Annotated in this window: 54 protein-coding genes and 4 riboswitches (2 of these 58 only partly in view); of the genes, 19 read left to right on the forward strand and 35 right to left on the reverse strand. The window is 72.5% G+C overall.

Annotated features, from left to right (window positions below):
• The 8 genes from ACYVKZ_RS05230 to ACYVKZ_RS05265 form a co-directional block, all read right to left on the reverse strand.
• Window positions 1–1298, reverse strand: partial view of a molybdopterin-binding protein gene (locus ACYVKZ_RS05230; RefSeq protein ID WP_460991012.1) — the 5' portion only. It extends 73 nt beyond the left edge of the window; only the first 1298 of its 1371 coding nucleotides appear in the window; it begins with the start codon at window positions 1296–1298; its stop codon lies beyond the left edge, outside the window.
• Window positions 1295–1585, reverse strand: a complete 291-nt coding sequence (locus ACYVKZ_RS05235) for a DUF6457 domain-containing protein (protein ID WP_460991013.1) — start codon at window positions 1583–1585, stop codon at window positions 1295–1297. The genes ACYVKZ_RS05230 and ACYVKZ_RS05235 overlap by 4 nt, the downstream gene beginning before the upstream one ends.
• Entirely contained in the window at window positions 1578–2261 is a 684-nt protein-coding gene (mobA, locus tag ACYVKZ_RS05240; protein WP_460991014.1) for a molybdenum cofactor guanylyltransferase, read from the reverse strand. The genes ACYVKZ_RS05235 and mobA overlap by 8 nt, the downstream gene beginning before the upstream one ends.
• Window positions 2262–2296: 35 nt before the next feature.
• On the reverse strand, window positions 2297–2797 hold the full coding sequence (locus tag ACYVKZ_RS05245; protein WP_460991015.1) for an HNH endonuclease: 501 nt from the start codon (window positions 2795–2797) through the stop codon (window positions 2297–2299).
• Window positions 2798–3098: 301 nt separating this feature from the next.
• Entirely contained in the window at window positions 3099–3881 is a 783-nt protein-coding gene (locus ACYVKZ_RS05250) for an NlpC/P60 family protein (RefSeq protein WP_460991016.1), read from the reverse strand.
• Window positions 3882–3992: 111 nt separating this feature from the next.
• Window positions 3993–4724 carry a C40 family peptidase gene (locus ACYVKZ_RS05255; RefSeq protein WP_460991017.1) on the reverse strand — a complete coding sequence of 244 codons (732 nt, stop codon included), beginning with the start codon at window positions 4722–4724 and terminating at the stop codon, window positions 3993–3995.
• A gap of 19 nt (window positions 4725–4743) precedes the next feature.
• Window positions 4744–4910, reverse strand: a riboswitch (cyclic di-AMP (ydaO/yuaA leader).
• A gap of 208 nt (window positions 4911–5118) precedes the next feature.
• Window positions 5119–5910, reverse strand: a complete 792-nt coding sequence (locus ACYVKZ_RS05260; RefSeq protein ID WP_460991018.1) for a M23 family metallopeptidase — start codon at window positions 5908–5910, stop codon at window positions 5119–5121.
• A 3-nt stretch (window positions 5911–5913) separates the two neighbouring features.
• Window positions 5914–6107, reverse strand: a riboswitch (cyclic di-AMP (ydaO/yuaA leader).
• 325 nt (window positions 6108–6432) lie between these two features.
• Window positions 6433–7128: a metal-dependent transcriptional regulator gene (locus tag ACYVKZ_RS05265; RefSeq protein ID WP_460991019.1), complete on the reverse strand. Its 696-nt coding sequence runs from the start codon at window positions 7126–7128 to the stop codon at window positions 6433–6435.
• A gap of 206 nt (window positions 7129–7334) precedes the next feature.
• On the opposite strand from ACYVKZ_RS05265, the gene serC reads away from it, so the two are divergent.
• Window positions 7335–8468, forward strand: a complete 1134-nt coding sequence (serC, locus tag ACYVKZ_RS05270) for a phosphoserine transaminase (RefSeq protein WP_460991020.1) — start codon at window positions 7335–7337, stop codon at window positions 8466–8468.
• 135 nt (window positions 8469–8603) lie between these two features.
• Here the strand turns inward: serC and ACYVKZ_RS05275 are convergent, their stop codons facing one another.
• Both ACYVKZ_RS05275 and ACYVKZ_RS05280 read right to left on the reverse strand, forming a co-directional pair.
• Window positions 8604–9185: a DUF3027 domain-containing protein gene (locus ACYVKZ_RS05275; protein WP_460991021.1), complete on the reverse strand. Its 582-nt coding sequence runs from the start codon at window positions 9183–9185 to the stop codon at window positions 8604–8606.
• 2 nt (window positions 9186–9187) lie between these two features.
• The gene (locus ACYVKZ_RS05280) at window positions 9188–9562 is read right to left on the reverse strand and encodes a cold-shock protein (protein ID WP_460991091.1); all 375 of its coding nucleotides are present in this window, start codon (window positions 9560–9562) and stop codon (window positions 9188–9190) included.
• Between the two features lie 198 nt (window positions 9563–9760).
• On the opposite strand from ACYVKZ_RS05280, the gene ACYVKZ_RS05285 reads away from it, so the two are divergent.
• From ACYVKZ_RS05285 to ACYVKZ_RS05315, 7 genes are all read left to right on the forward strand, one after another.
• Window positions 9761–10042, forward strand: coding sequence for a hypothetical protein (locus tag ACYVKZ_RS05285; RefSeq protein WP_460991022.1), 282 nt, complete (start codon window positions 9761–9763; stop codon window positions 10040–10042).
• Between the two features lies 1 nt (window position 10043).
• A complete protein-coding gene (locus ACYVKZ_RS05290) occupies window positions 10044–12440 on the forward strand; it encodes a helicase-associated domain-containing protein (protein WP_460991023.1) in 2397 nt (798 codons plus the stop codon).
• 52 nt (window positions 12441–12492) lie between these two features.
• Entirely contained in the window at window positions 12493–14226 is a 1734-nt protein-coding gene (locus ACYVKZ_RS05295; RefSeq protein ID WP_460991024.1) for a DNA repair helicase XPB, read from the forward strand.
• A gap of 151 nt (window positions 14227–14377) precedes the next feature.
• Window positions 14378–15082, forward strand: a complete 705-nt coding sequence (locus ACYVKZ_RS05300) for a response regulator transcription factor (RefSeq protein ID WP_066496202.1) — start codon at window positions 14378–14380, stop codon at window positions 15080–15082.
• Window positions 15083–15085: 3 nt separating this feature from the next.
• A complete protein-coding gene (locus ACYVKZ_RS05305; RefSeq protein ID WP_460991025.1) occupies window positions 15086–16663 on the forward strand; it encodes a sensor histidine kinase in 1578 nt (525 codons plus the stop codon).
• Window positions 16664–16861: 198 nt separating this feature from the next.
• On the forward strand, window positions 16862–17152 hold the full coding sequence (locus tag ACYVKZ_RS05310; protein WP_460991026.1) for a WXG100 family type VII secretion target: 291 nt from the start codon (window positions 16862–16864) through the stop codon (window positions 17150–17152).
• A 95-nt stretch (window positions 17153–17247) separates the two neighbouring features.
• Entirely contained in the window at window positions 17248–18291 is a 1044-nt protein-coding gene (locus tag ACYVKZ_RS05315; protein ID WP_460991027.1) for an RNase H family protein, read from the forward strand.
• Window positions 18292–18447: 156 nt separating this feature from the next.
• Here ACYVKZ_RS05315 and groL read toward each other — a convergent pair whose 3' ends face one another.
• From groL to ACYVKZ_RS05335, 4 genes are all read right to left on the reverse strand, one after another.
• Entirely contained in the window at window positions 18448–20076 is a 1629-nt protein-coding gene (gene groL, locus ACYVKZ_RS05320) for a chaperonin GroEL (protein WP_460991028.1), read from the reverse strand.
• Between the two features lie 235 nt (window positions 20077–20311).
• Complete coding sequence (locus tag ACYVKZ_RS05325; RefSeq protein WP_460991029.1) at window positions 20312–21556, reverse strand: ABC transporter substrate-binding protein; 1245 nt, start codon at window positions 21554–21556, stop codon at window positions 20312–20314.
• 2 nt (window positions 21557–21558) lie between these two features.
• Window positions 21559–22203 carry a LytR C-terminal domain-containing protein gene (locus ACYVKZ_RS05330; protein WP_460991030.1) on the reverse strand — a complete coding sequence of 215 codons (645 nt, stop codon included), beginning with the start codon at window positions 22201–22203 and terminating at the stop codon, window positions 21559–21561.
• A gap of 49 nt (window positions 22204–22252) precedes the next feature.
• Window positions 22253–22627, reverse strand: coding sequence for a DUF3263 domain-containing protein (locus ACYVKZ_RS05335; RefSeq protein WP_460991031.1), 375 nt, complete (start codon window positions 22625–22627; stop codon window positions 22253–22255).
• A gap of 192 nt (window positions 22628–22819) precedes the next feature.
• Here ACYVKZ_RS05335 and ACYVKZ_RS05340 point away from each other — a divergent pair, with 192 nt between their 5' ends.
• Both ACYVKZ_RS05340 and ACYVKZ_RS05345 read left to right on the forward strand, forming a co-directional pair.
• Complete coding sequence (locus tag ACYVKZ_RS05340; RefSeq protein WP_460991092.1) at window positions 22820–23491, forward strand: uracil-DNA glycosylase; 672 nt, start codon at window positions 22820–22822, stop codon at window positions 23489–23491.
• Window positions 23492–23542: 51 nt separating this feature from the next.
• Window positions 23543–24424: a siderophore-interacting protein gene (locus tag ACYVKZ_RS05345; protein ID WP_460991032.1), complete on the forward strand. Its 882-nt coding sequence runs from the start codon at window positions 23543–23545 to the stop codon at window positions 24422–24424.
• A 20-nt stretch (window positions 24425–24444) separates the two neighbouring features.
• Here ACYVKZ_RS05345 and ACYVKZ_RS05350 read toward each other — a convergent pair whose 3' ends face one another.
• Entirely contained in the window at window positions 24445–26235 is a 1791-nt protein-coding gene (locus tag ACYVKZ_RS05350) for a threonine/serine exporter family protein (protein ID WP_460991033.1), read from the reverse strand.
• Between the two features lie 13 nt (window positions 26236–26248).
• Window positions 26249–27364, reverse strand: a complete 1116-nt coding sequence (locus tag ACYVKZ_RS05355) for a lipid II:glycine glycyltransferase FemX (RefSeq protein WP_460991034.1) — start codon at window positions 27362–27364, stop codon at window positions 26249–26251.
• A 140-nt stretch (window positions 27365–27504) separates the two neighbouring features.
• On the opposite strand from ACYVKZ_RS05355, the gene ACYVKZ_RS05360 reads away from it, so the two are divergent.
• Window positions 27505–28065, forward strand: a complete 561-nt coding sequence (locus ACYVKZ_RS05360) for a type 1 glutamine amidotransferase domain-containing protein (protein WP_460991035.1) — start codon at window positions 27505–27507, stop codon at window positions 28063–28065.
• Window positions 28066–28136: 71 nt separating this feature from the next.
• On the opposite strand, the gene ACYVKZ_RS05365 is transcribed toward ACYVKZ_RS05360, so the two are convergent.
• The 11 genes from ACYVKZ_RS05365 to ACYVKZ_RS05415 all read right to left on the reverse strand — a co-directional run bounded on the left by ACYVKZ_RS05365 (window position 28137) and on the right by ACYVKZ_RS05415 (window position 41665).
• Entirely contained in the window at window positions 28137–29549 is a 1413-nt protein-coding gene (locus ACYVKZ_RS05365; RefSeq protein WP_460991036.1) for an L-serine ammonia-lyase, read from the reverse strand.
• Between the two features lie 69 nt (window positions 29550–29618).
• A complete protein-coding gene (glyA, locus tag ACYVKZ_RS05370; protein ID WP_460991037.1) occupies window positions 29619–30941 on the reverse strand; it encodes a serine hydroxymethyltransferase in 1323 nt (440 codons plus the stop codon).
• The gene (gcvH, locus tag ACYVKZ_RS05375) at window positions 30938–31318 is read right to left on the reverse strand and encodes a glycine cleavage system protein GcvH (RefSeq protein ID WP_307007826.1); all 381 of its coding nucleotides are present in this window, start codon (window positions 31316–31318) and stop codon (window positions 30938–30940) included. Before gcvH ends, glyA begins: the two co-directional genes overlap by 4 nt.
• A gap of 58 nt (window positions 31319–31376) precedes the next feature.
• Complete coding sequence (gene gcvT, locus ACYVKZ_RS05380; RefSeq protein ID WP_460991038.1) at window positions 31377–32558, reverse strand: glycine cleavage system aminomethyltransferase GcvT; 1182 nt, start codon at window positions 32556–32558, stop codon at window positions 31377–31379.
• A 91-nt stretch (window positions 32559–32649) separates the two neighbouring features.
• Window positions 32650–35541, reverse strand: a complete 2892-nt coding sequence (gene gcvP, locus ACYVKZ_RS05385) for an aminomethyl-transferring glycine dehydrogenase (protein WP_460991039.1) — start codon at window positions 35539–35541, stop codon at window positions 32650–32652.
• Between the two features lie 41 nt (window positions 35542–35582).
• Window positions 35583–35680, reverse strand: a riboswitch (glycine riboswitch).
• Window position 35681: 1 nt separating this feature from the next.
• Window positions 35682–35780, reverse strand: a riboswitch (glycine riboswitch).
• A 259-nt stretch (window positions 35781–36039) separates the two neighbouring features.
• Entirely contained in the window at window positions 36040–36228 is a 189-nt protein-coding gene (locus ACYVKZ_RS05390) for a hypothetical protein (RefSeq protein ID WP_460991040.1), read from the reverse strand.
• Window positions 36229–36373: 145 nt separating this feature from the next.
• Window positions 36374–37210, reverse strand: coding sequence for a hypothetical protein (locus ACYVKZ_RS05395; RefSeq protein WP_460991041.1), 837 nt, complete (start codon window positions 37208–37210; stop codon window positions 36374–36376).
• The gene (locus tag ACYVKZ_RS05400; RefSeq protein ID WP_460991042.1) at window positions 37197–37808 is read right to left on the reverse strand and encodes a GNAT family N-acetyltransferase; all 612 of its coding nucleotides are present in this window, start codon (window positions 37806–37808) and stop codon (window positions 37197–37199) included. Before ACYVKZ_RS05400 ends, ACYVKZ_RS05395 begins: the two co-directional genes overlap by 14 nt.
• A gap of 62 nt (window positions 37809–37870) precedes the next feature.
• Window positions 37871–40432: a Tex family protein gene (locus ACYVKZ_RS05405; protein ID WP_460991043.1), complete on the reverse strand. Its 2562-nt coding sequence runs from the start codon at window positions 40430–40432 to the stop codon at window positions 37871–37873.
• Between the two features lie 59 nt (window positions 40433–40491).
• Window positions 40492–41355: a metal-dependent hydrolase gene (locus ACYVKZ_RS05410; RefSeq protein ID WP_460991044.1), complete on the reverse strand. Its 864-nt coding sequence runs from the start codon at window positions 41353–41355 to the stop codon at window positions 40492–40494.
• Between the two features lie 58 nt (window positions 41356–41413).
• The gene (locus ACYVKZ_RS05415; protein WP_460991045.1) at window positions 41414–41665 is read right to left on the reverse strand and encodes a hypothetical protein; all 252 of its coding nucleotides are present in this window, start codon (window positions 41663–41665) and stop codon (window positions 41414–41416) included.
• 83 nt (window positions 41666–41748) lie between these two features.
• Here ACYVKZ_RS05415 and ACYVKZ_RS05420 point away from each other — a divergent pair, with 83 nt between their 5' ends.
• Window positions 41749–42375 carry an L-threonylcarbamoyladenylate synthase gene (locus ACYVKZ_RS05420; RefSeq protein ID WP_460991046.1) on the forward strand — a complete coding sequence of 209 codons (627 nt, stop codon included), beginning with the start codon at window positions 41749–41751 and terminating at the stop codon, window positions 42373–42375.
• Here the strand turns inward: ACYVKZ_RS05420 and ACYVKZ_RS05425 are convergent.
• A complete protein-coding gene (locus ACYVKZ_RS05425; protein ID WP_460991047.1) occupies window positions 42372–42836 on the reverse strand; it encodes a GatB/YqeY domain-containing protein in 465 nt (154 codons plus the stop codon). The genes ACYVKZ_RS05420 and ACYVKZ_RS05425 overlap by 4 nt on opposite strands.
• Before the next feature lie 104 nt (window positions 42837–42940).
• On the opposite strand from ACYVKZ_RS05425, the gene ACYVKZ_RS05430 reads away from it, so the two are divergent.
• Together ACYVKZ_RS05430 and ACYVKZ_RS05435 are read left to right on the forward strand one after the other, a co-directional pair.
• Complete coding sequence (locus ACYVKZ_RS05430; RefSeq protein ID WP_460991048.1) at window positions 42941–43396, forward strand: hypothetical protein; 456 nt, start codon at window positions 42941–42943, stop codon at window positions 43394–43396.
• Window positions 43397–43436: 40 nt separating this feature from the next.
• Complete coding sequence (locus ACYVKZ_RS05435; protein WP_460991049.1) at window positions 43437–45638, forward strand: transglycosylase domain-containing protein; 2202 nt, start codon at window positions 43437–43439, stop codon at window positions 45636–45638.
• Between the two features lie 66 nt (window positions 45639–45704).
• Here the strand turns inward: ACYVKZ_RS05435 and ACYVKZ_RS05440 are convergent, their stop codons facing one another.
• Both ACYVKZ_RS05440 and ACYVKZ_RS05445 read right to left on the reverse strand, forming a co-directional pair.
• Window positions 45705–46460: a dienelactone hydrolase family protein gene (locus ACYVKZ_RS05440; protein ID WP_460991050.1), complete on the reverse strand. Its 756-nt coding sequence runs from the start codon at window positions 46458–46460 to the stop codon at window positions 45705–45707.
• 34 nt (window positions 46461–46494) lie between these two features.
• Window positions 46495–48192 (reverse strand): DHA2 family efflux MFS transporter permease subunit, encoded by a 1698-nt coding sequence (locus tag ACYVKZ_RS05445; RefSeq protein WP_460991051.1) that lies wholly within the window; start codon window positions 48190–48192, stop codon window positions 46495–46497.
• 122 nt (window positions 48193–48314) lie between these two features.
• Here ACYVKZ_RS05445 and ACYVKZ_RS05450 point away from each other — a divergent pair, with 122 nt between their 5' ends.
• Window positions 48315–49064, forward strand: a complete 750-nt coding sequence (locus ACYVKZ_RS05450; RefSeq protein ID WP_460991052.1) for an MBL fold metallo-hydrolase — start codon at window positions 48315–48317, stop codon at window positions 49062–49064.
• Window positions 49065–49106: 42 nt separating this feature from the next.
• Here the strand turns inward: ACYVKZ_RS05450 and ACYVKZ_RS05455 are convergent, their stop codons facing one another.
• Window positions 49107–49325: a hypothetical protein gene (locus ACYVKZ_RS05455; protein WP_307007854.1), complete on the reverse strand. Its 219-nt coding sequence runs from the start codon at window positions 49323–49325 to the stop codon at window positions 49107–49109.
• 280 nt (window positions 49326–49605) lie between these two features.
• Between ACYVKZ_RS05455 and ACYVKZ_RS05460 the strand changes: the two genes are divergently transcribed.
• Entirely contained in the window at window positions 49606–49926 is a 321-nt protein-coding gene (locus ACYVKZ_RS05460) for a hypothetical protein (RefSeq protein ID WP_460991053.1), read from the forward strand.
• 26 nt (window positions 49927–49952) lie between these two features.
• Here the strand turns inward: ACYVKZ_RS05460 and ACYVKZ_RS05465 are convergent, their stop codons facing one another.
• The 3 genes from ACYVKZ_RS05465 to ACYVKZ_RS05475 all read right to left on the reverse strand — a co-directional run bounded on the left by ACYVKZ_RS05465 (window position 49953) and on the right by ACYVKZ_RS05475 (window position 51753).
• Window positions 49953–50372 (reverse strand): ATP-binding protein, encoded by a 420-nt coding sequence (locus ACYVKZ_RS05465; RefSeq protein WP_460991054.1) that lies wholly within the window; start codon window positions 50370–50372, stop codon window positions 49953–49955.
• An 88-nt stretch (window positions 50373–50460) separates the two neighbouring features.
• The gene (locus ACYVKZ_RS05470; protein WP_460991055.1) at window positions 50461–50742 is read right to left on the reverse strand and encodes a helicase associated domain-containing protein; all 282 of its coding nucleotides are present in this window, start codon (window positions 50740–50742) and stop codon (window positions 50461–50463) included.
• 363 nt (window positions 50743–51105) lie between these two features.
• Window positions 51106–51753 carry an NADPH-dependent F420 reductase gene (locus ACYVKZ_RS05475; RefSeq protein WP_460991056.1) on the reverse strand — a complete coding sequence of 216 codons (648 nt, stop codon included), beginning with the start codon at window positions 51751–51753 and terminating at the stop codon, window positions 51106–51108.
• A 179-nt stretch (window positions 51754–51932) separates the two neighbouring features.
• On the opposite strand from ACYVKZ_RS05475, the gene ACYVKZ_RS05480 reads away from it, so the two are divergent.
• The 3 genes from ACYVKZ_RS05480 to ACYVKZ_RS05490 all read left to right on the forward strand — a co-directional run bounded on the left by ACYVKZ_RS05480 (window position 51933) and on the right by ACYVKZ_RS05490 (window position 53606).
• Window positions 51933–52742, forward strand: coding sequence for a formate/nitrite transporter family protein (locus ACYVKZ_RS05480; RefSeq protein WP_460991057.1), 810 nt, complete (start codon window positions 51933–51935; stop codon window positions 52740–52742).
• A gap of 116 nt (window positions 52743–52858) precedes the next feature.
• On the forward strand, window positions 52859–53161 hold the full coding sequence (locus ACYVKZ_RS05485; protein ID WP_460991058.1) for a DUF4193 family protein: 303 nt from the start codon (window positions 52859–52861) through the stop codon (window positions 53159–53161).
• 100 nt (window positions 53162–53261) lie between these two features.
• Window positions 53262–53606: a hypothetical protein gene (locus ACYVKZ_RS05490; RefSeq protein ID WP_307007864.1), complete on the forward strand. Its 345-nt coding sequence runs from the start codon at window positions 53262–53264 to the stop codon at window positions 53604–53606.
• Window positions 53607–53687: 81 nt separating this feature from the next.
• On the opposite strand, the gene ACYVKZ_RS05495 is transcribed toward ACYVKZ_RS05490, so the two are convergent.
• Window positions 53688–55264, reverse strand: partial view of an LGFP repeat-containing protein gene (locus ACYVKZ_RS05495; RefSeq protein WP_460991059.1) — the 3' portion only. Its footprint extends 982 nt past the window's final position; 1577 of the gene's 2559 nt are visible here — the last part of the coding sequence; its start codon lies off the right edge, out of view; it ends in the stop codon at window positions 53688–53690.

The raw sequence follows: 55264 nt of genomic DNA on the forward strand, positions 1-55264 counted from the left end.
GCGGACGGTGCGGACGACGGCGTGGGGGCGCCGAGCGGGCGTCCCCACGGGAGCGGCAGGCACGGCACGGGGGCGGCGAGCTCGAGACCGTGGGGCGGGACCACCATGAACCCGTCGGCGCGGGCGAGACCGCGCAGCATGCCGGATCCAACCCCAGAGGCGGGCGACGCCATGCCGTACATGCGGCGGAAGGGGATCACCCGCGTGCGCCTGAGCTCCGGCTCGAAGGCCTCGCCCGAGGGGAGGTCCGTGGGCTCCACCGGTTCCCGGCCCGACAGTGCGGCGAGCAGCGGCTCCCCCACGGTCGCGAGCCCCACCACAGCGGCCAGAGGGTTCCCGGGCAGCCCGAGGAAGAAGCGCCCGTCGGGCAGCTCCGCAAGCACGGTGGGGTGTCCGGGGCGCATCGCGATCCCGTCGACCAGGAGGCGGCCGCCCATCGCCGCGACGATGTCCCGGAAGTGGTCGGACCCGCCCTTTCCGGTTCCCCCCGTCGTGACCACGACGTCCGCCGCGCTCGGCTCCGCGCCCGCCGTGCCGCCGTCGGACGCGTCCGGCCCGCGGCCGGGACGGTCGGCGAGGGCTGCCGCCCACTCGGCGGCGTCGTCGCCGATCTTCTCGTGGGCGATGAGGATGCCGCCGTAGGCCTCGATGAGCGGCGGGAGGAGGTAGCTGAAGACGTCGCGGACGAGGCCAGGGCCGGGCAGCCCGCTCTCGACGACCTCGCCGCCGGTCCGCACGAGCTTCACCAGGGGCCGGCCCGTGACCCGGAGAGCGTCGTGGCCGGCCAGCGCCGCGAGCGCCAGCTGGGCCGGGCCGAGCGCTGCCCCGTCCTTCAGGAGGGTCTCCCCCTCGCGGGCCTCCTCGCCCGCCGGGCGCAGGTCCGCGCCGCCCCCCGGGGCGCCGGGCGGCGCGGCGGCGGAGAGCCGCAGGTGGGGCAGGCCGTCCTCGTCAGGGGCCACTTCACCGTACTCGCGTCGGAGGACGGCGCGGGCCCCCGGAGGGAGCGCCCCGCCGGTGACGATGGGAACGGCCTGGTGGGCGGTGAGCGGTTCGCCGGGCTCCGCCATGATCCAGGGCCCGGTGCCGCACACGGCCCAGCCATCCATCGCAGAAGAGGTGTAGTGCGGCATGTCGCGCAGCGCTGCGAGCCGTCCGGCGAGGGTGCGGCCACGGGCCTGGGCCAGGGGCACCTCCGCAGGAGGGAGCGGGCTGGCCGCCGAGGAGGCGACGGCCCGGGCCTCGGACCAGGTGAGGTGCAGTGCGTGCTGGGTGCCGGCCGCGTCCGGGCCGGGGGTCATCCCTCGGTCCCGGCCGACCTGCGCGACTTCACGGCCTCGAGGGCCTCGGCCACCGCGCTCTGCATGGCTTCACGGGGTTCCGCCCGCCCGCTCCCCGCGGCGAGGCCCGCGGCGTAGGCGGCGAGGAAGGTGGTGAGGGGGGCCGCCGGGCGCACCACCGAGTGGGCCGCGACGCCGGCGAGGCCGAGGACCGCGTCGATGTCGACGTCCAGGTCCCCGAGCCCGAGCTCCTGGGCGAGCTCCGCGCACCACGCGCGCAGCAGTGCGTCCTTCTCTGGATCACTCATGGGCTTCCTCCTGCCGTGGCGCTCGGCCCGGCACGTCCGGGCCCTCGATGCCCCAGCGCCGCGCGGCGTCCCAGGTGTCGACGTCGGCCGAGGAACCCGGCGGCAGCCGCAGGGGCAGCAGGGCCAGCCTAGCAACGAGGTGCTTCATCGGACGGTTGGCGAGGGCGCCGTCGCGGGCCAGCGCGTCGAGGACGGAGGCCAGGGGCGCCCGGCGGAACAGGGAGAGCAGCGGCTGGGCGCGGCCGCCGTCGTCCTCACCGAGGATCCCGTCGCAGTCCGGGTCCGCGGCCGCGGCCCCGAGCAGGGCCGCGACGGCGGCATCGGCGCGCGGCAGGTCGGCCGCCATCACCGCGACCCAGCCCGGTGCCTCCCCGGGCCCGCCGGGCAGCGCGGCGAGGCCCGCGGCGAGGGCCGCAACAGGACCTGCGTACAGCGGTTCCTCGCGCGTGAACACCACGGCCGCCGGCCCCTCGGGACTGTGAGGGCCCGTGGGCGCGGGGGGTCCGCCCGGCTGTCCGGGCCTAGGGCCCACGACGGCGACCGAGCGCGCCCCGGCGACGGCGCCGAGAGCGCGCTCGAGAAGGGTGACGCCGCGGTAGGCCAGCTGAGGTTTGGGGTATCCGCCGAGGCGTGAGGCGCGACCGCCCGCGAGGACGACCGCGTCGTAGCCGGGCACGGGCCGGGCTGACTCCCGGGCGGGGTGCTGGGGCGTCAGGCTGCCGACTCCGGGGCAAGGAAGGGGCCCCATTGCGCGACCGGCTTCTCCAGTTCCTTGATCTGCCAGACGACGCCGACGGGCTCGGACGGCGTGAAGCGCAGCTTCCAGCCCATCTCCGCGGGCGTGTGGTCGCCCTTGACGTTGTTGCACCGCAGGCAGCACGCCACGAGGTTCTCCCAGGATTCGGCGCCTCCGCGGGAGCGCGGGAGCACGTGGTCCACCGTGTGGGCCGCGTTGCCGCAGTAGGCGCACGCATGGGCGTCCCGCCGGAGCACACCGCGTCTGCTGACCGCGGTCACATGGGTGCGCCGTGGCCTGATGTACCGATGGAGCAGGATCACCGACGGGCGCCCGAGCACATCGCGCGGTCCGACGACTGGCTCGCCGTCTTCCGCCACGACGCTCGCCTTTCCGGCGAGCACCAGCACGAGCGCACGGCGGAAGGTGACCACCGCGAGCGGTTCGTATCCAGCATTGAGAACGAGTGTGCGCATGCGCATTCCTCACGGCCGTACCCGGTCAGGGGCACAGGGCCGGCTGCCCTGTGCATAGCCGGGCTGACTCTCCAAGAGTACTGAACTGCCGCTCCATTCAACGAACGCGGGGCCCGTCGGCACCGACGTGCCCGCAAAGCTTCACCCGCCGGACACCTCCGGGAGCGACCTCCTCCGGGGTGAGGCCGGGCCCCTGAGGGCCCCTGGATCCGCGAGGGGCCTGCGCCCCCAGAGACACCACGACGGCGCCCCCTCCCGTGCAGGAGGGGGCGCCGTCGAGGGAGTTCCGGGATCGGCTGGCTCAGCCGCCGACGCGGATGAAGACCGGGCCGGAGCCGACGTTGACGCTGAACAGCGCGGTGGTGCCGCCGTTCCAGCCGCCGTGCACGGCCATGCCGTTGCCGACGTAGACCGCGATGTGGGCCATGCCCATGCCGCCGTCGGCGTAGTAGGCGAGGTCACCCGGCTGCGCCTCCGCGGCGCTCACCGTGCGGCCGAGCGACAGGTAGCCAGCCGGCCAGCCGTGGTAGTGGATGCCCACGGCAGCCAGCGAGTTGGTGGCGAGCATGGTGCAGTCCTGCGCCACACCGAGCTGTGCGTACGCGGCGGCGGCGATCGCGGCGCCCATGCCCGAGGAGGCGGCGGGCTTGGCGGCGGGGGCGTCCACGGCGGTGGAGGCTGCGGCCTGGACCTTCGCGGGGGCGGCGGCGACCTGGGTCTCGGTGCTCGCCTGCGCCACCGGCGCAGCGGGGGCGGCGGCCGGAGCCGGAGCCTGGACGACCGGGGCGGCGACAGACTCGACGGCCGGGCGCTCGAAGCTCACGTTGGCGTTGGCCTCGGCGGAGATGGGGGCCTGGACGGCGTTGGCGACGTCGAGCGCGGCCGGGGCGGAGGCCTCGCGCTGCGAGGGGGCCTCTGCGGCGTTGGCCGCGACGCCGCCGGTCAGCACGAGACCGCCGGCCGCGGCGATGACTGCGGCCTGGCGGCCGACGCCGCCTGCGTTCTCGGTGACGGCCTTCGCGATGACGGCCAGCGAGGAGGTGTTGTCCGCGCGGTGGCGGGCAATGCCTGCACGAGTGGTCATATCAGGGGGTTCTCTCTCTGTTTTCGTGTCCTTCAGGGCAGCAGGGGGTCAGCCCAGAAGGCGGGGCGCCATGGTCACGGTCCATCGCGCCGCCCAGAATGCGGATTGGTCTCAGTTGAGGGTGTAGAAGACGGACGAGCCGGTAGCGTTCACCGCATGGAGCAGCGTGCCCTGTGAAGGGTTGAGAGCGCTGATCATCATCCCGTTGCCCACGTAGATGCCCACGTGAGCGCCGCCGTTCTGGACCACCAGGTCACCGGGGGCGGGCGTCGCCGTCTGGTGCATGATGGACCAGGCCTGGACGCGGGGGATGCTGATGCCAGCCTGAGCGTAGACCCACTGAGTGAAGCCCGAGCAGTCCCAGCCGGCCGGGGTGGTGCCGCCCCACACGTAGGGGTGGCCGATGCCGGTGTAGGCGATGCCTGCCAGAGTCGAGCCGAGAGCGCTGGCCGCGGCCGCGAGGCGCGGCGCAGACGACTGGACGCTGAGGCTGCCTTCGGAGGCCGGGGAGGCGGCGGGCGCAGTGGACTGCGCCGCCTGCTCGACTGCCGTCTCGACGGTCGGCGCCGCCACCGAGTGGACGGCGGGGCGCTCGAAGGAGACCTGGGCTTCATTGGACGCGACGACGCTCGGCGCGGAGGCGCTGGCCACGTCGGAGAGTGCGGAGGCCTCGCGGGAGGTCTCTGCTGCCTGAGCGGGGAGCCCGGCGCTGATGATCAGCCCCGAAGCCGCCGCAATGACGGCCGCTTGGCGGCCGATGGTGCCGGCGTTGCCGGAAACCGCGTGCGCAACAGCCTCAAGCGGGCTCGTGCGAACCGGTAGGGCGCGATGGCGCGCAGTCAACGTGCGAGTCGACACAGTTGTAGCCTCTCCCAATGCCTACGAGGTGAGCTGTCGGGTTCGGATGGAAAGTATCCGGCCTCCTGGCGGAGCCAGGCTGCTTAACCCCAAGGCCTTCCAGACAGCAGAAGGCCGAAAGTGGTTCCCCCGCCTCTGCCAGACGGAATGTGCGAACGGCTCCGGGAAGTGGCAGAGCTCGGCGTTCTTCCCGGATGTTCCAACTTGGTAGGAGCTGGAACAGGAACGACCTTACCCGAGGCCGCTCGAAATGTCACATTCGGATCACAGCCAGAAAACAGGTCATCACGAAACGGACACAGCGCGTCTCTGGAGGGGCTTCCCGACTCCTCGCGGCGCCGGGCAGAGGGCGGGGACGCGCACGCGCCGTCGTTGGTTCTCAGAGCCAGCCGTTGGGGTCGACGACCTCGCCGCTGACCATGACCTCGAAGTGGAGGTGGCACCCGGTCGAGGCGCCTGTGGTGCCGCTGAGCGCGATGGCCGCCCCTCGGTCCACCTTCTGCCCCACGGAGACCGAGAACGAGGAGAGGTGGTTGTAGGTCGTTTCGAGGCCGTTGCCGTGGTCGATGACCACGCGGTTTCCGCCGCCGTAGGGATGCCAGCCGGCGAAGGTCACGGTCCCGCCGGCCGCTGCCCTGACGGCAGTGCCGCACTGGGCAGCGAAGTCCTGGCCGCGGTGGAACTCTCCCGCGGAGCCCGTCACGGGGCTCACGCGGTAGCCGAACGGCGAGGTGCGCTCCATCGCTGCGAGCGGGGCGCCGAGCGCGTGCTGTGCCTGCGCCGGCGTGAGGCGGCCGGCGGACTGGGCGCCGAGCAGCTGCTTGAGGTGGCCGTCCGGGTCCGCGGCGCTGCCTACTGCGGCGCGGGCAAAGGGGACTACGGCATCCGCGGCGGCGGTGACCTGCGGCTGCTCGGAGCCCGTGTCCGTAGCGGCGGCGCCCTGCGTGGCCGTCGGCACGGTCACGGTCAGGACGAGGCCCGTGGCAGCGAGCGCCACGCCGGCCTTCTGGCCGACCCCGGCGACGGCGGCGATCTCGGCCAGCTGTCGCATCGGGCCGCGGCGCTCGGCGGCCCGGCGCCCGCGGCGGACCGCATCGGAGCCTGCGGCGGCGGCCCTGGGGCGCGGCGGAGTCTCCGCGCGCCGCCTGCCGCGCACGGCTGACTGAGTCAAGCGATTCCCTCTCTGTCCTCGCCTGCGGAGTTAGCTGTCGGGTTCGGGTCAGAGAGTCCAGACTCGGCCCAGCCGCACGGGGACCACGCGCGGCCAGGCCGGGGCGGGGCACCGAGCGTGCTGCGGCTTCACCCCAAGGCGGCCCGCGGCCGCCATCGGTGGGTCCCCCGCCTCTGCCATAAGGGTGCTGTGATTCCTTCCCGCTGGCAGAGCTCGGCGCACGGGCGGAACGGCGACGATGTCCCGTCGCCGCCTCCAGCATAGGCCCATGACGGCGCACTGTAATATTCCCGTGATCTTTAGTGAGACATCGCTCACACGCTACGCCCCGGTAGCAATTAGTCCAGCGGGTAGAGTTTTTGTCCCTTTGTGTGAAGACGTGTGCGATCACGGTGGCGACAGGCCGTCCGCCGGCCGCTGGACCCGCGCGGCCACCGGCTACGGCGGCCCGGCAGGACGGCCACAGGACGGGGAAAAGGGACGGCCGGCAGACGGGGACAGAGACGGGAGAGGAGCGGCGCCTCAGCCGATGGAGACGAAGACGTGCGCGGCGACCTCGGCGGGCAGCTCGAGGGCGCCGTCGACGCTCGCGACGCGCACGGAGATGTAGTCGCCGACCCGCTCGAGCGTCACCTTCGCCCCCGGGCGGATGCCGCCCTCCTCGAGCTGGGCGAGGAGCTCGGGATCGACCTGAATCGGCTCGGCCAGGCGGCACACGACGACGAGCGCGCCCGCCGTATAGGCGCCCATCGCCTCCACGAGGGTGACGACGCCGTCGCCGAAGCCCGCGGACGACTCCCCGCCGAGGGCCTCCAGGCCGGGGATCGGATTGCCGTAGGGCGACTCGCTCGGGCGCCCCAGCAGCTCGAAGAGGCGCCGCTCGACGCGCTCGCTCATGACGTGCTCCCACCGGCAGGCCTCGTCGTGGACATAGGGCCAGTCGAGGCCGATCACGTCCGCGAGGAGCCGCTCGGCGAGGCGGTGCTTCCGCATGACCTCGACGGCGCGCTTGTGGCCCTGCTCGGTGAACTGGAGGTGCCGGTCCCCCGAGACCACGACCAGGCCGTCGCGCTCCATGCGCGCCACGGTCTGCGACACCGTGGGGCCCGAGTGGCGGAGCCGCTCGGCGATGCGCGCACGCAGGGGGGTGATCCCCTCCTCCTCGAGCTCGAGGATGGTTCGCAGGTACATCTCGGTGGTATCGATGAGGTCGGACATGCGCGGGGCGGGCTCCTGGCGGCGGGACGGGCGGTGCGCTTCACCGCCCCACAGCGAGTCTAGCTTATTTTGATCTGCTCAGATTAGCCGCCCGACGGGGCGCCGGCTCGGATTCGCACGGCCGCTCGCGGGTGCGGCACACTTGATCCGGGGCGGGAGGGCCCGAGCCCGCGCCCCTACACCGGATCCACATAGGAGGCGCCCCCGTGAGCGATACCAGCCAGCTTCAGATCCCCGCCGAGTTCCTGCCGGCGGACGGCCGCTTCGGGGCAGGCCCGTCCAAGGTCCGCAAGGAGCAGGTCGACGCGATCGCCGCGGCGGGCTCGACGCTGCTGGGCACCTCCCACCGCCAGGCACCGGTCAAGAACCTCGTGGGCAACGTGCGCGAGGGCCTCAAGGAGTTCTTCGCCGCACCCGAGGGCTACGAGGTCGTCCTCGGAGTCGGCGGCTCGACTGCGTTCTGGGACGTCGCCTCCTTCGGGCTGGTGCGCTCCAAGGCGCAGCACCTCTCCTTCGGCGAGTTCGGGTCCAAGTTCGCCAAGGCCACCGACAAGGCGCCGTTCCTCGAGGCCTCCTCGATCATCACCTCCGAGCCCGGCACGCGGCCTGCCCCGCGTGCCGAGGCCGGGGTGGACGTGTACGCGTGGCCCCAGAACGAGACCTCGACCGGCGTCGCGGCCCCCGTGCAGCGGGTCGAGGGCGCCGACCCGGGCTCGCTCGTGGTCATCGACGCGACGAGCGCCGCCGGCGGCCTCGCCGTCGACGTCTCCCAGAGCGATGTGTACTACTTCGCCCCGCAGAAGAACTTCGCGTCCGACGGCGGACTGTGGCTCGCGCTGTTCTCCCCCGCCGCGCTCGAGCGCGCCGAGGAGATCAAGGCCTCGGGCCGCTGGATTCCGGACTTCCTGGACCTCAAGACGGCGATCGACAACTCGAAGCTCAACCAGACGTACAACACGCCCAGCCTCACCACGCTCGTGGGCCTGAACGCGCAGATCGAGTGGCTCAACGCCCAGGGCGGCCTCGAGTGGGCCGCCGCCCGGACCGCGGACTCGGCCGGCCGGGTCTACGGCTGGGCCGAGGCCTCGGACTTCGCGACGCCGTTCGTCGCGGACCCCGCCGACCGGTCCAACGTCATCGCGACCATCGACTTCGACGAGTCCGTCGACGCCGCCCAGGTCGCCAAGATCCTGCGCGCCAACGGCATCGTGGACACCGAGCCCTACCGCAAGCTGGGCCGCAACCAGCTGCGCATCGCGACCTTCGTCGCGATCGAGCCGGAGGATGTCTCGACGCTGACCCGCGCGATCGACTACGTCGTCGCCCAGCTCAGGGGCTGAAGCAACTCAGGGGCTGAGGCCGGCCACGGCCGCGCCGGCTCCCGATGCACGACGGCGGGCCCCCACCTGATCGGTGGGGGCCCGCCGCTGTCTTCGGCTCACTCGACCGCTGTCAGGGGTCGGCCCGTCCGGTGCTCAGTCCTCCGGGCTGGCCTCGGCGGCTGGGGCGGCCTCCGACGGCTCCCCGCCAGTGGCCTCCTCGGCACGAGCCTCCGCTGGAGCGTCTTCCCCCGCCTCGGCTGCGCCGGCTGCCGACGGCGAGCCTTCGGCGGCAGCCGAGCCCTCGGCGTCGTCCGTCCCACCGGCCGCGTCCGCGTGGGCCGCGGCGCGTTCCTCGGGCCGGACGCGCTCCGACCAGGGCACCCACTCCGGGGCGAGGACGGCGTCCTCGGAGGGCACGAGGCCGATCTCGTTCACCGTGGCCTTCTTGGACCGGGCGACTCTGGCCACGGTGACGAACCACTGCCAGCCGCGGTACCCGGGGAGGCGGGATTCGAAGAGGTGGGTGACCACGCGCTCGCCCTCGCTCTTGGCCGCGAGGTGCTCGCCGACGTCCGCCGGGCGCGCGATCTCGGCGAGCGCGGACCGGGCGGTGTCCACCGCCGCGGCGAGGAAGGCGTCGGGCTTGCCGACGCGCCAGACAGGCACGCCGGCCTTGCGCTTGACGACTGCCGCCGCGGTTCCGGCGGGCTCGGAGCGGGGAGTCTGCTCGGCCATGGCTAGGCGTCGAGCTGGTCGGCGACGCGGCGCAGGGCCGCAGCGATGGTGTGGCCCTTCTCCGGGTACGTGCCCCTGGCCAGCTGCCCGGAGAGGTTGTCGAGGACGCTCACGAGGTCCTGCACGATGGGGGCGAGCTCGCGGGCGGGCATGCGCTTCGCCCGGGCAACCGAGGGGAGCTTCTCGAGGACCCGCACGGAGAGCGCCTGGGGTCCGCGCCGGCCGTCGGCGACGCCGTACTCAAGGCGCATGCCCGTCTTGACCTCCGTGTCCGCGGGGACAGCCGAACCGGGCAGGAAGACTTCCTGCCCGTCGTCGCCCGCAATGAACCCGAAGCCCTTCGCCTTGTCGAAGAACTTGACCTTGCCAGTTGGCACTGCCACAACCCCCATCTGTGAGGACTCGAAGGGAAACCGCCCGCGCCGGTGCCGTGGTGCGAGCGCGGACGCTGGCCGCGGCCGCGGCAGGTGCTCCGGGCACGGGCGGGATGCTGTACTGCTTCTAGGTTACTGGCTCGCACGCAGAAAGTCGGGGCGCTGCCACCGCCCGGGCCCCGGCGCTGTTAGGTTGGAGCCATGGTGCCATCCGTGCCTCATCAGGACCCCCTCGGCCCTCCGGCGCGCCGCGAACCCGCGAAGGGCTCCGGCACCCCGGGCTGGCGCAAGGCCGTCACCGCGGCCGGCGTCATCGTGGCGGTGGTGTCCGTGGCCGCCTGGGCGGTGACGCTCTCCGTCGCCGCAGCGAGCGGATCGGAGCCGGCGTGGGTCGGCGCCGTGGCCCTCTACGGGCTTCCCGTGGCATTCATCCTCATGGGGGCAGCGATTGTGGGGGCCGTCATCGAACGGAGGCGCCGCTAGCATGTCATCGATCCGCGCACTCGCCGAGGAGCTGTCGGCCCGGGGCAACGATTCCCTCCACCGCCTGTTCCTGGCCCGCCCGGACCTGATCATGCCGGGCGTGCCCGACTTCGCCGCGCTGGCGGCCCGGGCCTGCGCCCGGGTCAGCCTGCAGCGGGCCTTGGAGGGGCTCACCAAGCCGGAGCTCGAGGTGCTCGAGGCCCTCGTGCTCACCACCAACGAAGACGAGGGCCGCAGCGGCAGCGCCGTCGAGCTGCGCCACGCGGTCGGCAACGCGACGCTCGGCACGCTCGAGACGATCCTCGCGACCCTGTCCCAGCTCGCCCTCCTGTACCGCGCAGACCCGCCGGACACGATCCACTCGGCCTCGGGCAGCCGGAGGCGCTACTACCAGCCGGTGGCCCGCGTGCGGGAGGTCCTCGGCAGCTACCCCGCGGGGCTCGGGCGGCCCTACACCGACCTCGCCACGACGTCCTCCATCTTCGCGGAGCAGGCGGCGCGCATCGTCAACGCGAACGCGGCGGTGCAGCCGGAGGGCCAGCAGCAGCCCGTCGAGCACCACATCGCGGCGGCGTACGCGCTCGAGCGGTGGGCGGCCCTCCCCGAGTCGCTCGACGGAGCCCCGCCCCGCACCGCGGAGGTCCTCGCCAAGTTCGCCCACTGGCCGGTCGGCGCGGTCCCGCACGCAGCGGCCAGGATCAGGCCCGGGAAGAAGACGGACAACCCGATCGACTGGCTCCTGACCCACGGCCTGCTCGTGCCGCTCGACGACGAGCACGTCGAGCTCCCGCGCGCCGCCGGCCTCGCGCTCCGCGGAGGGCGGATCGTCCCCGACCTCGCGATGGCCCCGCCGCCGGCCGCGCTCTCGACCACCACGGCCGCCCTGCGCCGCAACGCCGCGCTGGGGGCGATCGGGGACGTCCTGCGCACGGTGAGCGCCCTCGCCGTCGAGGCTGCCGAGCGGCCCATCGAGACCCTGCGCTCCGGCGGCGTGGGCACCCGCGAGATGCGCCGGCTCACCGCCGCGCTGCGGACCGACGCCGATGCCGCGGTGTTCGCACTCGAGCTTGCGGCCGCGGCCCAGGTCCTCAGCCTGGACCCGGACACCTCGACCTGGCGCGCCACCGGAGCCGAGGCGTGGCTCGCGCTGTCGCGGCCCGAGCAGTGGCTCGTGCTCGCGACCGTGTGGCTGGACACCCCCCGGGTCGCCTCGCTGGCGATGTCCGGCGAGGGGAGCGACCAGCTCGCGCCGCTCTCCGGCGAGGGCCAGCGCTCCGACGCGCCCAGCGTCCGGCGGCGGATCCTCGAGGTGGCGGCTGCGCTCTCCCGTGAGAACGCCCAGTCCAACGGGCGCGTGCCGGTCGTGGACGCCGAGTCAGTCCGCGCGAGGATCGACTGGCTCCAGCCGCGGCTCGCGCGCCGGCTGCGGGGCCTCCTCGACACGGTCCTCGCCGAGGCCGCCCTGCTGGGCTTCACCGGCTCCGGGGCGCTCACGGGGGTGGGCGACGCCGTGCTGCGCGACGACTTCGATGCGGCCCGCGCGAGCCTCGCGGAGCTCCTGCCCGCCGGGGTCGAGAAGGTGCTGCTCCAGGCCGACCTCACCGCCGTCGCGCCCGGCTACCTCGACCCGGTCCTGGCCCGCAGGCTCGCGCTCCTCGCCGATCCCGAGGGCCGAGGGCCCGCCACCATCTACCGGTTCTCCGCGGCCAGCCTCCGCCGCGCCCTGGACACCGGCGAGGACGCGGCCTCCATCCACGCGTTCCTCAGCGAGCACGCCTCGACCGCGGTGCCGCAGCCGCTGGCCTACCTGATCGACGACACCGCCGCGCGGCACGGGCGCATCCGCGTGGGCCGCGCGGGCAGCTTCATCGCGAGCGACGACGAGGCCGCCCTTGCGGGGGTCCTCGCCGATCCCGCGGCGCGGCAGCTCGGGCTCACCCAGATTGCCCCGACCGTCCTCGTCAGCAATGCCAGCCCCCAGGAGGTCGCGGGCGTGCTGCGCGAGCTCGGCCTCTCCCCCGCCGTGGACGCCACCCTCGACCCGGTAGTGCGGCTGCGGCGCGCCGCCGGCACCGGCACCCTTGCCCTGCCCGCGCCCCGCGCTCCCGTCCCGGACCACGAGGCCGTGGAGGCGCAGCTCGCGATCCTGCGCACGCAGTCCCCCGTGGGGCCGGCGGGCGACGAGGCCGCGCCGGCGATGGGCATCGAGACCCTGCAGAAGGCCATCCGCCTGAAGCGGGCGGTACGCTTGAGCATCGTCGACGCGCTCGGCAACTCGAGCATCGAGGAGCTCCGCCCGGTCTCCATCTCGGCCGGCCGGGTGCGCGTCTTCGACCCGGAGCGCGAGACGGAGCGCGTCCTCTCCGTCCACCGCATCATCGACGTCGAGCTGGCCTGAGCGGGCCGTCCCCCGGGCGGCCCGCGGCGGCCGGCCGGGAAGGAGGCGCCCCGTGACCGACGGACCGCTCATCGTCCAGAGCGACAAGACCATCCTGCTCGAAGTGGACCACCCCCAGTCCACCGAGGCCCGCCACGCGATCGCCGCGTTCGCCGAGCTCGAGCGCGCCCCCGAGCACGTGCACACCTACAGGCTCACCCCGCTCGGGCTGTGGAACGCGCGGGCCGCGGGGCTCGATGCCGAGCAGGTCCTCAACACGCTCCTGACCTACTCGCGCTTCCCCGTCCCGCATGCCCTCCTGATCGACATCGAGGAGACGATGTCCCGCTACGGTCGGCTCCGGCTCGAGAAGGACCCGGTCCACGGCCTGGTGCTGCGCTCCGAGGACTTCCCCGTGCTCGAGGAGGTCCATCGTGCCAAGAAGATCGCCCCCATGCTCGGCCCGCGCATCGACCCGCAGACCACCGTGGTCCACTCCTCCCAGCGGGGCGCCCTCAAGCAGGCCCTGCTCAAGATCGGCTGGCCCGCCGAGGATCTCGCCGGCTACGTGGACGGGACCCCGCACCCGATGGCGCTCACCGAGACCGTGCCGGCCGCGGCCGGGGGTGACGCGGGAGGTGACGCGGACGACGGCGGCGACTCGCCGGCGTCGTCCGCGTCCCCCCGCGGGGCCGGCGGCTGGTCCCTGCGCCCGTACCAGCGGGTCGCGGCGGAGAACTTCTGGGCCGGCGGCAGCGGCGTGGTGGTGCTCCCCTGCGGGGCCGGGAAAACGCTGATCGGCGCGGCGGCGATGGCGCAGTCGTCCACGACCACGCTGATCCTCGTGACCAACACGGTCTCGGCCCGGCAGTGGCGCGACGAGCTGCTCAAGCGCACCACGCTGACCGAGGAGGAGATCGGCGAGTACTCCGGGGCGGTCAAGGAGGTGCGGCCGGTCACGATCGCGACGTACCAGGTCCTCACCTCCAAGCGCGGCGGCCTCTACCCGCACCTCGAGCTGCTCGACGCCAACGACTGGGGCCTCATCATCTACGACGAGGTGCACCTCCTGCCCGCGCCGATCTTCCGCATGACCGCGGACCTGCAGGCGCGGCGCAGGCTCGGGCTCACCGCCACCCTCGTGCGCGAGGACGGGCGCGAGGGCGAGGTCTTCTCCCTGATCGGGCCCAAGCGCTACGACGCGCCGTGGAAGGACATCGAGGCGCAGGGCTACATCGCCCCCGCGGACTGCGTGGAGGTCCGGGTCGACCTGCCGCGCGAGGAGCGGATGGCGTACGCGATGGCCGAGGAGGCGGACAAGTACCGCCTCTGCGCGGCGAGCGAGACGAAGACCGACGTGGTCGCGCGGCTCGTGGCCCGGCACGCGGACGAGCAGCTGCTCGTGATCGGGCAGTTCCTCGACCAGCTCGCCGAGATCGGCGAGCGCATCGGCGCCCCCGTCATCACCGGGTCCACGAGCGTGAAGGAGCGGCAGCGGCTCTTCGATGCGTTCCGCGCCGGGGAGGAGCACCGCCTCGTGGTCTCCAAGGTCGCGAACTTCTCCATCGACCTCCCGGAGGCGTCGGTCGCGATCCAGGTCTCGGGCTCGTTCGGGTCCAGGCAGGAGGAGGCGCAGCGGCTCGGGCGGCTCCTGCGGCCCAAGGCGGACGGGCGCGCGGCACGGTTCTACGCACTCGTCGCGCGCGACACCCTCGACCAGGACTTCGCGGCCAAGCGCCAGCGGTTCCTCGCCGAGCAGGGCTACGCGTACCGGATCCTCGATGCCGGGGAGATCCCGGGCGCCTGAGGCCGGGGAGGGCCGTCTGTTGCCGCGGGCGCATTGGCCCTACGGACGCGGGCGTGCACCCCGGCGCCGCCCCGGCCCCGCCGAGGCGGCCTGGCACCATCGCACAGCCAACGTCCAGACGATTCTCAGAAACCGGGTAGACCATGGAGGCGTGAAGAAGACCGAGCACGAAGCCAAGCTCCTCGTCGTCGACGACGAGCCGAACATCCGGGAACTCCTCTCGACCTCCCTGCGGTTCGCGGGATTCGAGGTCGTCGCTGCGGGCAACGGGCGCGAGGCCCTCGCCGCAGCCGAAGCGCAGTCCCCGGACCTCGTGGTCCTCGACGTCATGCTGCCGGACATGGACGGCTTCACGGTCACCCGCAAGCTCCGCGCCGCGGGCCGCCACGTGCCGGTCCTCTTCCTCACGGCCAAGGACGAGACCGAGGACAAGGTCCAGGGCCTCACCGTGGGCGGCGACGACTACGTGACGAAGCCGTTCAGCCTCGACGAGGTCGTGGCCCGCATCCGCGCCGTCCTGCGCCGGACCCAGCCGGTGCTGGACGACGACGCCGTGATCCGGGTCGACGACCTCGAACTCGACGACGACGCGCACGAGGTGCGCCGGGGCGGGGTCAGCATCGACCTCTCCCCCACCGAGTTCAAGCTCCTCCGGTACCTGATGCTCAACCCCAACCGGGTCCTGTCCAAGTCCCAGATCCTCGACCACGTCTGGGAGTACGACTTCAACGGCGACGCCTCGATCGTCGAGTCCTACATCTCCTATCTGCGCCGCAAGGTGGACGTCAACGGCCCCGGCCTCATCCAGACCAAGCGCGGCGTGGGCTACGTCCTGCGGACGGCCGAGAAGCGCTGACGCGTGCTGGCCGCCTGGAAGCGGGCGTCGCTGCGGACGCAGCTCGTCGCGATCATGATGGTCCTGCTCACGGGCGCCATCTTCCTGACGGCGGCAGCCACCGTGACCCAGCTGCGCACCTACCTCGTGGGGCAGCTCGACGCGCGCCTCGACAACGCCTCCGAGTTCGCCAGGAACAACCAGGACATCGACCTGCTGACCACGGCCAACCCGATGATCCCGCAGGACTACGTCCTGGTGATCTACCCGCAGGGCGGGTCGCCGAGCTTCTACTACTCGCCCGACCAGTCGATCGGCCGCCCGGACATCCCCTCCATCACCCCTGACGAGGCCCGGGGAATGCAGCAGCGGGGAGAGATCCGCGAAGTCCGAGGCACGGTCAACTCCGTGGACTGGCGCTATACCGCGATCCCCGTGCGCATCGTCGCGTCCAACACCCCGGCGACGATCGTGATCGCGCTGCCGCTGACGGAGGTCGAGGACGCCATCCAGCACACCCTCGGGCTCACGGCCGGGGTCGGGATCGTGACCCTCGCCCTGGTCTTCGCGATCGCCACGTGGACGGTCACCCGCGCCTTCCGCCCGCTGCGGCGGGTGGAGAAGACGGCCGCCGCGATCGCCGCCGGAGACCTCTCCCAGCGTGTTGACGAGGAGGCCCCCGGCACCGAGCTCGGGCGGCTGTCCACCTCGCTGAATACGATGCTGGCCCACATCGAGGTCGCGTTCCAGGCCCGGATGGCCTCGGAGGCGCGGATGCGCCGCTTCATCTCGGACGCCTCGCACGAGCTGCGGACCCCGCTCGTGACCATCCGGGGCTTCTCCGAGCTCTACCGGCACGGGGCCCTCGCGACGCAGGAGGACGTCGCGACGGCAATGGGCCGGATCGAGAGCGAGGCGAAGCGCATGGGCACCATGGTGGAGGACCTCCTGACGCTGGCCCGGCTCGACGAGCAGCGCCCGCTCACGCTCAAGCCGCTGGACCTCCTGCCGATCGGCCACGACGCCGTGGTGGACATGCGGGCCACGGCGCCGGACCGCACCGTGCGGCTGGTGGGGCTGGACAGCGATTCCCCGGCGCCGGCCCCCACGCTCGGGGACGAGGCGAGGATCCGCCAGGTGGTCGGGAACATCGTGGGCAACGCGCTGCAGTACACGCCGCCGGGCTCCCCGCTCGAGGTGGCCGTCGGCACGCGCGGCGCGGGGCCCCATCCCGTGGCCGTGCTCGAGCTGCGCGACCACGGCCCCGGGATCGGGGAGAAGGACGCGGCGAAGATCTTCGAGCGCTTCTACCGCGCGGACTCGTCCCGGACGAGGGACACCGGCGGGACGGGCCTCGGCCTCGCGATCGTGGCCGCGATCGTCGGCTCCCACCACGGCACCGTGCGGCACCATGACACTCCCGGCGGCGGCTCCACCTTCGTCATCGAGATGCCCTACGTCGTCCTGCCGGAGCGCCCCACGGAGCCCCCGCCCGGGGCGGCCCGTGCAGGCGGTGCCAGCTCTGGCGGTGCGGGCTCGGACGGTGCGGGCTCGGCGCGCACGACGGCGGGCGGCGGCGCGGGCGGCCACCTCCCCCGGTGAGGGGGCCGGCCGCGCGGAGGTGCGGCGGTGCGGCCCGGAGGGGCGTCCGCGCCGAGGCGCGGCGCTGAGGAGCGGCGCGGCGGTGCCGTCGAGTTGTCCACATAGCGCCGGCTGGACGCTGCGGTGGGCGGCGGCCGGCCCCTAGGGTCGGAAGGGACGGCGCGGACCAGCCGCGGCACAACAGGAAGGCGGGCAACCATGGCGATCATGAGGGTGGACACCGAGGCCATCGGCTCCAGCGCCCAGGCGGTCCTCGCGACCTCCGAGCGGGTGCGGGCGGAGGTCCAGTCGATGCGGAACAACCTCGAGAACCTGCGCTCGAGCTGGGAGGGCCAGGCCTCCAACAGCTTCCAGGCCCTCGTCGCCGACTGGGCACGGACCCAGGCGCAGGTGGAGACCTCGCTCGGCCAGATCGGCGCTGCCCTGCGCAGCGCCGGCAGCGCGTACGGCGACATCGAGACGAGCAACGCCCAGCGCTTCGCAGGGTGAGGCCCGGCGGCCCGCCCTGCCCGCAGCTGGGGCAGGGCGGGCGGCCGGGCCCCGGGGCCGCCGGGTCCAAGGGCGCTCTCTGGCAGGATGGTTCCATGACGATCACTGCCGCCGCGGACGGCTCCGCCCTCGGCAACCCTGGACCCGCCGGCTGGGCGTGGTACATCGACGAGGAGACCTGGCATGCCGGCGGCTGGCCGCACGGGACCAACAACCAGGGCGAGCTCATGGCCGTGCTGGACCTCTTCCGCTCCACTGCCGCACTGGGCCAGGAGCCCCTCCGGATCCTGTGCGACAGCCAGTACGTGATCAACTGCGTGACCAAATGGATGCCCGGGTGGAAGCGCCGGGGCTGGAAGAAGGCCGACGGCAAGCCGGTCCTCAACGTCGACCTGCTCTCGCAGATCGACGCCGAGCTCGCAGGCCGGAACTACACCTTCGAGTGGGTCAAGGGGCACGCCGGGCATCCGCTCAACGAGGCCGCGGACACCAAGGCCCGCGCGGTGGCGCTGGCCTACCAGTCGGGACGGGCGCCCGTCGAAGGCCCCGGGTTCGGCGGCAGCGGTGGGACCGCGTCCTCCTCTGCACCGACATCTTCTGCACCGACATCTTCTGCACCGTCCTCCATGGCACAGTCCTCCACTGCGCCGTCCTCCACGGCGGGGCGCCAGCGGCCGGCGGACCGCGGCGGGCCCTTGGGCGCCGCCGGAGCCTCCCGCCCGCGGGGGCGCGGCGAGGTGCCGGAGCAGGCGGGCCTCTTCGACGATCCGGTCCCCGAGCCCGGGCAGGCCGAGCGGGCTCGGGACGTCGAGGCGGTCGTGGAGCTCGAGCAGGAGCTCCTCGACCCCGACGTGCGGGGCGACTACGGCCAGCTGGCCTTCCTCCTCCACCCCGAGTACCGCGAGATCGGAGCCTCCGGCCGCCTCTGGGGCCGGGAGGAGCTCATCGAGGAACTCGTGGCCGACCCCGGCGCGCAGGCACGCTTCGAGCTCGTCGACGCCGTGCCTCTCGGCAGCGACGTCCTCCAGGTCGTGTACCGGACCGTCAACGGCACCGGCTCGGCGCTTCGCTCGTCGCTCTGGCAGCGGACCGACGGCCGCTGGCGCCTGCGCTTCCACCAGGGCACCTCCGAGGGCTGAACCGCCCCGCGGGCCGCCGCTGTCCTGCACCCCCGAAACGCCGACGGCGGGGCCCCCACCGAAGTGGGGACCCCGCCGTCGTCCATCAGAGCCGCCGCGTACCCGAAAGGGCTAAACCGCGACGAGATCTGTACCCGGAACGGGTGGGGCTGGGGATCAGAAGCCGCCCATGCCGCCCATGTCGTCGCCACCGGGCATGGCCGGGGCGGCCTTCTCCGGCTTGTCGGCCACGACGGCCTCAGTGGTGAGGAACAGGCCGGCGATCGAGGCGGCGTTCTGCAGCGCGGAACGGGTTACCTTGACCGGGTCGTTGACGCCGGCGGCCAGGAGGTCCTCGTACACGCCGGTGGCGGCGTTGAGGCCGTGGCCGGCGGGCAGGCCGCGGACCTTTTCCGCCACGACGCCCGGCTCGAGGCCGGCGTTGAAGGCGATCTGCTTCAGCGGGGCCTCGATGGCGACCTTGACGATGTTGGCGCCGGTGGCCTCGTCACCCTCGAGGGTGAGGTTGGCGAACGCCTTGGCGCCGGCCTGGATGAGGGCCACGCCGCCACCGGCGACGATGCCCTCCTCGACGGCAGCCTTCGCGTTGCGGACGGCGTCCTCGATGCGGTGCTTGCGCTCCTTGAGCTCGACCTCGGTGGCCGCGCCCGCCTTGATGACGGCCACGCCGCCGGCGAGCTTGGCGAGGCGCTCCTGGAGCTTCTCGCGGTCGTAGTCCGAGTCGGAGTTCTCGATCTCGGCGCGGATCTGGGACACGCGGCCGGCGATCTGCTCGGCATCGCCGGCACCCTCGACGATCGTGGTCTCGTCCTTGGTCACGACGACCTTGCGGGCCTTGCCGAGCAGGTCGAGCGTGGCGTTCTCGAGCTTGAGTCCGACCTCCTCGGCGATGACCTGGCCACCGGTGAGGATCGCGATGTCGGTGAGCATGGCCTTGCGGCGGTCGCCGAAGCCCGGGGCCTTGACGGCGACGGACTTGAAGGTGCCCTTGAGCTTGTTGACGATCAGCGTGGCCAGGGCCTCGCCCTCGACGTCCTCGGCGATGATGAGCAGCGGCTTGTTGGCCTGCATGACGCGCTCGAGGACCGCGACGAGGTCCTTCACCGAGGAGATCTTGGAGTTGACGATGAGGATGTAGGGATCCTCGAGGACCGTCTCCTGGCGCTCGGCGTCGGTGACGAAGTAGGCGGAGAGGTAGCCCTTGTCGAAGCGCATGCCCTCGGTGAGCTCGAGCTCGAGGCCGAACGTGTTCGACTCCTCGACAGTGATGACGCCTTCCTTGCCCACCTTGTCGAGGGCCTCGGAGATGAGCTCGCCAATCTGGGTGTCGCCGGCGGAGATGGACGCGGTCGCGGCGATCTCCTCCTTGGTCTCGATCTCCTTGGCGGACTCGAGCAGCTCGGCGGTGACGGCGTCGACGGCCTTCTCGATGCCGCGCTTGAGGGAGAGCGGGTCGGCGCCGGCGGCGACGTTGCGGAGGCCTTCCTTGACGAGGGCCTGGGCGAGGACGGTGGCGGTCGTGGTGCCGTCGCCAGCGACGTCGTCGGTCTTCTTGGCGACCTCCTTGACGAGCTCCGCGCCGATCTTCTCGTACGGGTCGTCGAGCTCGATCTCCTTGGCGATGGACACCCCGTCGTTGGTGATCGTGGGGGCGCCCCACTTCTTCTCGAGGACAACGTTGCGGCCGCGCGGGCCGAGGGTGACCTTGACAGCGTCGGCCAGCTGGTTCAGGCCGCGCTCGAGGCCGCGACGGGCCTCCTCGTCGAATGCAATGATCTTGGCCATGACGGCTTGAGGTCCTTTCGGGACGTGTATGTCGGTAGGCCACCTGCTGCAGCGCCCGCGACGGCCGGCGGAGGCCACCGCTTCCACGGTGTCCAGCGCCTCACCCCAGCGAGGTGATCCTGCCCCCGCGACCACACCGCTTTAGCAGTCTGGCCGCCGGAGTGCTAGGTCCATAATTAGCACTCACCCACCCCGAGTGCAAGCGCAGAGGACGCTGTACGCCCACCGCGAAGGCCTATCGCGCGACCGTGACGTCGCCGTCCCGGACGGGGAGGTTGTCGGCGCCGTACGTGAAGGCCATGAAGCGGGCTGTGGTGACGTCGCCGTGCTCGTCGAAGCCGATCGGCCCGGACTGGCCCTCGTAGTCCACGGCGGTGCCCTTCGCCTGCGCGGCGAGGCACGCCGGCAGCCCAGTGCACTTCTCGCGCGCGCCCCCGCCGGTCCCGGGCACAGCCCCGCCCGAGACCTCGATGAGCTTCGACGCGATGGAGGCGCCGCCGTCGTCCTTCGCGGCGCCCGCGGCGAGGATCGCGAGCGAGGCCGCGTCGTACGCCTCGCCGGCGAAGGTCAGGTCTTTCAGGTCCGGAGCGTGCTCCAGGAGGTCGGCCTGGAACTGAGGGGTGGGGTACACGCCGGGGACGAGCGCGCGGGCGCCGTCGAGCGCGCCGTTGGCGAGCGCGGAGCCGTAGCGGCCGTAGACCCCGCTCGAGGCCAGGACCTTCGATCCCGGGACCCCGGCATCGGCCACGCTGGCGAGGATGGTCTGGCCGTCGCCCTGGCCGATGACGAGGACGGCGTCGGCATCCTTCGCGGCGGCGGCCGCGGATCCCGCGGAGTGCCCGGTGAACTCGGCGCTGCCGGCCTCGGTGAGCCCGTCGGCGCGGGCGGCCGCCGTGGCGCCGTCCGCCTCCGCCTTCCCGTGGTCGCCGGCCTGGTGGAGGATCGCGATGCGCTTGGCCCCCGACCGCTTGGCGAGCTCCACGAGGGCGGCGCCCTCGGCCCCCTCCGGCGCCGCCGTGCGGAAGTAGAACCCGCCGCTGCGGTAGGAGGTCAGGCCGGCGGCACTGTTCGCGGGCGAGATGAGGGGGACCCTGGCCTTGGAGAGCACGTCGATGGCGGCGGGGGCACGGCTCGAGTCCGTGGGGCCGATCACGGCGTCGGCGCCGGCCTGGGCGAGGCGGCGCGAGTCGGCGGCGGTGTCCGTTCCCGGCTGGACCGGGAGCAGCTCCACGGGCTTGCCGGCGTAGCCGCCCGCGGCGTTGGCCTGCTGGACGGCGAGCACCACGGCGGCCCGCTGGGCGTCGTTGAGGTATGCAGAGTCGCCGGTCGAGTCGAGCAGCAGACCGAGGCGCAGCACCCCGTCCCCGGACGGCGACGGGTGGGCGGTGCGGGCCTCCCCGGTGGCGCCGCAGCCCGCCGCGGACAGGCCGAGGGCCAGGATCCCGGCGACCGCCGCGGCCCTGGACTTCGGCGTCCGCATGCTCACCCGGTGTACCCGGGTCCGATCACGACGGCGAGCGGCAGCCCGAGCGCGGGGGCCTCGAGGACGGTGGGGACCCCGACCTCGGCGGCGAGGGCCTTCGCCGAGGCAGCGTCCTCGGCCGAGCGGTAGTAGACCACGGGGCCGTCGACCGGGGCACCGCTCCAGTTGCCGACCGTCGAGACGGTCCACCCCGCCGAGCGCGCGGTGGCGGCGACGCGGTTGCCCAGTCCCGCGGTCGAGGTCGCGTTGTAGACGCCCACCTCGAGCGACTGGTCGGCTCCCGCCGGAGCGGACGCGGTGCTGGCCGAGCTGGGCGCGGCGGAGGAGGGCGCCTGGCTCGGCGTCGCCGACGGGGTGCCCGGGGCAGAGGTGCTCGGCGCCGGGGTGCTCCGGGCGGGGGCCGAGGCGGACGACGTGGCGGCGGCGGCCGCGGGCTCGCCGGAGAGGCCCAGCCGCGGCAGCACGAAGAAGGAGACGGCGCCGAGGACGAGGGCGAGGATGCCGGCGGCGAGGATCCACCGCAGCCCGCGCCCGGACGGGCTCGTGCCGCTGTCCGCGCTGCTCTCGCCGCGGGTCCGGTGCACGCCCTGCCGGCGGGGCGCCTCGGGGACTGCGTCGAATTCGTCGCGAGGATAGGTATTCATGCGTGCGTCAGGGTCCTTGTCGGTGGCCGGCTGGGGACGGCGCGCAGCGTCAGGCGCCGCCGCCGAGCCGGCGGGCAGTGCGCGCACGCTGCCGCGACGTCCTCAGTCTACGCAACCGCTTGACCAGCATCGGATCGTGCGCCAGCGCGTCCTCGGTGTCGATGAGGGCGTTGAGCAGCTGGTAGTAGTGGGTCGCGGAGAGGTCGAACAGCTCGCGGATGGCCTGCTCCTTGGCGCCGGCGTACTTCCACCAGCCGCGCTCGAGGGCGAGCATCTGGATCTCGCGCTCGGTCAGTCCCCCGGTCGGGCGGCCCGGCTCGGCGCCCTCGTGGCCCGCGGGCCCGGGGGCTTCGGCGGGATGCTCGGGGGCGGCGGCGACGGCGTCGTCGAAGGCATGGGCGTGGTGTGCTGCTGCTGACGACATGGCTTCCAGTTTAAGAGGGAACTACAGCTCTGTCATTTTCCGGCCGGGGCGCGCCGCCTGAGCGTCTCTGGCACACTGGCTCGCGTGATGGACGCCGAACCGCTCTTCGACCTGCCCGACGCCGCCGGCGGGCCCGCAGCGGGGGGCGAGGCGACGGCGTCGTGCGCCGAGGACGCCCGCGCGCTCGAGGCGATGGCCGCGGCGCCGCTGGCGGACCTCGTCCACCCCGAGTGGGTTCCCGCGCTCTCCGCCAGCGAGCCGACGCTGCGTTCGGCCCTGCGCGCCCTCGCCGCCGAGGCGCACGACGGCGCCCGCATCCTCCCGGCCCCCTCGCGCCTGCTGCGCGCGTTCGGCCAGCCCCTCGGCGATGTGAGGGTCCTCGTGCTCGGCCAGGACCCGTACCCCACTCCAGGGCACGCCATCGGGCTCTCCTTCGCGTGCGACGCCGCGGTGAGCCCGCTCCCGCGCAGCCTGGCGAACATCTTCCGAGAGCTCTCCTCCGACCTCGGCGTCCCTGCGCCCCCCACGGGGGACCTCTCCCGCTGGGCCGAAGAGGGGGTCCTGCTGCTCAACCGGGTCCTCTCGGTGCGCGCCGGCGCGGCGGGGTCGCACCGGCGGGTCGGCTGGGAGCACGTCACCGACGCCGCGGTCCGGGCCGTCGTCGAGCGCGGCGGCCCGCTCGTGGCCATCCTGTGGGGAAGGGACGCCCAGGCCGTCGCCCCGCTGCTGGGCACGACGCCGGTGATCGCTTCCGCGCACCCCTCGCCGCTGAGCGCCTCCCGCGGGTTCTTCGGCTCGAGGCCCTTCAGCCGCGCCAACGAGCTGCTCGTCGCGCAGGGGGCCGCGCCGGTGCGCTGGGCGTGAGCGGCGTCATGCACCACGGGACGGGGCGGGGCGGCCGGTAGGGTGGGCGGCATGACTTCGCCAGCAGAGGGGGCTGCCCAGCCGGGCGTGCAGGCAGCTGCCCCCGCGGTCGCGCCGGCCCCGCGGACCCGCCCGACCCTCGACCTCGCAGTGGTCCGCACCGAGCAGCTCAGCCCGCACCTGGTCCGCGTGGTCGCGGGCGGCCCCGGGTTCGGCGCCTTCGCGGACAACGGGTTCACGGACAAGTACGTCAAGATCGCCTTCCCGGCCGCCCTGCCCGGCGGGGTGTGGCCCGAGGGCCCCGTGGACCTCGCCGTGCTGAAGGCCTCGCTGCCGCGGGCCTCCTGGCCCGTGACCCGCACCTACACCGTGCGTTGGTTCGATGCCGAGGCCGGGGAGCTCGCGATCGACTTCGTGGTGCACGGCGACGAGGGCCTCGCCGGCCCGTGGGCCGCCGCGGCGCGCCCCGGCGACCGACTCGTGTGCTCGGGCCCCGGCGGGGCCTACTCCCCCGACCCCGGGGCCGAGTGGCACCTGTTCGCCGGCGACGAGTCAGCCCTCCCCGCCATCGCGGCAGCCCTCGAGGCGCTGCCCGCCGCCGCGCGGGGCCTCGCATTCCTCGAGGTCGCCTCCGCCGACGAGACGGTGGAGCTGCGGGCCCCCGAGGGCGTGGAGGTCCACTGGCTCTCCCGCGAGGGCCGGCCGGCGGGCGAGACGCTCGTCCTCGCCGAGGCCGTCGCCGACGCGGCCTGGCAGGACGGGACCCCCAGCGTGTTCGCGCACGGCGAGCGGGGCGCCATGAAGGAGCTGCGCGCCGTCTTCAAGGGACGCGGCGTGCCGCGGGAGAAGCTCTCCCTCTCCGGCTACTGGGCGCACGGCCGCGCCGAGGACCAGTTCCAGGCGGAGAAGAAGCTGCCCGTCGGCGAGGTCTAGCGCCCGGCCTGCCGCCTCAGCTACCGCCGCCTGGACCGGCGCCGGCGTTCGAGCGAGGTGGCGCTGCGGGTGAACGGGCGCGCGAGGTTGTCGCCGAGCACCACGCCGGCCGCGGCGGCGAGGATGATCGCCATGGCAGTGAGCATGCCGCCCGCGCCCGTGGTGATCTGCGAGGCGTCGACTGTCGCGACGTACATCGACCGGAAGATCGTCAGGCCGGGCAGCAGGATGAGCGCCGCCGGCACGGCGACGACGAGCTGGGGCGCGCCGAGCCGCAGCGCCACGATCCGCGCCAGGAAGCCCATGACCACCGCGGAGGCGGCCGGGGCAAGCCGGTCCCCGACGCCGAGGAGCCCCACGCCCGTCAGCGCGAGGTAGCCGACGATGCCCACCGCCGCGGTGGGCAGCACCAGGCGCCGGGAGGTCTGCTCGGTGACCGCGATCGCCGCCACCGCCGCGCCGATCATGAGCACTTCCACGGGATACGGGTACGCCGGCGGGAACGTCTCCGTCACGTCGATGCGGGCGATCCCGAGCATTTCCCCCACCGCGGAGGCCACGGCGATGCCGGCCACGAGGGCGGCGAAGGTCAGGAACGCCGAGAGGTACCGGCCCGCCGCGGTCACGGGGAAGCCGTTGATTGCGTCCTGCGTGGCCGAGACGAGCCGGGCCGTGGGCAGGAGCAGGAGGATGCCGCCCACCACCACGATGGCCGGCGCGATGGGCAGGTGCACCGCGAAGAGCATCAGGGCGATGATCGTCACGAGGAACGAGCTCGCCATCGTGACGAAGAAGTCGGGCACGCGCCACCGGCCGAGCACGCGCCACACGAGCGAGACGAGCAGGTTCGAGCCGAACGCGATGAGCGAGGCCAGCTGCCCGCCGCCGAGCACGCCGACGAAGAGCGCCGCGAACACGCCGAACGCCACCGTCACCGACCACTTGGGGAAGGGCTTGGCCCGCCGGGCGATGCCCTGGAGCCTGCGCGAGGCCTCGTTCAGCCCCACGCCCCCGGCGGCGATCTCGGTGACGAGCTGGTGGACCAGGACGAGGCCCGCGTAGTTGCTCGTCCACGAGCGCACCACGCGCAGCAGGGTGTTCGGCGTCCCGTCCTTCGGGGCGTGGTTGATCGCGACGGACTGGTTGGTGATGTCCACCTCGACGTGCCGCAGCCCGAGGGCGGTCGTCACGGCAATCATGGAGGTCTCCACCTCGAGGGCCCCGGCGCCGTAGCGGAACATGGTCTCGGCGAGCTCGAGGGCGAAGTCGAGCGTGCGCCGCTCGGACTCGTCCGGCGCCGCCGGGATGGCCGGGTTCGCGTAGGGGCTGCCGGCCAGGCGGTCCACGAGGCTCATGGGTGCGGTGGGCGGGTTCTCGCCGCGCATGAGCCGCGCGAGCACACGTTTGGCCGCGGCATTGGCGCGGACCTGCGAGGCGCTGATCTGCTGGGTCGCCGGCGGCGCGGCGCCCGGGGCCGGCTCGACCGGCTCCGGGACCGTCGGGGCGACGTGCTGGACCGGCTGGGGCAGCTGGACCGGCTGGGGCACGGCGTGGGGCGGAGCGGACGACGGCGGCGGCCCGGCCGGCGTCGTCCGCTCGCCGAGGGCGGGGCCGGACGCCGGGCCAGGGCCGGACGCCGGGGCAGGGCCCGACGCCGTGGCCGCCTCCGTGGCGCCGCCGGTGGGCGCGGTGGTGAAGGCCACGGGCGTGATCTGGGGAATGGTACCCGCGGGGATGTCCCCGTGGGAGTCGTAGCCCTCCCCGTCAGGGTCCGTGCTGGCGCCGTGCGCCCCGTGCTCCGCCTCAGCCATCACGTCAGTCGGATCAGTAGAACTGCTGGCCGGTGCGGCGCGTGTACAGCTGCCGCGCGACGCGCTCGCCCGCGCTGGCCCAGGCCCTGTAGCGCAGCGGGTCGATCACGAAGTCCCAGCAGCCCACGAAGTCGGTCACGGTCTTCGTGAACGAGGTCTTGAACAGGCCGAGGCCGTGGAACGGGTGCGAGCTGTCCTTCAGGCGGTCCGCGGGAGGGGTGCCGCAGAAGTCGTACTCGACGCAGCCGAGCTCCTTGGCCTTCAGGATCGCCGTCCACTGCACGAGGTGCGAGTCGCCGTACTGGGTGCGCTGCTGCAGGGAGCCGCCGTCCTTGTAGGTGCCCTTGCGGCCGTAGTTGATCACGAAGGCGCCCACGGACGGGCGGCCGTTCTCGTAGACGAAGTAGAGCCGTCCCTGCCCCCGCCGGGTGAACTCGGTCCAGAACTGGCGGTAGTACTCGAAGCTGCGCACGCGTGCGCCCGTGTTCGACTTCGCGTTCAGGGTTCCGGTCATGAGCGCGTGCATGGTGCGGTAGTTCTCGAGGGTCGGCTCAACCTCGACCACCTCGACGCCCTCCCGCTCGGCCCGGCGCACGGCGTTGCGGCCCCGGGAGTGGAGGCTCTTGAGGACGAGCCGGGACTCGGGGCTGATGTCCAGGATCGCCGTCGAGTCGTTGGGCTGGAGGTTGGGCACCTTGACCAGCCCGGCGCCGGCCAGGACGGCGCGGGCGGCCTCGGAGTCGATGATGTCCGGCTCGATCTTCACGGCGAACACGCCGAGCTTCTCGCGGGCCACGAACTCCCGGATCGCCGCCAGGGCCGCGGGGACATCGTCGATCCCGGCGACATCCGGACCCTTGATGAGGTACCAGAACCGGCCCAGCAGCGGGATCGACTTCTCGAGGACGAGGTTGTAGCTGGGCCGTGCTTCTTCCCCGTCCACGGGTTCGAGGACGAGGTGGCGCACACCCCAGCCGAAGTTCCGCTTGACCGCGGCGAACGCCTCGGACTGCAGCAGGTTCCCGCCGTTCGGGTTCGCCGTGACGTGCTCATCCCAGTGGGCGATCTCCTCCTCGTGGGCGAACCGTGCGGCGAAGCGAGCGGCGGTGCGGGCGGAGAGGGTGGTCACTGTAGGAGGGGTCCCTTCGATCGCAGAGGCGGGCCCTGCCAGTCTAGCCAGTGGGCGGCGGGGGCCACGCCACCGGGCTCCGTACGGGCCCAACGGCGGCCGTGCGTTTGCGCCGCGGCGTCGCGGGGAAAGTGCTGGGCATGGCACACAACATCACAGGCAAGAAGGTCGCGTTCCTCCTCACCAACGGTGTGGAGCAGGCAGAGCTCACCGAGCCGTGGAAGGCCGTGGAGCAGGCCGGGGGCCAGCCCGTCCTGGTCTCCCCCGAGTCAGGCTCGATCACCGCGATGAAGGGGGACTGGGACCACGCCGACTCGTTCCCCGTGGATGTCCCGCTCGCGCAGGCCCGTGTCGAGGACTTCGATGCGCTCGTGCTGCCTGGGGGCACCGTCAACGCGGACACGATGCGGCTGGAGAAGGAAGCCGTGCAGCTCGTGCGCGGGTTCGCCGAGGCCGGCAAGCCGATCTCCGCGATCTGCCACGCGCCGTGGATCCTCATCGAGGCGGGGCTCGTCGAGGGCCGCCACATGACCTCGTACGCCTCGCTCGAGAGCGACCTGAAGAACGCGGGTGCGAACTGGGTCGACGAGCAGGTCGTGACGGACCGCGGGCTCACCACCTCCCGGAACCCGGGGGACCTCGAGGCCTTCTGCGCGAAGGTGCTCGAGGAGATCTCGGAGGGCCGCCACGACGAGGTCTGAGGCCTCCGCAGAGCGACGGAAGGGGCGCCGGTTCCGTGTGGACCGGCGCCCCTTCGCGCATGCTGTGCCGGTCAGCACTCCACGACGTTGACGGCGAGGCCGCCCATGGCGGTCTCCTTGTACTTGTGGCTCATGTCCTTGCCGGTCTCGCGCATGGTCACGATCACCTCGTCGAGGGAGACGCGGTGGGTGCCGTCGCCCCAGAGAGCCATCTTCGCGGCGTTGATGGCCTTCGCGGCCGCGATCGCATTCCGTTCGATGCACGGCACCTGCACGAGGCCGCCGATCGGGTCGCAGGTGAGGCCGAGGTTGTGCTCCATCGCGATCTCGGCCGCGTTCTCGACCTGGGCGGGCGTGCCGCCCATGACCTCGGCCAGGCCCGCGGCGGCCATCGACGACGCCGACCCGACCTCGCCCTGGCAGCCCACCTCGGCACCGGAGATCGAGGCCTGTTCCTTGTACAGGACGCCGACGGCGCCGGCGGCGAGCAGGAACTTCACCACCACGTCGTCCTTGTCCTCCTGCGTGGCCTTGTCCATGCCCGGGGCGTAGTTGAGGGCATAGTAGAGGACCGCGGGGATGATCCCGGCCGCGCCGTTGGTGGGCGCGGTGACGACGCGGCCGCCGGAGGCGTTCTCCTCGTTGACGGCCAGCGCAATGAGGTTGACCCACTCCTGCCAGTACTTTGCGTCGCGGTCCTTGTCCTCCTTCAGGAGCCGCTCGTGCCAGTCCGGCGCGCGGCGGCGCACCTTCAGTCCGCCGGGCAGCAGCCCCTCGCGCTTGAGGCTGGACTCGACACAGGCCTCCATGACGGCCCAGATGTGCAGCAGCCCCTCGCGGATCTCCTCCTCGGAGCGGGAGGCCTTCTCGTTCACGAACATGATGTCGCTGATGGACAGGCCCTTCGACGAGCACCGGCCCAGCAGCTCGGCCGCCGTCCGGAACGGGAAGGGGAGCTCCTTCTTGGAGTCCTCGAGCTCCTTCTTCGCGGTGTCCTCCTCGCCCTCGCGGACAATGAAGCCGCCGCCCACGGAGAAGAACGTGGCCTCGTGCAGCAGCGCGGCTGAGCCGTCGGGGCCCGGGGCCGCGAAGACCTGGAACTTCATCCCGTTGGTGTGCCGCGGCAGCACCGTGAGCGGGTGGAGCACCATCTCCTCGACCGAGTACGGCAGCTCGACCTTGCCGGCGAGGGAGAGCCTGCCTGTCTCTGCGATCGAGGCGAGCCGCTCCTCGACCTGCTCGGGGAGGATCTCCTCCGGTTCGAAGCCCTCGAGTCCCAGGAGCACGGCGGTGAAGGTCCCGTGGCCGTGGCCGGTCGCCGCGAGGGAGCCGTACAGGTCCACCCGCAGCGAGTCGACGCGTTCGAGGAAGCCCTGCTCGCGCAGCTCGCGCGCGAACACCGCGCCAGCGCGCATGGGTCCCACGGTGTGGGAGCTGGACGGGCCGATGCCCACGGAGAACAGTTCGAAAACGCCGACTGCCATCGTCGGTGTCTCCTTCCTCGCAGATAAGGTGACCGCGCGGGCCCGGGGATGCCGGGCCCGCGCGCGGGGTCATGCCAGGTCGGCGACCCCCGGGTAGAGCGGGTGCGCCGCCGCGAGAGCGTCCACCCGTGCCTTCAGGCCGGACAGGTCCTCGTCCGGGCCCGCGATGAGGGCCTCGGCGATGATGTCCGCGACCTCCCGGAAGGCCGCCTCGCCGAAGCCGCGGGTCGCGAGCGCCGGGGTGCCGATCCGCAGGCCGGAGGTGACCATCGGGGGGCGCGGGTCGAACGGGACGGCGTTGCGGTTGACGGTGATGTCGATGGCCGCGAGCCGGTCCTCGGCCTGCTGCCCGTCGAGGGCCGCGTCGCGCAGGTCCACGAGGACCAGGTGCACGTCGGTCCCGCCGGAGACGACACCGATGCCGGCGGCCCTGACGTCGTCGGCCGTGAGCCGCTCGGCGAGGATCTTCGCCCCGGCGAGGACCCGCTCCATGCGCTCCTTGAACTCGGGCGAGGCCGCGATCTTGAACGCCACGGCCTTGCCGGCGATCACGTGCTCGAGCGGGCCGCCCTGCTGCCCCGGGAACACGGCGGAGTTGACCTTCTTGGCGATCGCCGCGTCGTTGGTCAGGATGATGCCGCCCCGGGGGCCGGCGAGGGTCTTGTGCGTCGTCGAGGTGACGACGTGCGCGTGCGGGACGGGCGAGGGGTGCAGGCCCGCTGCCACGAGGCCGGCGAAGTGCGCCATGTCCACCATGAGGTAGGCGCCGACGGAGTCGGCGATGCGGCGGAACTCGGCGAAGTCGAGCTGACGGGCGTAGGCGGACCAGCCGGCCACGATGAGCTGCGGCCGGTGTTCCTGCGCGAGGCGCTCCACCTCGGCCATGTCGATCCGGTGGTCGTCCTCGCGGACCTGGTACGGAACGATGGTGTAGAGCTTGCCGGAGAAGTTGATCTTCATCCCGTGCGTGAGGTGGCCGCCGTGGGCGAGGTTGAGGCCCATGACGGTGTCGCCCGGCTTGATGAGCGCGTGCATCACCGAGGCGTTCGCCTGGGCGCCCGAGTGCGGCTGGACGTTCGCGTACTCGGCACCGAAGAGGGCCTTCACGCGGTCGATCGCGAGCTGCTCGATGACGTCCACGTTCTCGCAGCCGCCGTAGTACCGCCTGCCCGGGTAGCCCTCGGCGTACTTGTTCGTCAGCACCGAGCCCTGGGCCTGCATCACGGCGGCGGCCGTGTGGTTCTCGGAGGCGATCATCTCGAGCCCGCCGCGCTGGCGGGAGAGCTCGGCGTCGATGCTCCGGGCGATCTCGGGGTCGAGATCGCCGAGGTCGGCGTCGAGCGAGGGCGACTTCACCTGCTCGAAGGCGGTGTCCTGCTGGGCCGCGCTCACAGTTCGCCGCCGTTCTTGGAGGCGTACTCCTCGGCGGTCATGAGGGGGCCTTCCTCGGAGACCTCGACCGTGAAGAGCCAGCCGGCCCCGTACGGGTCCTCGTTGACCAGCGCGGGGTTGTCAATGGCCTCCTGGTTGACCTCGACGACGGTGCCCGAGACGGGCGAGTAGAGGTCGGAGACGCTCTTGGTCGACTCGATCTCGCCGCACGTCTCGCCCGCGGTCACGGTGCCGCCGGCCTCGGGGAGGTCGAGATAGACGACGTCGCCGAGGGCGTCGGCGGCGACCTGGGAGACGCCGATCTTGGCGGGGGCGGCGGCGGTGTCGAGCCACTCGTGCTCTTCGGAGTACCGGAGGCCGGTCTGGACCTTGCTCATGGGCGGTGTTCCTGTTCTTCTTCGAAGGGGAATCGGTGGGGCGCGGGGTGCGCTGGGCCTACTTCTGGCGCTTGTAGAACGGCAGCGCGACGACCTCGAACGGCTCGGCCTTGCCGCGCAGGTCTGCGTCGAGCTTCGTGCCGACGGCGGAGTGCTCGATGTCCACGTACGCCAGGGCCACGGGGTAGCCGAGGGTCGGGCTGGGCTGGCCGGAGGTGACCTCGCCGACCACTGCGCCGTCCTTGAGGATCGGGTAGTGCGAGCGGGCCGCGCGGCGTCCCAGGCCCTTGAGTCCCACGAGGCGGCGGCCGGTCGTGGTGCCCTCGCCGGCGGCCTTCTTCGCCTCGAGCGCGGCACGGCCCACGAAGTCGCCCTCCTTGCTCTTGAGGGCGACGACGCCGCCCAGGCCCGCGGCGAACGGCGATCCCTCGCGGGAGAGCTCGTTGCCGTAGAGCGGCATGCCGGCCTCGAGGCGCAGCGAGTCGCGGGCGGCGAGGCCGCAGGGGATGAGGCCGTGGCCCTGCCCGGCTTCGGCGAGCGCCTTCCAGAGCTGGGGCGCGAGCTCGTTGCCGACGAACAGCTCGAACCCGTCCTCGCCCGTGTAGCCGGTCCGGGCCAGGAAGACGGGCACGCCCGCGACCGTGGCCTCGATGCCGGCGTAGTACTTGAGCTGGCGGATGTCCTCGTGGTCCTCGGAGCCGGCCACGGAGAGCAGGATCGCCTCCGCGTTCGGGCCCTGGACGGCGATGAGGGAGGTCTCAGCCGAGGCGTCGCGGAGGGCGACGGCCCCAGCCGCCGCGCCGCCGTCGGCCGCGGACGTGAAGGCGTCGAGGCGGGAGGCGAGCTCGGCCGCGACGGTTGCGGCGTTGCCCGCGTTGGGGACGACGAGGAAGTCCTCCTCGGCCACGCGGTAGACGATGAGGTCGTCGATGATGCCGCCGTCCTCGGCGCAGATGAGCGAGTACTTGGCCTTGCCCACCGCGATCGCGGAGAGCTTGCCCACGAGGGCGTAGTCAAGGAACGCTCCGGCGCCGGGGCCGGTGGCCCAGACCTCGCCCATGTGGGAGAGGTCGAACAGGCCGGCGGCGTCGCGGACGGCGCGGTGCTCGGCGAGCTCGGAACCGTACTTGAGAGGCATCTGCCAGCCGCCGAAGTCGGTGAAGGATGCGCCGAGGGTCTCGTGCTCGCCGTAGAGGGCGGTGCGCTTCTCCTGGGCTGCCTGGGTGGTGGTCTCAGTCATAGGAAGTCTCCTTGCGGTGGTCGAACGAAGCGGTGCGGAGTCGATGCCCGGGGCGGAGCCGGTCCCGGCTCCGCCCCGCCGGCGTCGACGGTCAGTTCTCTTCGAACGCCTCGAGGGGCGGGCACGCGCAGATCAGGTTGCGGTCGCCACCGGCGCCGTCGATGCGGCCGACCGGGGCGAAGTACTTGTCCTGGTGGTGGGTCTTGCCCGGGAAGGCCGCCTGCTCGCGGGTGTACGGGCGGTCCCACTCGGTGGAGACGACGGCGGACGCGGTGTGCGGCGCCCGGCGCAGCGGCGACTGGGCGAGCTCGAACTCGCCGGCACCGACCTGGTCGATCTCGGCCCGGATGGCGATCATCGCATCGATGAACCGGTCGATCTCGCCGAGGTCCTCGGACTCCGTGGGCTCGACCATGAGCGTGCCCGCAACCGGGAACGCGAGGGTCGGGGCGTGGAAGCCGTAGTCGATCAGGCGCTTCGCGACGTCCTCCGCGGTCACGCCGGTCTTGGCCGTGAGCTCGCGCAGGTCGAGGATGCACTCGTGGGCCACGAGGCCGCCCTCGCCCGTGTAGAGCACGGGGAAGGAGGAGTCGAGGCGCTTGGCGATGTAGTTGGCCGCGAGGAGCGCGGACTTGGTGGCCTCGGTGAGGCCCTCGCCGCCCATGAGCTTCACGTAGGCCCACGAGATCGGCAGGACCCCGGCGGAGCCGTAGCGGGAGGCAGAGACGGGGATGGCCGTCTGCCCCTCGGCGCCGGTCCACTGGGTGGCGTCGCCCGGCATGAACGGGGCGAGGTGGGCGCGGGCCGCGACGGGGCCGACGCCGGGGCCGCCGCCGCCGTGCGGGATGCAGAACGTCTTGTGGAGGTTCAGGTGGGAGACGTCGCCGCCGAACCTGCCCGGCTGGGCGAGGCCCACGAGCGCGTTCATGTTGGCGCCGTCGATGTAGACCTGGCCGCCGGCCTCGTGGACCGCGTCGCAGACCTGGCGCACGTCCGCGTCGTACACGCCGTGCGTGGAGGGGTAGGTGATCATGATCGCCGCGAGGTCCTCGCGGTGCTTCTCGATCTTGGCGTTGAGGTCCTCGTGGTCGATCGTGCCGTCCGAGGCGGTGGCCACGACGACGACCTTCATGCCCGCGAGGACGGCCGAGGCGGCGTTGGTGCCGTGGGCCGAGGCCGGGATGAGGCAGATGTCGCGCTGGCCCTCGCCGCGGGAGGCGTGGTAGCCGCGGATGGCGAGGAGGCCCGCGAGTTCGCCCTGCGAGCCCGCGTTGGGCTGGATCGAGACCTGGTCGTAGCCGGTGATCTCCGCGAGATCTGCCTCGAGCTCGGCGATGAGCTCCCGCCAGCCGGCGGTCTGGGCGTCCGGCGCGAACGGGTGGATGCCGGCGAACTCCGGCCACGTCATCGACTCCATCTCCACCGTGGCGTTGAGCTTCATCGTGCAGGAGCCGAGCGGGATCATCGTCCGGTCGAGCGCCAGGTCACGGTCCGAGAGGCGGCGCAGGTAGCGCAGCATCTGGGTCTCGGAGCGGTAGGAGTGGAACACGGGGTGCGTGAGGTACTGGCTCGAGCGGAGCATGGCCGTCTCGAGCTGGAAGTCCGCGCCGGCGCCGGTCTGGCTGTCCACGCCGTCGCCCGCGGCGCCGGCTCCGAAGACGCCCGCGACGATCGCGACGTGCTCAGCGGTGGTGGCCTCGTCGCAGGAGATGCCGACGGTGTCGGCGTCGACCAGGCGCAGGTTCACGCCCTGCTTCTCGGCCTTCTCGACGATCGCGGCCGCGCGGCCCGGGACGGTGGCCGTGACGGTATCGAAGAAGCTGCGGTGCACGAGCTCGACGCCGGCGCCGGCGAGCGCCGTCGCGAGCGAGCGGGCGTGCGAGTGGGTGCGCTGCGCGATGGCCTTGAGCCCCTCGGGGCCGTGGTACACGGCGTACATCGAGGCGACGATCGCAAGGAGGGCCTGCGCGGTGCAGATGTTGGAGGTGGCCTTCTCACGGCGGATGTGCTGCTCGCGGGTCTGGAGGGCCAGGCGGTAGGCGGGCATGCCGGCGTCGTCCTTCGAGACGCCGACGAGGCGGCCGGGGAGCTGGCGCTCGAGGCCCTTGTGGACGCTCATGAACGCGGCGTGCGGGCCGCCGTAGAACAGCGGGACGCCGAAGCGCTGGGCGGAGCCGACGGCGATATCCGCGCCCTGCTCCCCCGGGGACTTGATGAGCGTCAAGGCGAGGAGGTCGGCCGCCACGGTGACGAGCGCGCCGCGGTCCTTCGCCTCAGCGATGAGCGCGGTGGCGTCCGTGACGAGGCCGGAGGCGCCGGGCTGCTGGATCACGAGCCCGTTGATCGGGCCCTCGGGCAGGCCCTTGGAGAGATCGGCGACCTCGACCTCGAAGCCGAGCGCCTTGGCACGGCCCTTGACGATCGCGATGGACTGCGGGAACAGGTCCGCGTCGAGCACGGTGCGCCCGTTCGCCGCCTCCTTGTTCTTGTTGGCGCGGCGCATCAGGAGTACGGCCTCGGCGACGGCAGTCGCCTCGTCCAGCAGCGAGGCGTTCGCGATCGCGAGACCGGTCAGGTCCGAGACGGCGGTCTGGAAGTTCAGCAGCGCCTCGAGCCGGCCCTGCGAGATCTCGGGCTGGTAGGGCGTGTACGCGGTGTACCAGGCCGGGTCCTCGACGATGTTCCGGCGGATCACCGGAGGGGTGATCGTGTCGTAGTAGCCCTGGCCGATCATCTGCACGCGCAGCTTGTTCTTGGAGGCGAGGCCGCGCAGCGTTGCGAGCGTCTCGGCCTCGGTGAGGGCAGTGCCGAGCGAGAGCGGCTTGTCCTGCTTGATGCTCTCCGGGACGGCGGCAGCGGCGAGGGCGTCCGCGCTGTCGTAGCCCACGGCGTTGAGCATGTGCTTGATGTCTGCTTCGCGGCGGGCACCGATGTGCCGGTCGACGAAGGCTGCGGGGGAAAGGTCCGTCACGGGGAACTCCATCAATCAGGCCGGCCCGGCCGGGCTGGCTTTTGACTCCAGTTCCTCCCCGCTCTGTATGGGACCTGAGAGATTCCGCCGGATCAAATCCGGCTTGCACCGTCGGTGAACGTCCGGTGAAGGACGCTGCTTTCCAGAGTTGCCTTGCCGCAGCGGTACAGGTGCCTGAGAGATTCCTGGGGAGGTGTTGCTCCTACGGCGCCTGCTTGCTCTTGCTCGCAGGACTCTCCCGCCGCAGATCAGAGGCTGTGTGTTCAGTTGTCGAAGGCCGGGTACGTGCGGACACGCGGACCCACGGCTTGCCCTTCCATTGTGCTATGCCGGAGGTCACAGGGGCAAATGCCTCCGGCCACATGGACGCTCACCCCTTCATCTGAGAGTCACCTCCTGAAGGTCACCCTCTGGGGTCACCTCCAATGGGCTGCCGACTGCGGCCGCGGTGCCGTGATGCGGAAGGCCCCCGATCCGGGTGGATCGGGGGCCTTCCGTGATCACCGCCGGTCAGCCGGCCATGCGTGAGTGGTCGCGGTGCAGCCGCTCCTGCGCCGCCTCCGTGGTGTGCCTGATGCCGCGGAATGCACCGAGCATGAGGGTCGCCCCGAACAGGGCCACCACGGCCATGGTGAAAAGCAGCGCTCCCAGCGCCACGGTGCCGAAGAACACGGCAGTCTGAAGGTTGAACTCGAACATCGCTCCACTCGCTCCGCGCCCCTCCCATAGGGGCCCACCACCTATTCTGACGGCCCGCGATCCGCGTCACCGCGCGGAACGGGTCCTGCCCGATGTGAATTCGCCCACATCACTCCCCCGCGGCGCTCCGAGCACCCCGGAAGGCCTAGTTGCAGGATCCGCCGCCGGTGCCGGACACCGTGGCGCCGATCCCCAGAATGCCGATCTGGACGGTGGGCAGGCCGCCCGTCTGGTCGGGGGTGCACGTGGTCGGGGCCGGCGACGGCCCGGTCTGGGAGCCGCCCGACGTCGGCGACGGGGCTGGTGCCGGCGGAGCCTGGCGAGCCGGGGCAGAGCGGGCCGGGGCGGGCCGCGTGGAGGCGGACGACGGCGCCGGGACCGGCTGGGCGGGAACCGGAACCGGCTGCGCGGGGGCCTCGTACGGGGCGGGGGCAGCTGGCTCCGAGGGGCTTGCAGCCCGGGCCGCCTCGGCGGCCTGGTCCGACGCAGGCGCGCTGGGCGGGGCGCCGGTGGCAGTGGACGAGGCAGAGGATGTCGTGGACGATGCCCGCACGGCCGGTACTGCGCTGGACGGGGCGGTGGGCACGCCGCTGTCCTGCCGCGGGGAACTCGCCGTGGGGTGGGGCGCCGGCCCCGCGCCCACGATGACCTGGAACGAGAGGGCGGCTAGCGAGAGCAGCGAGGCGCCCCCGGCTCCCCAGACGGCGCCAGCGGGGACGACCGCCGAACCGGCCGAGCGCCGTGCCCGGGACTTCCAGAACACCGCCGTGCCGAGGACGACCGCCGCAGCGACGAGGACGAGTGCCGGGACAGTGGCCACGCCGAGGCAGACGAGGGCCAGTCCCACCGCCGGCAGGAACCACGGCGTCCACCGAAGCGTCCCCGTCCGGGCTCGGCGCCGACGGGGCGCGGCATCCCGCCCGCGGCCGGCCCGGGGCGCCCGATGCAGTCCCTCGGTCGGCGGTTCCTCACGCTCCGCCATGGGCAGCCTCCCACTCCTCCCGGAGAATTCCGTACACGACGGCGTCGTAGAGCTCGCCGCGGACCTTCCGTGCCTTCCGGTACCTCGCCTCGAGCGTGAACCCGAGCTTCTCACCGACCCGGCACATGCCCGTGTTCCCGCTCCACGTCGCGAAGTCGAGGCGGTCGCTGTCGGTGGAGGCGAAGAGGTAGCCGGTCCACAGGCCGAGCGCCTCGGTGCCGTAGCCGCCGGACCAGCGGGCGGGGTCGTAGACGGCCAGCCCGAGCCTGCGCCACGGAAGGAGCCGCGTGCCGTCCTCGGCCTCGGCCCCCGGGCGCTCCTCCCAGTACCACGACACCTGGCCCATGAACTGGCCGGAGCCGGCGTCCACGATCGCGAGGTGCTCGCGCACCGGCGGCCACCCGCCGTCGGCCGCGCGGGCCAGGAGCCCATCGCACCAGCCGTTGGCTCCCTCGGCGCTCCAGCGCCCGTAGAAGGGGCCGTCGTAGAGCTGCCATTCGTGGACCCCGGCGGGAGGAGGCACGCTCCAGCGGCGCAGGCCCTCGACGTCGTCGGGCGTCCAGTCCCGCAGGGCCACGCGGGAGCCTGTCAGGGTCACGGGAAAATCCATCCGCACTACCCTACAGGCCCCTGCTGGAGGGCTCTGCCGCCCGATCGGCGTCAGCGGGCCAGCCCGGCCCTCCTCAGCGCGTCGGCCAGCGCGGTGTCCGCGGCCGGCTCGGCCTTCCCGCCCCGCTGGCCGCCGCCGTTCTGGTTCCGGCCGCCCTGGCTGCCGTTGCCGCGCGGGCTGCCGTCGCTGCGGGGGCTGACATTGCTGCCCTGGCCACCGCGGCTGCGCTGGGCGCGGCCGGCCTGTCCGTCACCGCCGCGCTCGTCCCCGGGTCGCCGATTCCCGCCAGCCTGGTTCCCGCCGGTCTGGCCTTCCCCGGACGCACGACGCCGGGCCTCGCCCCCGCGGGCCGGCTTGCGTTCGCCGCGCTCGCCGCCCGGCTCGTCGTCCAGCCGCAGCGTCAGCGAGATGCGCTTGCGGGGAACGTCCACGTCGAGGACCTTGACCTTGACGACCTGGCCTGATTGGACCACCTCGCGGGGGTCGGAGATGAACTTGGTGCTCATGGCGGAGACGTGGACGAGGCCGTCCTGGTGGACCCCGAGGTCCACGAATGCGCCGAAGGCGGCAACGTTGGAGACGGTGCCCTCGAGGATCATGCCGGGCCGGACGTCGTTGATCGTCTCGACGCCCTCCGCGAGGGACGCGGTGACGAATTCGGGGCGCGGGTCGCGGCCGGGGCGGACCAGTTCGGTCATGACGTCGCGGACGGTGGGCAGGCCGAACCGCTCGTCCGCGAACCGGGCGGGATCCAGGGTCGCCACGCGCTCCTTCGATCCCCCGGCTGCCTCGAGGATGCGGGCCGCCAGCCCGTAGGCCTCGGGGTGGACTGCCGAGGCGTCCAGCGGCTCGGAGCCGCCGGTGATGCGCAGGAAGCCCGCGCACTGCTCGAACGCCTTGGCCCCGAGGCGCGGGACCTTCTTGAGCTCGGCACGCGAGGCGAAGACGCCGTGGGCGTCGCGGTACTCGACGATGTTGCGGCTCAGGGTAGGGCCGAGGCCGGCGACCCGTGCGAGCAGCGCGGGCGACGCGGTGTTGACGTCCACGCCGACGGCGTTGACGCAGTCCTCGACGACGGCGTCGAGGCTGCGCTCGAGCTTGGACTGGGTGACATCGTGCTGGTACTGGCCGACGCCGATCGACTTGGGATCGATCTTCACGAGTTCCGCGAGGGGGTCCTGGAGCCTGCGGGCGATCGAGACCGCGCCGCGCAGGGAGACGTCGAGCTCGGGCAGCTCGGCGGAGGCGAGGGCGGAGGCAGAGTAGACGGACGCACCGGCCTCCGAGACGATGACCTTGGACCCGCGGGGCAGCCCGAGCCGGGCCAGGAGGTCTCCGGCGAGCCGGTCCGTCTCGCGGCTCGCCGTCCCGTTGCCCACCGCGACGAGTTCGACGTTGTGGCGTCGCGCGAGCTTCTCCAGGACGGCCAGCGACTCGTCCCACTTCTTCGCCGGCGCGTGCGGGTACACCGTCGCCGTGTCGAGGACCTTGCCCGTGCCGTCGACCACCGCGACCTTCACCCCCGTGCGCAGGCCGGGGTCGAGGCCCAGCACGGCCCGGTTCCCCGCCGGCGCGGCGAGGAGCACGTCGCGGAGGTTGGCGGCGAAGACCTTCACCGACTCCTCCTCGGCGGCATCGAAGAGCCGCGCCCTGAGATCGGATTCGAGCTTGGCCAACAGCCTGCCCTGCCAGGCGACCTTGACCGTCTGCGCGAGCCACTTCCCGGCCGGGGTCCCGGCGCCGCCGTACACGCCCAGCGCACGCGCCACGGCCGCCTCGTAGGCCGCCCGCGCCTCGGACCGGGCAGCCTCGTCACGCGGATCGGCCTCGGCGATCTCGAGCGACAGGGCCCCCTCGCGCTCGCCGCGCAGGAGTGCCAGGACCCTGTGGCCCGGCATCGCGTCGACGGGCTGGACATAGTCCTCGAAGTCGGCGTACTTCCCCTCCCCGCCGGCGCCGCCGGCCTTCGCGGCGGAGCGCAGGCGACCGCCCCGGAAGAGCCGTTCGCGGAGGTCAGCCACGAGCGCGGCATCCTGCCCGACACGCTCGGTGAGGATCGCCCGGGCGCCCGCGAGCGCCTCGGCGGCACCGGTGATGCCCTTCTCCTCGTTGAGGTAGGCCTCCGCGAGCGCATCGAGGTCCCGGGACGGGTCGGCGAGGATCGAGTCCGCGAGGGGCTCGAGGCCGGCCTCGCGCGCAATCTGGGCGCGGGTGCGCCGCTTCGACTTGTAGGGGAGGTACAGGTCCTCGAGCTCCGACTTCGTCGCGGCGGACAGCAGCGCAGACTGCAGCTCCTCGGTGAGCGCCCCCTGCTCGGCGACCGCGGCAATGATCGTGCGGCGGCGGTCCTCGAGTTCGCGCAGATAGCGCAGCCGCTCCTCGAGTTCGCGCAGCTGGGCATCGTCGAGGGTGCCGGTGGCCTCCTTGCGGTACCGCGCGATGAAGGGCACCGTCGCGCCGCCGTCGATGAGGCCGACCGCGGCCTTGACCTGCCAAGGTGCCACGCCGAGCTCGGCGGCGATTCTCCGGGCGATCGCCTCGGCGGTCTCCGCTTCCCCGGGCGGGGCGGGCAGGGCAGGGGACGGCTGGGCCAGGGAGGTCTCGGTGCTCACGGTTCTACTGTGCCCTATCCCTCCGACAGCCGTGGTCATCATCCCTCCGACAGCCGTGGTCATCGGCCCCCTGCACCCCACGTGGCGATGGCCCAGAGGACGCCCGGACGGCCGAGGTCCACGAGCGAGGTCCCCACCCCGACGATCGCGTAGATGCCCACGGGGACGAGCATGAGCCATTCCCTCCACGAGCCCGCATCGCCGAGGACGGGGATGCTCAGATGGCCGCCCCGCCGCCAGACCCAGCGGATGACCGGGGTCTTGTGCATGAACTTCGGCCGGCGGAAGCGGAAGGGCCAGACCAGGTTGCAGCCGCCGGTCGTGAGGAGGTCCCCGGCAATGTGGACCGCGCTCCCGATGCCGACGGCCAAGGGGAACCAGTCCTGTCGGTCGGGGGCGCACAGGGCCACGAAGACGGCCAGCGGCACGGCCAGGATCCAGGGCAGCTTCTGGACGCCGTCCGGAAGGATCCCGAGCACCTTGGCCGCGAAGGATACCAGGAGCAGGGACACGAGCCCTGCGCCAAGGTACACGGTTCCCCACAGCGGAGTGTGCAGGGTCCAGTGCCCGGCGAACCACGCGAGGGTCACGAAGCCGGCGATGCCGACGAGCGAGTGCGTGCCGTTGCGGTGGCCGCCCGCGATGGCCCCGATTCCCGCGCACACCGCATTCGAGACGGGTGGGAGGGACTGGGCGATGGTCGCGCTGCGGTGGTCGGCGTCGGGCAGGAGCGCGGCCCCCGCAGTGACGAGCGCGCCGACGACGACGCCGACCGGCGAGGCCTCGAACAGCGGCCACCCGAGGTCGAAGGCGACGTGGCCGAGGCCGAGGGGCGCGGTGGCCGCGGAGAGGTCGAAGTGGACACGGGTGGTCAGCGCGACCCAGGCTGCTGCGCCACAGGCCGCGTGGTGGGGCCCCATCATGCTGCGGGACCCTCCCGTCGGAGACGGGACGGTGGAACGGTGGTGCTCACGGGACGGTTCAGGCCTCGCAGGAGGCGCAGGCGCCGGCGTCGAGGTCGGCATCGCTGAGGACCGAGCCGCAGTCGCGGCACCACGCGTGGGATGCGAGGTCCAGGCAGTCCGCGCAGCGGTGCTCCTCGGACTCCGCGAGGCCCCTGCCGCACTCGGCGCAGTCGTCCTCGCGCCCGGGGACCCGGCGGTCAGGGTCGAGGGGGTGGGGGCCGGTTCCGTGAAGGCGCGGGACCGGCGTCAGGACCGTTGCTGTGCTCATGATTCGAGGCTAGGCAGGGGGTCCGACATTTCTTGCACACGCCCTCGGAGAGTTGCGGATTGGGCAGGCGTAGGCTGGCGGCCATGGCGAGATTCTTCGATGTGCACCCGGTCGACCCGCAGCCCCGGGCGATCAGCCAGGCCGTGCAGATCCTGCGCGAGGGCGGACTCATCGCGTACCCCACGGACTCCTGCTACGCGCTCGGGGCGATGATGGGCAACCGCGAGGCGCTGGAGCGGATCCGGCAGATCCGCCACCTCGACGACAAGCACCACTTCACCCTCGTGTGCGCGGAGTTCGCCCAGCTCGGGCAGCTCGTCGAGATGCCCAATGACGTCTTCCGGGCCATCAAGGCCGTCACGCCCGGGCCCTATACCTTCATCCTCCCGGCCACCCGGGAGGTGCCCAAGCGCATGCTCCACCCGAAGAAGAAGTCGGTGGGCGTGCGCATCCCGGACAACGCCGTGGTGCGCGCCCTGCTGCGCGAGCTGGGCGAGCCGCTGCTGTCCTCGACCCTCCTCCTGCCCGGTGAGGAGGATCCCCTGACCGACGGCTGGGAGATCAAGGAGCGGCTCGACAACGTGGTCGACGCGGTCATCGACGCCGGCGAATGCGGTTCCGAACCGACCACCGTGGTGGACTTCACCTCCGGCGCAGCCGAGATCGCCCGTTACGGGGCCGGGGACCCGAGCCGGTTCGAAGAGGCCTAGGCCAGCCGGGCCCGCACGATCTCGCTGACGGCCTTGCCGTCGAACCGGCCCGCCACGACGGCGGTGACGGGCTTCATGACCTGGCCCATCTGCCGGAGGGACAGCTCGGCGCCGTGCGCCCTGAGCGCGGCGATGGCGTCGTCGACGATCCCCTCGACCTCCTCGCGGGTGAGCGGCTGCGGCAGGTATGCCTCGATGACCTCGGCCTCGGCGACCTCCGCAGCAGCGCGGGAGTCCTCGCCGGCGCCGGCGTAGATCTCGGCCGTCTCGCGCCGTTTGGAGGCCTCCTTCTGCAGCAGCGAGGTGACCTGTGCGTCGTCGAGCGTCACCGGGGTCTTGCCGGACTTCTCCCGCGTCTCGATCTCGCCCAGGACGTTGCGGACCGTGGTGAGCGCGGTCCGGTCGCCTGACTTCATGTGCGTGACGAGGTCGGCCTGGAGCCGCTCCTTGAGCGTGGACATCGGGGCACCTTCTTCTGGGGACGTCGTGGGATGCGGCGCGCGGGCCACCGCCTGCCTCAAGGGTAGGCGCTCCTACAATGGAGGAAGGCCAGCAGGAGGCTCCCGTGGGACGCAGGCACTACAGGGTCCGGCACCGGCGGCGCATCGGCCAGCCGCGGCGTTTTGAACAGCACCGGCGCGCTGCGGCTGCCCCGCGGCCCCGCCTCGCCCGGCAGGAGCCGCAGGCCGTCCTCGAGTGGGCGGCCCTGAGGAGGGTGCAGCCCTTCCCCCTCGCCGCGCTCGTGCTCAAGTGGCTCCTCCTCGCGCTCCTGTGCCTGGCGGTGCTGGACGTCGCCCGGACCGCCGGTGTGCCGATCGTGCTCATCGTCCTCGTCTGGGCGTGGTCTGCCGCCGTGCGGGGGCGCCGCCGGGCCGGCTATCGGGCACCTGAACCCGCGCCTCGGGCCGCCCAGCCCGGCGCGTCCCCAAGCGACCGGCCGGGGGCGGCCGCCGGGCCGCCCCGCGGCAACCCCTACGACCTCGAGACGTACCTGCGGCGGCTCGGCGAGGACGGCTCCTGATGGCTCGCCCGGCCCTATCCGACCCCCTAAGCTGGCGAGCATGGCCCGAGTCCTGAATGCAGCCGCAGTCCTCGGGCGGCTTGTCGCCTTCGTCCTCGTGAGCGCGGTCTGCGGCGCCCTCGTGGCCGGCATCTTCATGCCGGTGGCCGCGGCGGCCTGGGGCACCACCAACGGCACGGTCCAGTTCTTCGACAACCTCCCCTCGGAGCTCACGGTCACGCCCCCGGCGCGCGTGACCAGCATCGTCGCTGCCGACGGCTCGCCGATTGCCTCGCTCTTCAGCGAGAACCGGACGCCCGTTGGGCTCGACGCCATGTCCCCGGACATCAGGAACGCGATCGTGGCCATCGAGGACTACCGCTTCTACGACCACGGCGGGGTGGACACGACCGGGATCCTCCGGGCGGCCATCGCGAACCTGCGCGGCGACAGGCAGGGCGCCTCGACCCTGACCCAGCAGTACGTGGCGAACGTCCTCAAGGAGAACCTGATCGCCCAGGGCCAGGATCCCACCGTGGTGCTCAACGGCCAGAAGGACCTCGGGGACAAGCTGCGCGAGATGAAGCTCGCGATCGCCCTGGAGAAGAAGTACTCCAAGGACGAGATCCTGGCCGGCTACCTCAATCTGGTCTTCTTCAACCCGAACGCCTACGGGATCCAGGCCGCGAGCCGGTACTTCTTCTCCGTGGACGCCAAGGACCTCACACTCCCCCAGGCCGCCCTCCTCGCCGGAGTGGTGAACGGGCCCTCGGTCTACGACCCGACCGCCCATCCGGACGCCTCGGTCCAGCGCCGCAACCTCGTGCTCGACGCCATGCTCAAGCACGGCTACGTGACCCAGAAGCAGCACGACGATGCCGCCGCGTCCCCGCTCAAGCTCAAGGTCAGCCCGCCCCGTCAGGGCTGCGCCTATGCCGTCCAGGCGCAGTACTTCTGCGACTACGTCCTGCACGAGGTCCTCAACGACCCGGCCTACGGGAAGACCCCGGACGACCGCTACGCGACCGTCACCCGCGGGGGCCTGACCATCGCCACCACCCTTGACCCCCGCCTGCAGGGCCCGGCGCAGGCGCAGGTCGATGCGACCGCGGGCGCCAACCCGGACAAGTGGGGCACGTCTCTCGTGACGGTCCAGCCCGGCACGGGCAAGATCCTCGCCATGGCCCAGAACACGCGGATGCTCGCGGGCCAGGGCCTCGGCTTCGTCACGAGCTACAACTTCAACGTGGACCGGACGGACGCGCACGGCAACGACCTCGGCGGGGCGGGCGGCTTCCAGCCCGGCTCGTCGGTGAAGCCGCTGACCCTGACGGCGTGGCTGAACGAGGGCAAGACGACGGACGAGAAGGTCAACGCGGCCCAGCGCCGCTATCCTCTGAACCATCCGTGGCATGACACGTGCGCGAAGGTCACCGGGGCTTACGACGACACGACGGCGCGGCCGCCGTGGAACACGGCCCCCGACCTGCAGAACGATGAGCCCAACTGGTACCGGCCCATGTCGGTGCGCGAGGGCATCTACCAGTCGATCAACACGGCCACCTTCGCCTCCGCCGCGGGCCTGAGCGACTTCTGCGACATCCAGCGCGCGACGGATGCGCTCGGCATGCACGACGGCGAGGGCAACGGCCAGAAGCTGGACATGTCCACGCTCGGCAACCTCCTGGGCGGCATGAACGTGTCCCCGCTGACCATGGCGTCCGCCTACGCGACCTTCGCCGCCAACGGCACGTACTGCACCCCGAGGTCGATCACCTCGGTCAAGGACGCCCAAGGCAACAAGATCGGCGGACAATCGAAGGACTGCCACCAGGGCGCGGTCAAGCCGGATGTCGCCAAGGCCGTCACGAACGTGCTCCAGGACGTGCTGACCAAGGGCTCCGGCTACAACATCAAGGACACGGCGGGCAAGACCATCAAGCTGGGGGTGCCGGACGCGGCCAAGACCGGCACGAACCAGTACAACAGCGAGACGTGGCTCGTCGGCTACACCCGCGGGCTCTCGACTGCCTCCTACTTCGGCGAGGCGCTGAAGAACCCGGAGGACCACCTCGGCCGGAACGTGTACGTCAACGGCCGGTTCTGGCCGGCGATCGACGGAGCCTACATCGCGGGCCCGCAGTGGGCGTACTACATGCAGAAGGCCGTCGGCCTCTACAGCCACGGGGCCTTCGACGCGCCCCCGCCGAGCCTCATCAGCGGCGACAAGCACGGCGACAAGCACCAGGACCAGAAGAAGTAGCACCGCGCGGGGCGGGCGGACGACGGCGGGAGGCGCCCGCCGTCGTCCGCCCGCCCCGCGCCGCGCTCAGGCGGCGAGGGTCGCGTCGAAGAGGGCGCGGAGCTCGCGGAAGTGGCGCTCCGTGGCCTCCTCGTTGTAAGCGGAGGTGTCCGCCATGGAGTAGCCGTGCGAGGCGCCGGGGTAGATGATGTTGGATGCCTCGAGTCCGGCGGCTTCGAGGGCCTCGCCGAGGCGGGCCACGGCCTCGGGGGCCATGCTCCGGTCGTGGTCGGCGTGGCCGAAGACGAACCGGGCCCGGGCGCCGGGGAGGCCGAGGTGCGGGCTGTCGGCGTCGTCCGTGGCGAGGCCGCCGCCGTGGAAGCCGCCGCACGCGGCGACCTCGGGGTGGGCGTTCGCGCTCCGCACGGCGAGGCGGGCACCCATGCAGTAGCCGGTGACGCCGATGGGGCCCTCGGCCACCCCGTCGAGGGAGGCCAGGGCCGCGGTCCAGGCGTCGATGTCCGGCAGAGCCTTGTCGGCCGTGAGCCGGCCGACCCGTGGGAACGCCGCCTTGCCGGCCTCCTCGCGCCCCTCGGCGGTGGTCATGTCGAGGGCCGGGGCGAGCTCGGCCACGCTGCCCTCGCGGTAGAACACGTTCGGAGCCAGGACCACGTAGCCCCAATCCGCGATGCGCTGCGCCATCTCGGCGATGCGGGGGCGGATGCCGAACGCATCCATGTAGAGGATGACTCCGGGGAAGGGGCCCTCGCCGGCCGCGGGCCGGGCGACGAGGGCCTCGGCGGTGCCTTCAGGGGCGGGGATCTGAATGAGCTCGGTAGACATGGGCACAGGATAGCGGCGGCCGCTGGGCACGGGCTCAGGCCCGCTGGGCCTGACGGTCCTCGGAGGCCTGCCCGGACACCCGCCGCCGTTCGCGCCCGGGCCCGCTCCCGAGGGACAGGGTCGCGAGCAGCCCCACGGCCAGGAAGCTCGCCGCCGAGAAGGCGGCGTACCGGGTGCCTTCGGAGAACGCCGCCTTCGCGTCCGCGGCTGCCGGCGCCGTGGCCGGCGAGCCCGCGAGCCCGGCGATGGCCGCCCCCGAGCTGTCGACGACCGCGGAGACGATGGAGTCACGCTGGGCTGCGGGCACGCCGCGGCCGTCCAGCGAGCCGTCCAGCAGCCCCCCGGCCGAGGAGAACAGGACCGTGCCGAGCACGGCGATGCCCAGCGCCGACCCGATCTGCCGCGCAGTGCTCTGGGTGCCGGAGGCCTGGCCGCTCAGGGTGACGGGGACGTCCTTGAGGACCACCCCGGTGAGCTGCGCCGTCGCGAGCCCCACCCCGAAGCCGTAGACGAACAGGCACGGGACCAAAAGGCCCCACGGGGTGTCGGGCCCGATGACCGCCCCGAGCCCCGCCACGCCGGCGATCTCGGCCACGAGGCCCACCCGGACGATCACGACGGGGGAAGCGCGGTGGCTGAGCGCTCCGGCGAGGCCGCTGGCCGCGAACGAGCCGATGGCGAGGGCCAGCAGGATCAGTCCAGTGTCGAGGGCGCTGAAGCCGAGGACGTTCTGGAGCCAGATCGGCAGCGCCAGGATGATGCCGAACTCGCCGAGCGAGACGATGAGTGCGGCGAGGTTGCCGTTGCGGAACGAGGGGATGCGCAGGAGCTCGACCGAGAACATGCTGGCCAGGCCCCGGCGCTCCTGGCGGACTGCCCAGAGTGCACAGGCCGCGATGCCGAGGAGGGCGAGGCCGAACACGAACGGGATCGGCGAGACGGGCCCCGGCCACTCCCAGGATCCGATCTTCGGGCGCTGGTCCACGGTCCACCAGCCGTAGGTGCGGCCCTCGATGAGCGCGAAGACGAGGGATGCCGAGGCGACGACGGACAGGATGGCGCCGACCGGGTCGAGGGGCCGGCGGGCGCCGTCCTTGGACTCGGCGACCGCGGCCAGGGCGCCTACCACGATCACCGCCGCGATGGGGATGTTGATCCCGAAGGCCCAGCGCCACGAGAACGAGGTGGTCAGCCATCCGCCGAGGAGTGGGCCCACGGCGGACATGCCGCCGATCGTGGAGCCCCAGACCGCGAACGCGATCGCCCGCTCCGATCCCCGGAATCCGGCGTTGATGAGCGAGAGCGTGGAGGGGAGCACCATGGCGCCGCCCACGCCCTGGACGAGCCGGGAGCCGATGAGGAGGCCCCCGGTGGGGGCTAAGGCCGCGACCACGGAGGACAGCGCGAACACGACGACCCCGAGCAGCAGCAGGCGCCGCCGGCCGAAGCGGTCGCCGAGGGTCCCGAACACCAGCAGCAGGGCCGCGAACACGAGGGTGTAGGACTCCTGGATCCACTGCACGCCGGTCGAGTCGACCCCGAGGTCCTTGACGATCGAGGGGATCGCGACGTTGACGATCGTCGAGTCCACGATGATGAGCGAGACGGCGAGGCTGATCACCACGAGCCCGGCCCATCGCCGTCGCCCTGCGGCGGGACTGTCCCCGCCGGCACCGGTGGGGACGGCCGACGGGCTGGGCGACGACGGGTGGGGGCGGTGCTGGGGCGCCATGACTGAGCCTCCGGGGAGCCGAGCCGATATTTTCTCGATCATCTTATTTCTCGATGATCGAGACATCAACCCTGCATGGGTCGGAGTGCGGCGGGCGGCGGAGTGCTGGCTACGATGGCGCCATGGAACTGCGCCCCGGGCTGCACCGGATCGGCAATGACATGGTCGCGGCCTATCTCGTGGTCGACGGCTCGGGCATCACGGTGATCGACGCCGGCCTGCCGGGGCACTGGCGCGACCTCGAGCAGGAACTCACGGCCCTCGGCCGCTCCGTGGAGGACATCCGGGCCGTACTCCTGACCCATGGCGATCCCGACCATCTAGGCTTCGCGGAGCGCCTGCGCCGCGACCAAGGGGTCCCCGTCTACGTGCATGGGGCGGACAGCGCGCGGGCGCGCGGCCACGGATCGACGAATCCTGGCTGGGGGCCGATGCGCTTGGGACCCGTGGTGAGGTTCCTGGCCTACGCCGTCGGCAAGGGCGCGCTGCGGCCGGCCCACGTGGCGGAGGTGCGTGAACTCAAGGACGGCGAGGTCCTGGACCTCCCCGGCGCGCCGCGGATCGTCGCCCTGCCCGGCCACTCCCCCGGCAGCGTCGCGGTCCACGTCCCTGCCGTGGAGGCCGTGTTCGTCGGGGACGCGCTCACCACGCGCCACGTCCTCACGGGACGGGAGGGGCCGCAACCGGCCCCGTTCACCGACGATCCCGCCCAGGCCCTGAGATCCCTGGAAAGACTGCGGCCCACCGGGGCACGGTGGGTGCTGCCCGGGCACGGGACGCCGTGGCGGGGCGGCGTCGGCGCGGCGGTCGACGCCGTCGAACGGGCAGCGGCCGACGCCGGCCGGTCACCACGGCGGCGCGGGCGCCGATAGGCGCTGCCCGCGCCGCCTCGGTGACGCGTCAGCGGCAGCGGGTCAGCGGCCCTTCTCCTCGAGCTTGAGGGCGATCCCGATCGTGAAGAACGTGGGGGCCCAGTGGCCCACGAAGATCCCCCAGCGGTCGGACTGGGCGCGGTCGTGGCGCGGGTTCATGCGGCTCACGAGCCAGGAGACGAAGGAGAATCCGATGGATCCGAAGCCGGCCATGTAGGCGTATTCGCTCCTGACCCCCATTTCGTGCAGCTTCTCGAGCATGACAGCAACCTCCTGGTGGGGCGGGGATATGTTCCGGACGCAGTGAGGTTGCCCACTCATCAGGGTGTTGAATCCGATCCGGGGCGCCGGACCGGGGGGCGGGCAGCTGGCGGGCTCCCGATGCGATATGTTGTACATGTCTATCTGTGGGAGCTGGGGTCCCACCGGTGGGCTGCCTGTCCACGCGCGGCCGCCCCGGGTGCAAGCCCGGGCGCGGCCGCCGCGGGCATCGGCCGGCCGCGGCCGAGTGAGCCGCGGACATCGTGATCAGGGGGACAAGATGGACTCGTCAGCGAGCGGCGCCTACACGGAGCGGCGCGGGAGCATCGAGTCTGCCCGCCTGCGCGCGGCCCTGGACCGCGAGGCGGCCCGCCGTTCGGTCCGGCATGCCGAGGGACCATTCGCCGCTGAGGCCCCCCTCCTGGCCGGCACCCCCGATCTCGCGGCGGTGCGGCAGCGCGCCTGGCTGATCCCGAAGGGCCCCTTCGTGGCCGTGGGCCGGCTCGCCCTCGCCCTTGCGGGCATCTCCGGACTCGTCCTGCTCGGGCTGCTGCTGGCCGCGGCAGTCGCCATGGTGCAGCTCCACTTCCAGGGGCACTGAGCGGCTGACGCGCCTCCAAGGCCGGTTCAGATGTCGGTCCGGTCCCTTCCGAGGGTCCACACATTGGCGTCCTCGACGCGCTCGTACCGGACCTCGCTCATCAGCTGCCGGAGCATGGCCAGTCCGCGGCCAGCGTCGCGGGGTGTGCCCGGCTCGTGGCGGAGCGACGGCGTCGGCACGGCGCCCACCTCTCGCAGTTCCGCCTCGAGCCTCCGATAGGTGGGGCGGAGCTCGATCTCCAGGAGCAAGGTCGTCCCGGCCGGGGCCACGGCGTGGCGGATCGAATTGGAGACGGCCTCGATGACGGCGATCTCGAATGCCGTCCGATCGGCAAGACCGGCCCAGGGGTCGTCGTGCCACAGGCGCTCGAGGAGGCCTTCCACCCTCGTGAGGAACGCGTCGCTCCGCTTTCCGCTTGCTCTGAGCACCACTGCCGCGCCGGACACGGGACCGTCCCTTCGATGGAGTTATGGGGTTCAGGGGGGCCTTACCCGCGGGCGGCGGGGCTCAACCGGACCCGCTGCGACGGCTTCCTCAGGCGGGCGAGGACCAGCCGCGCCCGAGCACCCGCTGCAGAGTGCTGGCACGCTGGGCGCTGAGCCGTCCCCGGCGGTCGGCGGCGCGCTGGGCTGCCAGCCACGCCCCGAGCCTCACCTCGGTCCGGTCGCGTGCCGCGGGCTCGGGCAGGCGCCCGCGGTCCCGCACGAAGGCCGACACCTCATTGACCGCCGCCGCGAAGTCGTTCTCGCTCTGCTGCCGCAGGGCCGGCAGGCCCGCCAGGCTCCGCCCGAACCGCGTCCGCGTCTGCCCGTCCATGCCTGCTCCCCCCAAGACAGCCGTTGAATCGACAGGAATTCTAGGCGCGGCCGCAACGTGGAGCGAGGGTGGGCGGCGCGGTGGGGCGCCGGAGTGCCAGGCCCCGGACCATCGATTCATCGAACGACGTGACAACATCCTGCAGGGCCCTGTCATGCCTCTGTTCGTGCAGATCCCAGCAGCGCATTCCGCCGCCCCGCGCTGGCACGCTCCGCTTGACAGTCCTAGCCCGGGCCAGCCGCGGGCCGCCCGGACGCTCTCCACGAGATCTTGTCCGGAGCCGGCACCGCCGCTATTCTGCCCCGGACCCCAGCGTGTGACGGCCCGGCGCTCCGCACAGAACGCCGCGCCGGGCCGTCGTGTCTACATGTCCCGGTAGCGCTTCGCGGCGGAGAGGGCCTGCGTGAGCCCCGCTCGGTCGAGTCGGGGCCCGTATCCCGGGGTGTCACGCTGGATGCGCCAGCCCTCGGCGAGCGGCCCGGCATCGACCACGTCGAAGCCGAACTCGTCGATCAGGGCCGCCACCTTCGCCTTCGCGCTGTCGTCGTCTCCGGCGATGGCCAGGGCGCGGCGGTCCGGCGAGCCTGCCGGCAGCGGATCGGTGGTGAGGTCGCGGGCGTAGATGTGGTTGAACGCCTTCACCACGTGTGAGGTCGGCAGGTGCGCCTGCAGCAGCTCGGCGGTCGTCGTCTCCTCGGCGTCGAGCGCCGGAATCGAGCCGTCCCGCTGAGGGTAGTAGTTGCCGGTGTCGATCACCGTCTTCCCTGCCAGTTCATCGACCGGGACCTGGTCGATGTTCTTGAGCGGGATGGTGACGACGACGAGGTCCCCGGCGTCGGCCGCCTCGCGGGCGGTCGCGGCGCGTGCGTGCGGGCCGAGCTCGGCGACGAGGCCCGACAGGGTCTCGGGGCCACGCGAGTTGCTCACCACCACGTCATAGCCGGACCGCACGGCGAGGCGTGCGAGCTGGGAGCCGATATGTCCACTGCCGATGAAGCCGATCGTTGTCATGTGGGGTGCAACCACGGTCGGCGCCCAGTATTCCCGGCTTTCCTCCGGACATCCCGGGGGCGTGGCGGCGTGCTCGCTGCGGCGCTAGATTGGACGCCGGAGCGCCACGGAGGCGCGCCGGGGCCGCCGTGTCGCGCGGATCAGACGTCAAGGACCGCCCTGCGAGAAGAGGCCCGTGCATGAGCGATGAGGACCGCCGTCGAGAACTCGGCAGCAACGATGCCCCGGTCGAGGAGGAGATCGAGGAGTCCTTCGACCGGATCGTCGGAGAAGGGGCGCAGCGCCTGCACCGCACCTGGCGCTCGGTGCTGATCACGGGTTTCTTCGGGGGCGTCGACGTCGGGCTCGGCGTGATGGCCTACTTGGCCGTCCAGCACTCCACCGGGAGCAGGCTGCTGGCTGGGCTCGCCTTCGGCATCGGGTTCATCGCCCTCCTGCTGGCCAAGAGCGAACTGTTCACCGAGGGCTTCCTCGTGCCCATCGCCGCGGTCGCTGCGCGACAGGCCCGGCTCGGACAGCTCATCAAGCTGTGGACGGGAACGCTGGCCGCGAACCTCGTGGGCGGATGGTGCTTCATGTGGCTCGTCATGAAGGCCTTTCCCGAGTGGGCCCCGACAGTCATCGACTCCGGCCGCCATTTCGCCGAGGCGCCCCCGACCCTCCAGTCACTCTGCCTGGCCACCCTGGGCGGCAGCACCATCACGCTCATGACCCGCATGCAGCAGGGCACGGAGTCGGTGCCGGGGAAGATCGCAGCGGCCGTCGCCGGCGGATTCCTGCTGTCCGGTCTGCCGCTGTTCCACTCGGTGCTCGATTCCCTGCTGATCTTCGGCGCACTCCACTCCGGCGCGCCGTTCGGCTATGGCCAGTGGCTGGGATGGTTCGCCTACACGGCCGCCTTCAACGTCCTCGGTGGCCTGCTGCTGGTGACCGCGCTGCGGCTGCTCCGCAGCAAGGAGCTCATCAGCGAGCGCCGGGCCCGCGGCTGAGCGCCCGCGCCTGAGGGCCGTACCCCGGGCACTTTCCCGGGCCGCACCCCAGGCGCGCACGCCGTGGTGTACGGTTGCTGCTCGCACTCCCGCCAGCCGAAAGGAAGGCCAGGCCTGTGGCCGCCGACTACGACGAACTGCGCTCCGACGTCAAGGAATCCCAGAACGACTCGCTCGAGGCCGTGAAATCGGCCAGCGCACCAGACCCGCAGAGCGTCGTGCGCGAGCTCGACGGAGACGACAGCGGCGAGAGCGGCGACCTCCCGGGCGGGGAGATCCTCACCGATGAGCTCACCGTGCACGTCGTCCCCCAAGGCGACGACGAGTTCGTCTGCCAGTCCTGTTTCCTGGTCCGCCACCGCTCCCAGAAGGCCGTGGAGAAGGACGGGGCGGCGTACTGCCGGGACTGCGAGGGCTGAGCAGGGGCTAGTCCGGCGGCCGGGCCCGATCGACGGTAGGGTGGCTTCTCGAGGCGGGGCACCGGGCCCGGCCAGCTACCAGCTACCTGTAGGGACCAGATTGAAGAAGACCGCCGTCCTCGTGCCCGCCCTGCTCACAGCCGCCGCCCTCGGCCTGTCCGGCTGCTCGGCCCAGCTTTCCACGAAGGATTCCTGCGCCCAGTTCCTGTCGATCGAGAAGAACGTCTCGACTCTTGGAGGCAGCCCCAGCCCGACGCAGGTGAGCGGCGTCGCCAGCCAGATGGGCACCCTCGCCCAGAAGGCCTCCGATGATGTGAAGAAGGACATCGCTGCTCTCGCCGACGGGCTCGAGGGCTACGCGAACGGCGACAAGTCGGCACTCAGCACCTCCAAGGTCAGCGGCGCCGTGACGCACCTCCAGAGCGTCTGCGGGGCCGGCAACTGACCTGCCGGCAAGGACCTGCCTGACAACGCAGGGCCCCGGGCTCCAGAGGAGCCCGGGGCCCTGCGTTGTTGCGCTTCGTGCCTAGGGCGTCGGTGCAGCCGTTCCCGTCGGGGTCGCCGACGGGCTCGGGGCTGCTGCCGCGGCGGAGCCAGCGCTGGCTGACGCGCTCGGGGCCGGGGTGGACAGCGGGCTCGCCGTCCCGGTGGCGGACGGGCTGGGGGTCGCCGCCGCGGCCGGCGCCGTCGTGGTGGTCGGAGCCGGGGCACTCGAGGCCGATGCGCTCGGGGTCGCGGCCGGTGCCCCAGTGGCCGTCACCGTGGTCCCGGACGTGGGGCTCCACACGATCCTGCCGCCCTGGTAGTCCTGGGCGACTCCACCCGCAATGGCGTACTCACCGCTGGTCGGGTAGCCGAGCCGGCCATCCTGGGCACCGAGGGACAGCCACGCGGAGCGGATCGCACCCTTGGACTCGAAGGCTCCGGTGGCCGGGGACCACACGATGGCCCCGCCCTGATAGGACTGCGCCACGCCCCCGCCGATGAGGCCTGGCACCTCATCGCTCGTGGGATAGCCCATGGCCCCGTTCTCGTACCCGAGCTGCGCGTACCGGGAGCGGATCGCCCCGGTGGACTGATGGGCCCCGGTGGCCGGGGACCAGACGAGGGCTCCGCCCTGGTACATCTGGTACACGCCCCCGCTCTTGAGGCCGGGCACCTCGCCGGTGGTGGGGTAACCCATGGTGCCCTCCTGGGTGCCGAGGGACTGCCATTCCCCGCGGATGGCGCCGGTGGACTCGTGCGCGCCGGTGGCCGGCGACCAGACGATCGCGCCGCCCTGGTAGGCCTGGCTGACGCCGCCGGCCTTGAGGCCTGACGTCTCGCTGCCAGTCGGGTAGCCCATCTTCCCGTTCTCGGAGGCCAGGGACTGCCAGTCGCTGCGGATGGCACCCCTGGACTCGAAGGCGCCTGTCGCCGGGGACCAGACGATGGCCCCGCCCTGGTACATCTGGAAGACGCCGCCGGCCTTCAGGCCCGCCGTCTCCCCGCTCGTGGGGTAGCCCATGATCCCGTTTTCGAACCCGAGCTGCGTGTACCGGCCGCGGATCGCGCCGGTGGACTCATGGGCGCCGGTGGCCGGGGACCAGACGATGGCCCCGCCCTCGTACATCTGGTAGACGCCACCATTCTTGAGGCCGCCCACCTCGTCGGTGGTGGGGTAGCCCATGCGGCCGTTCTCGAACCCGAGTGCCTGCCAGACAGACCGGATGGCTCCGTGGGAGACCATGGCACCGTTGGCGGGGGTCCAGATGACCGCGCCCCCCTGGTACATGTGGTACCAGCCGCCGTCCCGGGAGATCCCGTAGCCGCCGAATCCGGAGCCGAGGCCAAACTGGGCGGCCTTGGCGTCCATGAGCTCGGCGACGCCGGGCGGCGGGACGTTGCCGCCAGTGACCGTCACGGTCGCGGACGCGGCCGAGACGGAGTTGACGGTGACCCGGGTCCCGCCGGCCGTGGTGAAGGTCTGGCCGGGCTGCCACGCCAGATTGGACGCGTAGTACCCGAGGAACGGCATGGTGCTCGGGGCGAGGAGCAGCGACTCGCTGGAGTTCAGGCCGCCCTTGATGATCTCCACGCCCTGGTTTCCGCCCACGGCCGTCG

Source organism: Sinomonas soli (genome assembly GCF_054782415.1).

What these genes read in the sequence shown, in the direction of transcription:
- ACYVKZ_RS05235 (WP_460991013.1), bottom strand. Translation starts at nt 1,585, where the DNA reads ATGAGTGATCCAGAGAAGGACGCACTGCTGCGCGCGTGGTGCGCGGAG.
- ACYVKZ_RS05245 (WP_460991015.1), bottom strand. Translation starts at nt 2,797, where the DNA reads ATGCGCACACTCGTTCTCAATGCTGGATACGAACCGCTCGCGGTGGTC.
- ACYVKZ_RS05250 (WP_460991016.1), bottom strand. Translation starts at nt 3,881, where the DNA reads ATGACCACTCGTGCAGGCATTGCCCGCCACCGCGCGGACAACACCTCC.
- ACYVKZ_RS05265 (WP_460991019.1), bottom strand. Translation starts at nt 7,128, where the DNA reads ATGTCCGACCTCATCGATACCACCGAGATGTACCTGCGAACCATCCTC.
- ACYVKZ_RS05275 (WP_460991021.1), bottom strand. Translation starts at nt 9,185, where the DNA reads ATGGCCGAGCAGACTCCCCGCTCCGAGCCCGCCGGAACCGCGGCGGCA.
- ACYVKZ_RS05285 (WP_460991022.1), top strand. Translation starts at nt 9,761, where the DNA reads ATGGTGCCATCCGTGCCTCATCAGGACCCCCTCGGCCCTCCGGCGCGC.
- ACYVKZ_RS05290 (WP_460991023.1), top strand. Translation starts at nt 10,044, where the DNA reads ATGTCATCGATCCGCGCACTCGCCGAGGAGCTGTCGGCCCGGGGCAAC.
- ACYVKZ_RS05310 (WP_460991026.1), top strand. Translation starts at nt 16,862, where the DNA reads ATGGCGATCATGAGGGTGGACACCGAGGCCATCGGCTCCAGCGCCCAG.
- ACYVKZ_RS05315 (WP_460991027.1), top strand. Translation starts at nt 17,248, where the DNA reads ATGACGATCACTGCCGCCGCGGACGGCTCCGCCCTCGGCAACCCTGGA.
- groL (WP_460991028.1), bottom strand. Translation starts at nt 20,076, where the DNA reads ATGGCCAAGATCATTGCATTCGACGAGGAGGCCCGTCGCGGCCTCGAG.
- ACYVKZ_RS05325 (WP_460991029.1), bottom strand. Translation starts at nt 21,556, where the DNA reads ATGCGGACGCCGAAGTCCAGGGCCGCGGCGGTCGCCGGGATCCTGGCC.
- ACYVKZ_RS05330 (WP_460991030.1), bottom strand. Translation starts at nt 22,203, where the DNA reads ATGAATACCTATCCTCGCGACGAATTCGACGCAGTCCCCGAGGCGCCC.
- ACYVKZ_RS05335 (WP_460991031.1), bottom strand. Translation starts at nt 22,627, where the DNA reads ATGTCGTCAGCAGCAGCACACCACGCCCATGCCTTCGACGACGCCGTC.
- ACYVKZ_RS05340 (WP_460991092.1), top strand. Translation starts at nt 22,820, where the DNA reads ATGGCCGCGGCGCCGCTGGCGGACCTCGTCCACCCCGAGTGGGTTCCC.
- ACYVKZ_RS05345 (WP_460991032.1), top strand. Translation starts at nt 23,543, where the DNA reads ATGACTTCGCCAGCAGAGGGGGCTGCCCAGCCGGGCGTGCAGGCAGCT.
- ACYVKZ_RS05350 (WP_460991033.1), bottom strand. Translation starts at nt 26,235, where the DNA reads ATGGCTGAGGCGGAGCACGGGGCGCACGGCGCCAGCACGGACCCTGAC.
- ACYVKZ_RS05360 (WP_460991035.1), top strand. Translation starts at nt 27,505, where the DNA reads ATGGCACACAACATCACAGGCAAGAAGGTCGCGTTCCTCCTCACCAAC.
- ACYVKZ_RS05365 (WP_460991036.1), bottom strand. Translation starts at nt 29,549, where the DNA reads ATGGCAGTCGGCGTTTTCGAACTGTTCTCCGTGGGCATCGGCCCGTCC.
- gcvH (WP_307007826.1), bottom strand. Translation starts at nt 31,318, where the DNA reads ATGAGCAAGGTCCAGACCGGCCTCCGGTACTCCGAAGAGCACGAGTGG.
- gcvT (WP_460991038.1), bottom strand. Translation starts at nt 32,558, where the DNA reads ATGACTGAGACCACCACCCAGGCAGCCCAGGAGAAGCGCACCGCCCTC.
- gcvP (WP_460991039.1), bottom strand. Translation starts at nt 35,541, where the DNA reads ATGGAGTTCCCCGTGACGGACCTTTCCCCCGCAGCCTTCGTCGACCGG.
- ACYVKZ_RS05390 (WP_460991040.1), bottom strand. Translation starts at nt 36,228, where the DNA reads ATGTTCGAGTTCAACCTTCAGACTGCCGTGTTCTTCGGCACCGTGGCG.
- ACYVKZ_RS05395 (WP_460991041.1), bottom strand. Translation starts at nt 37,210, where the DNA reads ATGGCGGAGCGTGAGGAACCGCCGACCGAGGGACTGCATCGGGCGCCC.
- ACYVKZ_RS05410 (WP_460991044.1), bottom strand. Translation starts at nt 41,355, where the DNA reads ATGATGGGGCCCCACCACGCGGCCTGTGGCGCAGCAGCCTGGGTCGCG.
- ACYVKZ_RS05415 (WP_460991045.1), bottom strand. Translation starts at nt 41,665, where the DNA reads ATGAGCACAGCAACGGTCCTGACGCCGGTCCCGCGCCTTCACGGAACC.
- ACYVKZ_RS05420 (WP_460991046.1), top strand. Translation starts at nt 41,749, where the DNA reads ATGGCGAGATTCTTCGATGTGCACCCGGTCGACCCGCAGCCCCGGGCG.
- ACYVKZ_RS05425 (WP_460991047.1), bottom strand. Translation starts at nt 42,836, where the DNA reads ATGTCCACGCTCAAGGAGCGGCTCCAGGCCGACCTCGTCACGCACATG.
- ACYVKZ_RS05435 (WP_460991049.1), top strand. Translation starts at nt 43,437, where the DNA reads ATGGCCCGAGTCCTGAATGCAGCCGCAGTCCTCGGGCGGCTTGTCGCC.
- ACYVKZ_RS05440 (WP_460991050.1), bottom strand. Translation starts at nt 46,460, where the DNA reads ATGTCTACCGAGCTCATTCAGATCCCCGCCCCTGAAGGCACCGCCGAG.
- ACYVKZ_RS05445 (WP_460991051.1), bottom strand. Translation starts at nt 48,192, where the DNA reads ATGGCGCCCCAGCACCGCCCCCACCCGTCGTCGCCCAGCCCGTCGGCC.
- ACYVKZ_RS05450 (WP_460991052.1), top strand. Translation starts at nt 48,315, where the DNA reads ATGGAACTGCGCCCCGGGCTGCACCGGATCGGCAATGACATGGTCGCG.
- ACYVKZ_RS05455 (WP_307007854.1), bottom strand. Translation starts at nt 49,325, where the DNA reads ATGCTCGAGAAGCTGCACGAAATGGGGGTCAGGAGCGAATACGCCTAC.
- ACYVKZ_RS05460 (WP_460991053.1), top strand. Translation starts at nt 49,606, where the DNA reads ATGGACTCGTCAGCGAGCGGCGCCTACACGGAGCGGCGCGGGAGCATC.
- ACYVKZ_RS05470 (WP_460991055.1), bottom strand. Translation starts at nt 50,742, where the DNA reads ATGGACGGGCAGACGCGGACGCGGTTCGGGCGGAGCCTGGCGGGCCTG.
- ACYVKZ_RS05475 (WP_460991056.1), bottom strand. Translation starts at nt 51,753, where the DNA reads ATGACAACGATCGGCTTCATCGGCAGTGGACATATCGGCTCCCAGCTC.
- ACYVKZ_RS05480 (WP_460991057.1), top strand. Translation starts at nt 51,933, where the DNA reads ATGAGCGATGAGGACCGCCGTCGAGAACTCGGCAGCAACGATGCCCCG.